Raw genomic sequence first — 56,017 nt, forward strand, 5'->3', positions numbered from 1 at the left:
GCCAGGTCACGCGGATCGGCCGGCCGCATCGCTCCAGGTCAGCGCCCGACCGCCGGTCCGAATTCCGTTCTGAACCGCAGATTCCGGCGGTGTGACGCCGACCACCCTGCCCCGTGGGCCTGTCGCCGAGGCCCCTGCAAGTGCCCCTGCATGCAAGAAGGGCACCGCCGCTCGCAGCCGCGAGAGGTGGTGCCCTTCTTCGTTCATGTGCAGGTGGCGGGACCGAATCCGTCAGCCGGCGTCGGTGACCCGGACGATGTCGCCGCCGAGCGCCGAGAGCTTCTCGACGAACATCGGGTAGCCGCGATCGATGTGGTAGACGTCGTGGACCTCGGTGGTTCCGTCCGCGACCAGGGCGGCGAGCACCAGGCCCGCGCCTGCGCGGATGTCCGAGGACCACACCGGCGCACTCGACAACCGGGTGATCCCGCGGACCACGGCATGGTGTCCGTCGGTCCGGGCGTCGGCACCGAGGCGGATCATCTCCTCCACGAACCGGAACCGGGCCTCGAAGACGTTCTCGGTGATCATCGACGTCCCGTCCGCGACCGCGGCCAGGCCGATCGCCATCGGCTGCAGGTCGGTGGGGAATCCGGGGAACGGCAAGGTCGCGAAGTTGACCGCCTTCGGCCGCGACTCCTGGACCACCCGGAAACCGTCGGCCTCGGGTGTCACCTCGGCGCCGGCCGCACGCAGCTTGTCCAGCACCAGCGACAGGTGCTTCGGGTTCACCCCGCGCACCCGGACGTCGCCCCGCGTCATCGCAGCGGCGATCCCCCAGGTCGCGGCGACGATCCGGTCGCCGATCACCCGGTGCGTCGTCGGCTCCAGCCGGCGCACCCCCTGAATGGTCAGGGTCGACGAACCGGCGCCCTCGATCCGGGCGCCCATCCGCACCAGCATGTTGCACAGGTCGACGATCTCGGGCTCGCGCGCGGCGTTGTCGATCACCGTCTCGCCCTTGGCCAGGACCGCCGCCATCAGGATGTTCTCGGTGGCGCCGACAGACGGGAACGCCAGCCGGATCTGCGCACCGTGCAGGTCGTCGGCCTCCGCGACGAGGCAGCCGTGCTGGATCTCGCTGCGCGCGCCGAGCAGTGCCAATCCGGTCTGGTGCATGTCGAGCGGGCGTGACCCGATCGCGTCGCCGCCCGGCAACGCCACCACCGCACGCCGGCACCGTGCCACCAGCGGCCCGAGCACACAGACCGAGGCCCGGAACTGCGTCACCGCCGGGAAGTCGGCGTGGAACTTCGGTTCGGCGGGCGTCGTGATCCGCACCGTGTCGCCGTCGAGTTCGACGTCGCAGCCCAGTCCGCGCAGGACCTCGGCCATGTACGGCACGTCGAGGATGTCGGGGCAGTTGGTGATGACGGTGGTGCCCTCGGCCAGCAGGGCCGCGGCCATCAACTTGAGCACGCTGTTCTTCGCGCCACCCACCGAGACCTCACCGGTCAGTCTGTTGCCACCGGTGACAAGAAAGCGTTCACTCACAGTTCGACAGCCTAGTCAGGTCCCCCGGCGCCGGATGCCACGCCGGTACCGTGACGGCATGGCAGTCCACCTCACCCGCATTTACACCCGCACCGGCGACGACGGCACGACGGGACTCAGCGACTTCTCCCGGGTCTCGAAGAACGACCCGCGACTGATCGCCTACGCCGACTGCGACGAGGCCAACGCATGCATCGGCGTGGCACTCGCGCTCGGCGAACCGAGTCCGCAGATCACGTCGGTGCTCCGCCAGATCCAGAACGACCTGTTCGATGCCGGCGCGGACCTGTCCACTCCGGTGGTCGAGGATCCGAAGTACCCGCCGCTGCGGGTGACCCCGGCCTACGTCGAGCGGCTCGAGGCCTGGTGCGACGAGTTCAACGAGCCGCTGGCCCCGCTGAACTCGTTCATCCTCCCGGGCGGCACCGTGCTGGCGGCGCAGTTGCATGTCGCCCGGACGGTGACGCGGCGGGCGGAGCGGGCGGCCTGGGCAGCGGTCGATGCCAGCCCCGCCGACACCAGTGTGCTGCCGGCGAAGTATCTCAACCGGCTCTCGGACCTGCTGTTCATCCTCGGTCGGGTGGCCAATCCGGACGGCGACGTGCTGTGGCAGCCGGGTGCGGGCGGAACCGATTCCGACGCCTGACCGCACCGGCACCTGCCCACCCGGGCGCCTGCCCCCACACACAAGAGAACCCCGACCGGAATTCGGTCGGGGTTCTTGTTTCGTCGGCGTCAGGCGGGCCGGCCGCGCATGGAGCGGCCGTCCGGGCGCGACTCCACCCAGGAGAGGAAGGCGGTGAGCGCACCGCGGTCGAGGGCGACCTCGTAGCTGCGCTCGCCGTCGACCACCGACAGGATCAGGATCTCGTCGGTCATGATGTCGTACTCGGTCTCGCGGGGACCGCGCCGCTCCCCCAGCTCGATGCCCTGACGGTCCAACCGGATGTCCGGGCCGGGCCGCAGGCTCGACAGCTTGAGGAAGACGAGACTGTTCTCGCCGTACCGGATGACGCCGTGCCGCCAGCCGTGCCCGGCCGCGGCGGGTGTCACCCGGAGAATCGCCGCGGTCCCGCCGCGGCGCAGAACGCTCAGTCGATACACGAAAGCCGCGACGAGCGCCCCGAGCAGGACAACCAGAACGAAGAGAACTGTCACTCCGATTGTCACTGCCCGTGGCCCTGCTCGTCGCGGCTGTCTGTGTCTACCGGGTCAGGCCCGCTCGACGGCGCGCAGGCGCCCCTTGGCGATCGCGATCGCTTCGAGGTCGTCCTGCGTCTCCGCGAGCACTGCCTTGGCGGCCTCCACGTCGATGTCGCCGGCAAAGTCCGCGGACTCGGCCAGGATCGTCACCGAGGTGCCGGTCACGGAGAGGAAGCCACCGTGCACCGCGGCGACGACGCGGTCGCCCTCGCCGGTGGTGATGGCGACGACACCCGCCTCGACCAGCTGACCGAGGACCGGCTCATGTCCGTACATGATGCCGATCTCGCCCTCGGTGGTCTGGGCGCTGACGAGCGTCGCCGTGCCCGACCACAGACGCCGCTCGACGGCGACGAGCTCAACGGTCATCTCAGCCATGGTCGACTACTTCCCTGCGATCTTCTTGGCAGCGGCCTCGACGTCGTCGAGTCCACCGCAGCTGTTGAACGCCTGCTCGGGCAGGTGGTCGAACTCGCCCTTGCAGACACGGTCGAACGCCTCGATGGTGTCCGCGAGCGGCACCACGGAGCCGGCCTCGCCGGTGAACTTCTCGGCGACGATGAAGTTCTGACCGAGGAACTTCTGGATGCGGCGCGCGCGGCCGACGAGGATCTTGTCCTCTTCCTGCAGCTCGTCCATACCCAGAATGGCGATGATGTCCTGCAGTTCCTTGTACTTCTGCAGGATCCGCTTGACCTCGTTGGCGACGCGGAAGTGCTCCACGCCGACAATGCCGGGCTCGAGGATGCGCGAGGTCGACGTCAGCGGGTCCACAGCGGGGTAGATACCCATCTGCGAAATCGGACGCGAGAGCTCGGTGGTCGCATCGAGGTGCGCGAAGGTGGTCGCCGGTGCCGGGTCGGTGTAGTCGTCGGCGGGCACGTAGATCGCCTGCAGCGAGGTGATCGAGCGGCCACGGGTCGAGGTGATGCGCTCCTGGAGCTCACCCATCTCGTCCGCGAGGGTCGGCTGGTAACCCACGGCCGAAGGCATACGACCCAGCAGGGTCGAGACCTCGGAACCGGCCTGGGTGAACCGGAAGATGTTGTCGATGAAGAGCAACACGTCCTGGTTCTGCACATCGCGGAAGTACTCCGCCATGGTCAGTGCCGACAGGGCGACGCGCATACGCGTTCCCGGCGGCTCGTCCATCTGGCCGAAGACAAGGGCGGTGTCCTGGAGGACGCCCATCTCTTCCATCTCGAGGTGGAGGTCGGTGCCCTCACGGGTCCGCTCACCGACGCCTGCGAACACCGAGGTGCCGGAGAACTCGCGGGCGATACGGGTGATCATCTCCTGGATCAGAACGGTCTTGCCGACACCGGCACCACCGAACAGACCGATCTTGCCGCCCTTGACGTACGGGGTCAGCAGGTCGATGACCTTGATGCCGGTCTCGAGGATCTCGGTCTTGCCCTCGAGCTGGTCGAAGGCGGGGGGCTTGCGGTGGATGCCCCACTGCTCGCCGTCGCGACCGAGGCCCGGGGTGTCGAGGCAGTCACCGAGGGCGTTGAACACGTGGCCCTTGACGACGTCGCCGACGGGAACCGAGATCGGCTTGCCGGAGTCGACGACCGCGGTGCCGCGCACCAGGCCGTCGGTGGGCTGCATCGAGACGGTGCGCACCAGGTTGTCGCCCAGGTGCTGTGCCACCTCGAGGGTCAGCGTCTTCGCGACCGTCGGCAGAGTGACCTCTGCGTTCAGGGCGTTGAACAGTGCGGGAACGGCGCCGCGCGGGAACTCAACGTCCACAACGGGACCGATGACCCGCACGACTCGGCCGGCGGTTGCCGCACCGTTCGCGTTGGTTTGGGTTACTGCTGCGGTCATGTGTCTAGTCACTTCCTGCGCTCGAGGCGAGCGCATTCGCGCCACCGACGATCTCGCTGATTTCCTGGGTGATCTGGGCCTGGCGCACCTGGTTTGCCTGACGGCTCAGGGTGTTCACCAGCTCGTTGGCGTTGTCCGTGGCCGCCTTCATAGCGGTCCGACGTGACGCCGACTCCGACGCCGCGGCTTCGAGCAGCGAGGAGTAGATGCGGGTGTTGATGTACTTCGGCAGCAGCGCCGACAGCAACACACCCGCTTCGGGCTCGAAGTCGTACTGCGCGGTGGGATGAGCACCGTTCGAGTCGGTGAGCATGTCCTCGCCGAGCTCGAAGTTCTCGTCCTGGTACGCCACCTCGAGCGGAGCCATCCGCCGAACCTCCGGCGTCTGGGTGAGCATCGACACAAAGCGGGTGTAGACGATGTGAAGCTCGTCGACGCCCTCGATGGTGCCCTCGCCGTTGTACGCCGGAACCTCGTTGCCCGAGCCGGCCATGAACAGCTCGACCAGGTGACGGCTCGCCCGTGCGGCGTCCGCGTAGCCCGGGTCCTGCGAGAACCCGGTCCACGAACCCTTCAGGTCCCGGTCGCGGAAGGTGTAGTACGTCAGACCCTTCGCGCCGAGCACGTACAGCACCGGCTCCTTGCCCTCGCTGCGCAGCAGCGCGAACAGCTCCTCGGCCTCCTTGAGGACGTTGGAGTTGTAGCCGCCACACATGCCGCGGTCACTGGTGACCACGAGCACGGCCGCACGCTTCGGGTTCGCCCGCTCGTTGAGCAACGGGTGGTCGAGCGATCCCGAGGCACTCGCCAGCGCGGAGAGCACCTTGGTGATCTCCTCGGCGTACGGCTTGGAAGCCGCGACCCGAGTCTGCGCCTTGGTGATGCGGGAGGTAGCGATCAGCTCCTGCGCCTTGGTGATCTTCTTGGTCGAGTTGACTGACTTGATACGTGAGCGCAGTTCGCGCAGGCTTGCCATCTACTCAGTCACACTCCCTTCCCACAAGTCGAGGACACGGCAGTCACGCTCACTTGGTGACGTGCTTGCGCGTGACGGAAACCTGCTCCTGGCTGACCTCGTCGGCACCCAGTGCGCTGGCCTCTGCCTCGTTGACCACGCGGCTGCCGTCCGACGCCAGGAAGCCCTGCTTGAACTTGTCGGTCGCCGCCACGAGGGCCTTGGTCGAGTCCGCGTCGAGAGCCTTGCCGCCCTTGATCGCCTCGTAGACGCCGGCCGCGTTGCGGTGCAGGTCCTCGAGCAGCTCCGCCTCGAACCGGCGAACATCGCCGACCGGCACGGAGTCGAAGACACCCTCGCCCGCGAGGTAGATCGAGATGATCTGGTCCTCGACGGCAATCGGGGAGTACTGGTCCTGCTTGAGCAGCTCGACCAGACGCTGGCCGCGCTCGAGCTGGGCCTTGGAGGCGTCGTCCAGGTCGGAGGCGAAGGCGGAGAACGCCTCCAGCTCACGGAACTGTGCGAGCTCCAGACGCAGCGAACCGGAGACCTTCTTCATGCCCTTGGTCTGCGCGGCGCCACCGACTCGGGAGACCGAGATACCGACGTTGATCGCGGGGCGGATGCCCTTGTTGAACAGGTCGGACTCGAGGAACACCTGACCGTCGGTGATGGAGATGACGTTGGTCGGGATGTAGGCCGAGACGTCGTTGGCCTTGGTCTCGATGATCGGCAGCGCGGTGAGCGAGCCACCACCGAGGGCGTCGGACAGCTTCGCCGAGCGCTCCAGCAGACGGGAGTGCAAGTAGAAGACGTCACCCGGGTACGCCTCGCGGCCCGGCGGGCGACGCAGCAGCAGCGAGATGGCGCGGTACGCCTCGGCCTGCTTGGTCAGGTCGTCGAACACGACCAGGACGTGCTTGCCCTGGTACATCCAGTGCTGGCCGATGGCCGAACCGGTGTACGGCGCGAGCCACTTGAAGCCGGCGGAGTCGGAGGCCGGGGCGGCGACGATGGTGGTGTACTCCATCGCGCCCTGCTCCTCGAGCGCCTGCTTGACGCCGGCGATGGTGGAGCCCTTCTGACCGATGGCGACGTAGATGCAGCGAACCTGCTGCTTCGGGTCGCCGGTCGCCCAGTTGGCCTTCTGGTTCAGGATGGCGTCGACGCAGACCGCGGTCTTGCCGGTCTTACGGTCGCCGATCACCAGCTGGCGCTGGCCACGGCCGATCGGGGTCATCGCGTCGATGGCCTTGATGCCGGTCTGCAGCGGCTCCTCGACCGGCTGGCGCTCCAGCACGGACGCGGCCTGCAGCTCCAGCGCGCGGGTCTCGGTGGTCTCGATCTCGCCGAGGCCGTCGATGGGCTGGCCCAGCGGGTTCACGACGCGTCCGAGGAACGCATCGCCCACCGGCACGGACAGCACGTCGCCGGTGCGCTTGACCTGCTGGCCCTCCGCGATGTGCTCGTAGTCACCCAGGATGACGGCACCGATCTCGGTGGCATCCAGGTTCAGTGCCACGCCGAGGACGCCGCCGGGGAACTCCAGCAGTTCGTTGGCCATTGCCGAAGGCAGGCCGGTGACGTGCGCAATGCCGTCACTGGTGTCGGACACCGCTCCGACCTCCTCGCGGGAGGCCTCCGGGGAGTAGCTCGCGGTGTAGTTGTCGATCGCGCTACGGATCTCGTCGGAGGAGATCGTCAGCTCCGCCATGTTCTTCCTGCTCTCGGTATCTGGTCTTCGAATTGATCTGGAGGTTGGTGCTGCGAGGCGCAGCGCCGGACTACTTGAGGTTCTTGCGCAGCGTCGCGAGTCGTCCCGCCGCGCTACCGTCGATGACCTCGTCGCCCACGCGAACCACGAGACCGCTGAGGAGCTCGGGGTCGACCTCCACGTGCACGGTGACCGGCTTCCCGTAGGTCCGGGTCAGGGTCGCGGCAAGCCGCTCCACCTGTGCGCTCGACAGCGGCGAGGCGCTGCGCACATGCGCAACGGCCTTGTCACGTCGGGCCGCGGCCAGCTCGGCCAGCTCGTTGAATGCGTCCGCCGGGGCGGTGCGCAGTCGACCGGCTGCCTGGATGGCCAGCGCCTCGGTCACCGCGGTGACCTTGCCGTACAGCAACTTCGACAGCAGCTCGCGCTTGGCCGCAGTAGGCCGGGCCCGATCGGACAGGGCCTGCTCGAGCGCGGGGTTACCCGCGACGATGCGACCGAGCCGGAAGAGCTCGTCCTCGACGGTGTCCAGCTGGTTCTGGTCGTCGGCCGCGCGAAGCAGCGACTCCCGTCCCAGCAGCACCAGCGAGTTCCGAAGGTCGGCGGAGCTGGACCAGTCCTGGCCCGCCGCAGCCTTCAGAGTCGCCAGCGTCTCGGCGGAAACCTTCGCCGAGAACACCTGCTCGGCCAGCCCCTGCCGCACAGCCACGGGGGCCGACGGATCGGCCAGTGCGGCGCGCAGCGTGCGCTGGCCGTCGAGGATCTCGACCGCCGTGAACAGCTCTGCGCCGGTCTGTGCCGCAGCCGCAGTCGCCGCGCCGGCCGAGACTCCGGCCAGCGCTGAATTCAGGACGCTCCTCGTATGAGCCAGCGCCTCACGGCTTGCTGCGTACATGGTGCTCACTTTCCGGCTGCGGAGTTCGCGCTGACGGTGTCCAGTTCACTGAGGAAACGGTCGATCGTGCCGGCCCGCTTGACATCGTCGGAGAGCGACTCTCCGATGACCTTCTCGGCGAGGTCGACCGCGGTGCGGCCGAGATCGCTGCGCAGTTCGGCCACGATCTGCTGACGCTGCGCGGCGAGCTGGCTGCTGCCGGCGGCGACGATGCGGTCGCTTTCCTCCTGTGCCTGGACCTTCATCTCGGCGATGATCTGCTGACCCTGGGTGCGGGCATCCTCGCGGATGGCCGCTGCCTCGGTACGAGCCTCGGCGAGCTGGGCGCGGTACTGCTCCAGCGTCTCCTTGGCCTCGGCCTGGGCCTCTTCGGCACGCTTGATGCCGCCTTCGATCTGGTCGCTGCGCTCGGCCAGCACCTGCTGGAACTTCGGAAGGATGAACTTCCAGAAGGCAAGACCGATGATGACGATGCAGACCGTCGACCACACGATGTCGTAAGTCTCGGGGAGGAGGGGATTGATGACCTCCCCCTCCGAGGCTGCGATCAGTGCAATGTTCGACATGTCGAGATCAGAAAATGAAGCCGGCGACGAGGCCGATCAGCGCGAGGGCCTCGGTGAATGCAATACCGAGGAACATGTTGGTACGGATCTGGCCGGCGAGCTCGGGCTGACGCGCGATGCCCTCGATGGCCTTACCGACCACGATGCCCACGCCGATGCCGGGGCCGATCGCGGCGAGACCGTAGCCGATGGCTCCGTAGCCCTTGCCCGTGGTGGTCTGCTCAACCGCGGCCTGTGCCAGGTACGAGAGGCTCATGTGGTGTTCCGTTCCCTTTCTGTTGCCCACCGCCGGGATCGGCGTTGGGTCAGGTTTTTGTGTAGGTCGGTCAGTGCGAGTCGGCGTGGAGCGCCAGGTCGATGTACACGGCGGTCAGCAGGGCGAAAACGTACGCCTGCAGGAAGATCACCAGCATCTCGAAGAGGGTGAATCCGAAGCCGGCTGCCAGCGAGAACACACCGAAGATCTTCATTCCGGCCGCAGCCTCGAAGAAGAAGAACTGGGTGGCGCTGAAGAACAGCACGAGCATGATGTGGCCGGCCAACATGTTGGCCATGAGTCGCACGGTGAGCGTGAACGGCCGCAGGACGAAGGTCGAGATGAACTCGATCGGGATCAGGATGAAGTGCAGCGGCAGCGGCACGCCGGGGACGACGATGCTGCTCTTGATGTACTTGAAGAAGCCGTACTTCTTGATACCGACGTAGTTGAAGGTGATGTACGCGAGCGCTGCCAGCACGATCGGCATGCCGACGCGGGCATTCGACGAGATGTTGAGCACCGGAATGATGCTGGACGCGTTCAGGAACAGAACCGTGAAGAAGATGGTCGCCAGGACGGGCAGGAACCGCTTGCCCTGCTCCTTGCCGAGCACCTCGTCGGCGATCGTGTTCTTGACGAAGGCGAGCCCCATCTCGGCCACGTTCTGGACACCGCGCGGGATCAGCCGCGGGCTGCGCATCGCGATCGCGAAGAAGGCGAGCAGCACGACCGACATGAGGATGCGGATCAGCATCAGTCGGTCGAGCTCGAAGGGGGTCCCTTCGAACAGCACAGCGGGAGGGAAGAAGTCTGCAAGTGACGGCGGATGGAACTCCGCGGCCAGGGTCGTGACGCTCAGCGGTCTCTCCCGTAGTCGTGGCCGCAGGCGGCATCGCCTGCGGTTCGATCGGACATTGACGAAACAAGTCGACAAGGTCGGCTCGCGTATTCGTCAGCAGCTGTGAGCCCGTTCCAGGGCCCGTGCGTCTGTCGGTGTCGGCGGACTGTCGTCGACTCGGCGACCACCCCACGACGCTCCGGTCATGTCGAACTCCAACATGCGAAACCGTCGATCGGGGCCACCTGTGCGGTTGCGGGACGACGCGGAATTGCGAGATTTGCGTCGTTCCTACCCTCGCTTGGGCATGACCCTATCAAGACATCTACGACGTTGTGTAGACAGGGTCCCCGCAAAACAAATTACTACAGGCTGTCGTACTACTTCCCGTCGGAATCGGGCTCCTCCGAGACGGGCACGACGTACGGCACCTTGATCTTGAGCAGCCCGTAGGTCTCGGCGCCGAGGACGATGATCAGGGCCAGCACCATGACGATGACCAGCGCACCCTTGCTGTAGAAATCCATCCCCTTGAGGATGCCCAGCACCAGGACCGCCAGGATCATCTTGAGCAGCCAGCTGCCCAGCAGGACCGCACCCGAGGTGGCCGGCGGGAGCTTCTCGGTGAACAGGACCGCGAGCGCGGTGCAGAGCACGAAGCCTCCGCCGACCGCGACGCCGATGAGCGCACCCCACAGCCCGGCCCAGCCGGCGACCAGGCTCGCCACGATCGACCCGACCACCGCAAGGGCGATCAGGCCGAAGATGCCGTACCGCACCGCGGCGCGGAGCGGGGCGGACTGGTCGGGCACGGGGTTCGGAGAAAAAGTCACGGTCCAAGCCTAGCTGGCTACGCCTGCCGGTCCCGATCCCGTCCGTGGTCCTGCTGCACCCGCAGCGAGGGGACGGCCGTGACCACCAGCGCGAACACCAGTCCGCCGGCGAGCAGCAGCACCACCAACCGGCGGTCGATCAGAGCCGATCCCACCGCACCGAACGCCAGCACACCCACCCACAAGTAGATGAGCAGGACGACCCGCCGATGCGAGTGCCCGATCTGCAGCAGGCGGTGGTGCAGGTGCATCTTGTCCGGACTGAACGGACTGCGACCGGCCATGGTGCGACGAATCACCGCCAGCAGCAGGTCCAGGACCGGGATGAACATCACCGCACCCACCAGCAGCAGCGGGGTGAGCAGGCCCAGGATGTCGCGAGAACCGTAGGCGTTGAGCGAGATCCGCCCGGACGCACTGGTCGAGATCGCGGCGAGCATCAGGCCGATCAGCATCGAACCGGAGTCGCCCATGAAGATGCGGGCCGGTTGGAAGTTGTGCGGGAGGAAGCCGAGGCAGGCACCGGCCAGCGCGGCCGCGAGCATTGCCGGCGGGTACGCGCTCACGTCGCCGCCCTGCTCGTGCAACAGCCCGACGGAGAACACGCAGATCGCCACCGAGGAGATCAGGCCCAGTCCCGCGGCGAGGCCGTCCAGGCCGTCGACGAAGTTCATCGCGTTGATCATCACCACCGCGACCAGCACGGTGAACAGTCCGGCCTGGAGTTGGTCGAGGATCAGCGTGGTGCCGCCCCAGGGCAGGTACAGCGCGAACCAGCTGACCCCCATCACCACCAGCACGCCCGCGGCGGTGACCTGGCCGACGAACTTGGTGAGGGCGTCGAGGCCCCAGCGGTCGTCGACGACGCCGACCAGCACGATCAGCAGGCCCGACACCAGCGCGGCCGGGATGTCCTGCGTGTTGTACTCGAATCCCCTGGCCAGGGCGGGCAGTTGCTGCGCGAAGAGCAGCGCGACCGCGAACCCGAGGTACATGCCGATCCCGCCGAGCCGCGGTGTCGGCGTGACGTGCACGTCGCGATCGCGTGGGACCGCGACCGCGCCGAACCGGATCGCGAACAGCCGCACGGCGCCGGTGGCGAGGAAGGTGACCACGGCCGCGGTGAACAGCACCAGCATCAGTTCCCGCAGCGGCACGCCGGCGCCGCGATTGGACTGCGCCTCGAACGCCGATCCGGCCAGAAGTACGGTATCGGCGGCGATCACGTCGACGACGGTACCCGCAGATGCGTCGCCGTCATCCCGCCGCGCCCCCGCCGACCAGGGACTCCACCGGCACGCCGAGCACCTCGGCGACGGCGGCCGACGGCACCGCGCCCTCCCGCAGGATCCGGGGCTCGTCCGCGGTCAGGTCCACGATCGTCGACGCCACCGCGTGTTCGGCCGGTCCCCCGTCCAGGTACACGCTGGCCGCCGCGCCGAGCTGGTCACGCGCCTGCTCCACCGTGGTCGACGGTGCGTGACCGGAGATGTTGGCGCTGGAGACCGCGAGCGGTCCCACCTCGCGGAGCAGTTCGATGGCAACCGGGTGCAGCGGCATCCGGAGCATCACGGTGCCCCGGGTGTCCCCCAGGTCCCAGGCCAGCGAGGGTGCCTGTTGCACAACCAGACTCAGCCCGCCGGGCCAGAAGGCGCGGATGAGCTCACGCGCCTGCGGACGGACGTTGAAGACCAGCCCGTCGATGGTGTTCCACGAGCCCACCAGGACCGGCACCGGCATGTCGCGGCCACGTCCCTTGGCGCGCAGCAGGCTGGTCACGGCCTCGCCGTCGAAGGCGTTGGCGGCCAGTCCGTAGAGGGTGTCGGTGGGGACCACCACCAGACGCCCTGCCTTGAGCGCGTTGGTGGCGGCGGTGATGCCCGCCTCGCGCGAATCGGTTTGCCGGCAGTCGTACACAGTGCTCACATCGTCATCCTTCCATCCGCGCGATTGCGGCCCGACCGACCCCACCATGCCGGGGCCTTCGGTGCCCGGTTTTACGGCCCACTTCAGCGGGCGCGCGCCGCCTCGGTCTCGGTCGCGACCCGGCGGGCCACCACGAATCGCGGCTTGCCCGCGAGGTCGGAATGCTCTGCGACGTCGCCGAACACCCGACGCTCGGCCAGCATGGCCGCGACCTGGGCGCCATTGGTGTCGTCGTGTTCGATGGCGAGCGCGCCGCCGATGCGCAGCCAGCGCGCGATGTTGGCGACCATCGGGGTGATGACCGACAGCCCGTCCGGACCGCCGAACAACGCGAGGGCCGGGTCGTGCTCGGCCACCTCCACGTCCAGTTGCGCGCCGGACGGGATGTACGGGGGGTTGGACACCACCACGTCCACCCGTCCCTCCAGTTCGGTGAGCAGGCCGCGGTCCGTCACGTCGCCCTGGTGCAGGGTGATCGGGGTGTCGCCGTCCCGGGCGCGGGTATCGGCGTTGCGCCGCGCCCAGGCCAACGCGCCGGGGTCGAGCTCCACGGCGTGAACCACCGCGTCCGGACGCGCATGGGCCAGCGCCAACGCCAGCGCACCGGAGCCGGTGCACAGGTCCAGGACCACCGGACGCTCGCCGGCGGTGCCCTCCAGGACGGCCAGCGCCCAGGCCAGCAGCAGCTCCGTCTCCGGCCGCGGCACGAACACCCCGGGCCCCACCTGCAGGTCGATCTCACCCATCGAGGCCACACCGGTGATGTGCTGCAACGGAATTCGCTCGGCACGACGGGCGACCAGCGCCCTGTACTCCTCGATCACCTCGGCGTCGACGAGCGGCACCAGGCCCAGTCGGCCCCGCTCGACGCCCACCACGTGGGCCGCGAGAAGTTCCGCGTCGATGCGTGGGCTGTGCACGCCCGCCTCCTCGAGGAGACGGGTGGCTTCGAGGATCGCTAGGCGCAGGGGTTGACGGCTCACGCGGTCAGCCTGCCACGCCGTCACGAAGCAGACACGTACAGGTCACGAACCACGTGGACCGTCTGACGAAGCGGGCGGACCGCCGCAAACCTCGATACGGTCCGCTGGTCGGGACAATGGAGAGGAACTCTTGTGTACGAGTCAAGATTCATCGCCCGCACGGTCGCCGCCGCGGCACTCGGCGGCGCGGCCGTCCTGGCGGCTCCCGGGCCGGCCTCCGCGAAACTGATCGATGTGCAGCCGACCCCCCTGCTCTGCGCGGGAGGCATCGCCCCGGTCCAGTCGCTCACGCACGCCGACAACCACAAGATCGAGCCCGACGAGCCCGAGGGGCCCGGCGACTGACCGGGCCGGTGGACCGGCCGCGGCGAGTCACTCCGCCGCGAGCCTGGCCTCTCGGTCCGACTTGCCGAGCGCGTCGAGCAGCGCGTCGAGATCGCCGTCGAGCACCGCGTCCAGGTTGTGTGCCTTGAACCCGATCCGGTGGTCGGTGATCCGGTTCTCCGGGTAGTTGTAGGTGCGGATGCGCTCGGAGCGGTCGACGGTGCGGACCTGGCTCTGGCGTCCGGCGGAGGCCTCGTCCGCGGCGGCCTCCTCGGCCGCGGCCTGCAGCCGGGCAGCGAGCACCTGCATCGCGCGCGCCTTGTTCTGCAGCTGCGAACGCTCGTTCTGGCAGGTCACGACGATGCCGGTGGGCAGGTGGGTGATCCGGACCGCGGAGTCGGTGGTGTTGACGCCCTGCCCGCCCTTGCCGGACGAGCGGTACACGTCGATGCGCAGATCGGTCTCGTCGATCTGCACCTCCTCGACCTCATCGGGCTCGGGGTAGATGAGCACGCCGGCGGCGGAGGTGTGCACACGACCCTGGGACTCGGTCACGGGAACCCGCTGGACGCGGTGCACGCCGCCCTCGAACTTGAGCCGGGCCCAGACGCCGTCCCGGGTGTCGCCCTTCGACTTGATCGAGATGGTCGCGTCCTTGTAACCGCCGAGATCCGAGATGGTGGCGTCGAGCACCTCCACCCGCCAGCCGTGCCGCTCGGCGTACCGGACGTACATCCGGGCCAGGTCGGAGGCGAACAGTGCGGATTCCTCGCCGCCCTCCCCCGACTTGACCTCGAGCACCACGTCGTCGCCGTCGTGCGGGTCGCGGGGGGCGAGCAGGTCCGTCAGTGCGACGTCGAGCTCGGCGACCGTGGCCTCCAGCTCGGGCAGCTCGGCGGCGAAGCTGGAGTCGTCGGCGGCCAGTTCGCGGGCGGCCTCGAGGTCCTCGCGGGCCGACTGCAGCTTGGTGAGCGTCGCCATCACGGGGGCGAGTTCGGCGAACCGCTTGCCCACCCGGCGCGCGGCGGCGGGGTCGTTGTGCAGCGCCGGATCCGACAACTGCTGCTCGAGGCCGGCGTGTTCGGCCAGGATGTCGTCGATGGCCGACGGCTGGGTGTTGCCCGCCATGGTTCGCTCCGCTCTCAGTCTTCTCGCGTGGCACGGACTAGTCGCGTGTCATGCCTGTTCTTGCGTGTCGCGCACGCGCCGGTCGTTCCAGGTACCCCAAGTGTGCGCACTCCCCGCGGTACCGCACAAAAAAACCGACGCCCGGCCTGTGAATGAACACAGGACGGGCGTCGGCAGTGAAGCTAGCTGTCGGCGTCGGCCTTCTTGCCGGCGCGCTTGCCGTAGCGAGCCTCGAAGCGCGCGACGCGTCCACCGGTGTCGAGGATCTTCTGCTTGCCGGTGTAGAACGGGTGGCACTGCGAGCAGACCTCGACGTTGATCCGTCCGGTCTCCTTGGTGCTGTGGGTCTCGAACGTGTTACCGCAACCGCAGACGACGGTGGTCGCCACGTAGTTGGGGTGAATTCCTGCCTTCATGGTGTCCCTTTCGGTGGTCGCCGGGTCGCCCTCGCCACTCGAGGACGTGAACCGGAACCGGACATGGTTTTGCCGTGCACTCGGCGGATGCCGTGAGACGCGAGGTCTCATTGTGCCAGAGCCGCCTATGTTGTCCTAAACGGCCCTGGCACAACATCTGTTCCCGACGACTAGTCGTCGCCCATGGCTCCCGGCGCGGTCTTGGAGACCTGCATCAGAAACTCGACGTTGCTCTTGGTCTTCTTGAGCCGGTCGATGAGCAGGTCGATCGCCTGGTGCGAGTCCAGACCGGACAGCACCCGGCGCAGCTTGTGCAGCACCGCGGCCTCGTCGGGGCTGAGCAGCAGCTCGTCCTTACGGGTACCGGACGGATTGACGTCGACCGCGGGGAACACCCGGCGCTCGGCGATCTTGCGGTCCAGCTTGAGCTCGGCGTTGCCGGTGCCCTTGAACTCCTCGAAGATCACCGTGTCGCCGGTCGAGCCGGTCTCCACCATGGCGGTGGCGATGATCGTCAGCGAGCCGCCGTTCTCGATGTTGCGGGCCGCACCGAGGAAACGCTTCGGCGGGTACAGCGCGGTCGAGTCGACACCACCGGAGAGGATGCGTCCCGAGGCGGGCGACGAGTTGTTGTACGCACGCCCCAGTCGGGTGATCGAGTCGAGCAGCACGACGACGTCCTTGCCCTCCTCGACCAGGCGCTTGGCCCGCTCGATCGCAAGCTCGGCGACCGAGGTGTGGTCTCCCGGCGGCCGGTCGAAGGTGGAGGCGATGACCTCACCCTTCACGCTCCGCTGCATGTCGGTGACCTCTTCGGGACGCTCGTCGACCAGGACGACCATGAGGTAGCACTCAGGGTTGTTGGTCGCGATGGCGTTCGCGATCGCCTGCAGGACGCTGGTCTTACCGGCCTTCGGCGGGCTGACGATCAGGGCACGCTGGCCCTTGCCGATCGGCATCACCAGGTCGATGACGCGGGTGGTGAGGATGTTCGGCGTGGTCTCGAGCCGCAGCCGCTGGTTCGGGTACAGCGGGGTGAGCTTGCCGAACTCGGGGCGACGCTTCGCCGCCTCCACGTCGCCACCGTTGACGGAGTCGATTCGGACCAGCGGGTTGAACTTCTGACGCTGGCTGCTACCCGGGGCCTCGCCCTCGCGGGGAACGCGGACGGCACCGGTGATGGCGTCACCGCGCCGGAGCCCGTTCTTGCGGATCAAGTTCATCGACACGTAGACGTCGTTCGGACCGGCCAGGTAACCGGAGGTACGCACGAAGGCGTAGTTGTCCAGCACGTCGAGGATGCCGGCGACCGGCTGCAGGACGTCGTCCTCACGGATCTCGGGCTCGCGCTCGCGGTTGTCCGCGCCGCCACCCTCGCCGCGGTCACGCCCACGACGACGCTCGCGGAAGCGCCGACCCCGACGGCCGCGACCTTCTCCGTCGTCCTCGCCGCCGCGGTCGTTGCGGTCACCACGCGGGCCGTTGTTGCCCTGGTTGCGGTCGCCCTGGCTACGGTCGCCCTGGCTACGGTCGCCCTGGTTGCGATCGCCCTGGTTGCGATCGCCCTGGTTGCGATCGCCCTGGTTGCGATCGCCCTGGTTGCGGTCGCCCTGGTTGCGGTCGCCCTGGCTGCGGTCACCCTGGCTGCGGTCACCCTGGCTGCGGTCACCCTGGTTGCGGTCGCGACGGTTGCGCTCGCCGCGCTCACCCTGCTGGGACTCGCTGCCCTGCTGCTCGGTGCCGGTCGAGGCGTTCTCACCCTGCTCGGCGGAACCGGCGGCCCGGGAGGCGCCGCGACGCTGACGGCCACGACGACCGCCCTGCTCGCCCTCGCCGGACTGCTCGCCCTCGGCGCGAGCCGAATCCGGAGCCTGAGTCGGCGCGGACACGGCGGCCGGAGCCTGGGCGGCGGCGGGCGACTGAGTAGCGGCCGGCGCCTCGACCTTGGCCGGGGCCTCGGTCGCGACGGCTGCAACCGCGGGTGCCTCGACCACGGTCTTGGCGGCCTTGTTCGCCGCCGGGGCACCGCCCTGACGGTCCTTGATGGCCGCGATCAGGTCGCCCTTGCGCATGCCGGAGGTGCCCTTGATGCCGAGTTCGCCGGCGAGCCCGCGCAGTTCGGCGAGCACCATTCCGGACAGGCCCGCACCGCGGCGCGCATCGGCACGCTTGGTTGCGGCGGCCACGGCAGGGGCCGAATCTGAAGTCTGTGAACCGCTCGTCTCACTCGTCACGGCGGAAGCCGCAGAATCGAGCGCAGGAGGAGCGATCAGGTCCGTATCGGTCACGGAGATCCTTTCCTTCCCTCGCTCGCGCGTCGCAAAGTCGAGGGTTCGTCCCGAAGTTCAGTTCATACACTGAACCCGGATGTGCCGGACGTGTTCGCTGGATGGAACTTTCGGCTCGTCCGCCCCCGTGGGCCCGCATGCAGGCACATTTTCCGATCCATCACCGCAGAGAGATTCGCGAGAGGACCAAGCCAGGAACGCGCACCCTTAATTCGACGCTTCCGTTATTCGGAGAGCTCCGGAATTCGGGAGTTGATTGCCCTGGTAGAGCACCGGCGACTGACGCGCACGATGGGCGGACGATCCCCACAATAGCCGCGAACTGGATGCACGGCAAGGTCCCACCCTGCCGGTGTGCCCACCGCCACGATCGACGACCTGCCGAGCGGTCCGGTCAGTGAACCTGCACGCCGTCCGAAACCTCGAGATCGAGCACGCGCAGCCCCTCCGCCTCCGCACGCCGGCGCAGTTCGTCGGGCAGCGCCGCGGTGGTCAGGGCCAGTACGGTCGGCCCGGCACCGGAGACCACCGCGGCGATGCCGTGCTCACGCAGCGTGGCGATCCACCGGGTCGTGACCGGCAGCGCCGTGGCCCGCTGCCGCTGGTGCAACCGGTCCTCGGTCGCACTCATCAGCAGGTCGGGACGCTCGGTGAGAGCGACCACGGCGAGCGCCGCCCGGCTCACGTTGAAGGCGGCGTCGGCGTGCGGGACCTGCTCCGGCAGCATCCCTCGGGTGTGCGCGGTGGACGAATGCTCGGACGGCACCAGTGCCACGATCCGAATGTCCGGGTGCACCTCGAGGCGTGCGGCGAAGTACTGCTGCGGGCCGTCGGCAACCGTCGGCGCCTCGGACCACGAGACCACGGCGCCGCCGAGCACGCTGGCCGATGCATTGTCCGGATGCCCCTCGAACTCGGAGGACAGCTGCACCAACTGCGCGGCGGTCAGCGCCAACGCGGGATCGAGGAGGGACACCAGCCCGTTGGCCGCGGCGAGCCCGCCGACGGCCGCGGACGCAGACGACCCGAGTCCACGAGAGTGCGGAATCACGTTGCGGCAGACCACGTCCAGGCCGCCGGCCCAGACGCCTGCGACCTCGAGGCCACGCTCGATCGCCCGCACCACGAGGTGCGAGGGGCCCCATGGCACGTCCTCGGCACCCTCGCCCTCGACCCGAACCGTCAGGCCGGCCGCGGTCGTCGTCACCGTGATCTCGTCGTAGAAGCCCAGCGCCATGCCCAGGGTGTCGAATCCGGGGCCGAGGTTGGCCGTCGACGCGGGTACCCGCGCCGTGACGGTCAACCCCGCCGGCAATGTCTGAGTCACTACGCCCTCTTCGATCCGCGAAGTGGCCACTAGACCAGCTCGAGCGCCGCGGCCACCGCCACCGGGTCGACCGGGATGGGCTGCACGGCAGGCATTCCCGCCAGCGCCGTGTCGGGGTCCTTGAGGCCGTTGCCGGTCACGGTGCACACCACGGTCAGGCCGGAGTCCAGCCAGCCCTCCTTGCGCGCGGCCAGCAGGCCGGCCACGGACGCCGCGGAGGCGGGCTCGACGAAGACGCCCTCGGTGCGGGCGATCAGCCGGTACGCCTCGAGGATCTCCTCGTCGGTGGCCGCCCGGAACGCGCCGCCGGACTGCTCCTTGGCGTTGACCGCACCGTCCCACGAGGCGGGCGAACCGATCCGGATCGCGGTGGCGATGGTCTCCGGGTCCTTGACCGGGGCACCGTGGACCAACGGGGCGGCACCGGCGGCCTGCACACCGAGCATCCGCGGACGCACCGAGGTGATGCCGTCGGCGTAGTACTCGGAGTAGCCGCGCCAGTACGCGGTGATGTTGCCGGCGTTGCCGACGGGCAGCGCGTGCACGTCGGGCGCCTTGCCGAGCGCGTCGCAGATCTCGAACGCCGCGGTCTTCTGCCCCTCGATGCGGACCGGGTTCACCGAGTTGACCAGGCCGATGGTCGGGAACTCGGCGGTGGTCTTGCGTGCCAGCTCCAGGCAGTCGTCGAAGTTGCCCTCGACCTGGATGATCTTGGCGCCGTGCATGACGGCCTGGGCCAGCTTGCCCATCGCGATCTTGCCCTGCGGCACCAGCACCGCACAGGTCATCTTCGCGACCGCCGCGTAGGCGGCGGCCGAGGCGGACGTGTTGCCGGTCGACGCGCAGAGCACGGCCTTCTGGCCACGGGCGAGCGCATCGGTGACAGCCATGGTCATGCCACGGTCCTTGAACGAGCCGGTGGGGTTGAGCCCCTCGACCTTGAGGTACACGTCGCACCCGGTGAGCTCCGAGAGGTACCCGGCGGGCAGCAGCGGGGTGCCGCCCTCCCGCAGCGTGATCGTCTTCCAGTTCGGGCCGATGGCGAGCCGGTCCCGGTACGCCTCGATCAGTCCGGGCCAGGGGGTGTGGACGGGCGTGTGCTGGCGGGGGCTATTCACTGGAACCTTCCAATCGGAGAACGCTGGTGACTGCGGTGACGAATTCGAGCTTGGCAAGGGCGGCAACGGTTTCCGACAGGTCTGCGTCGCTGGCCCAGTGGGTGACGACGATCAGCCGGGCACCGTTGCCGGCGCCCTCCTGCCGCACCGTGGAGATGCTGACGTCGTGCTTGGCGAACTCGGCCGCGACGGCCGAGAGCACGCCGGCACGGTCCGCGACCTCCATGTTGACGTAGTAACGGGTGGGGATCTCGCCGATGGGCGCGATCTTGAGGTCGGCGTACTTCGACTCGCGGGGGCCACGGCCGCCGTGCACCTTGTTGCGAGCCGCCATCACCAGGTCGCCCATCACGGCCGACGCGGTCGGCGAACCGCCCGCACCCTGACCGTAGAACATCAGGCGGCCCGCCGCCTCGGCCTCCACGACCACCGCGTTGAACGCACCGTTCACCGAGGCCAGCGGATGGTCGTTCGGCACCAGTGCCGGGTAGACGCGCGCCGAGATGCGCTCCTCGCCTGCCTCGTTGGTGATGCGCTCACAGATCGAGAGCAGCTTGACGGTGCACCCCAGCGACTTGGCCGCCTCGAGGTCCGCCGACGTGATCTTCGAGATGCCCTCGCGGTAGACGTCGGCCGCGGTGACGCGGGTGTGGAACGCGATCGAGGCGAGAATGGCAGCCTTGGCCGCCGCGTCGAAGCCCTCGACGTCGGCGGTCGGGTCCGCCTCCGCGTAGCCGAGCCGGCCCGCCTCGGCGAGCGTGTCGGCGTAGTCGGCGCCGGTCTCGTCCATTGCGGAGAGGATGAAGTTGGTGGTGCCGTTGACGATTCCGGCGACCTTGTTGACGCGGTCGCCGGCCAGCGACTGGGTCAGCGGCCGGATCACCGGGATCGCGCCCGCGACCGCGGCCTCGAAGTACAGGTCGGCCCGCTGCTTCTCCGCGGCCTCGGCCAGTTCGCCGGTGTAGTCGGCCAGCAGCGCCTTGTTCGCGGTCACCACGGACTTGCCCGCGTTGAGCGCGGCCAGGATCAGCTTGCGGGGCACCTCGATGCCGCCGATCACCTCGACGACGATGTCGACGTCGTCGCGGGCGACGAGCGAGTCGGCATCCGTGGTCAACAGCTCGGCAGGGACCCCACGGTCACCCTCGACGCTGCGGACCGCGATGCCGCGCAGCACCACCGGGGCGCCTACACGGGACTCGAGCTCGCGGGCGTGGTCGCGCAGAATCCGTACGACCTCACTGCCCACGTTGCCGAGGCCGAGGACCGCCACGCCGATCGTTGCGGCGCCGTTCGGTTCAGTCATGTTGCCTAACCTCCAAGCTGAGCAGATCTTCCACTGTCTCCCTGCGCAAGACGAGTCGGGACTCGCCGTCACGGACCGCGACCACTGCAGGCCGGGTCAACAGGTTGTAGCGGCTGGACATCGAGTAGCAGTATGCGCCAGTGGCGGCGACGGCAAGGAGATCTCCCGCGCCCACGTCCTCCGGCATCCAGGTGTCACGGATGACGATGTCACCGCTCTCGCAGTGCTTCCCCACCACCCGCGCGACGACCGGCTCGGCCGAGCTCTCCCGCGAGACCAGCCGGGCGTCGTACTCGGCCTGGTAGAGCGAGGTCCGGATGTTGTCGCTCATCCCGCCGTCCACGCTCACGTAGCGACGAGTCGCGTTGCCGTCCAACCGGACGTCCTTGATGGTGCCCACCTCGTAGAGGGTCACCGTGCCGGGTCCGGCGATCGCGCGGCCGGGCTCGACCATCAGGGTCGGCGCGGACAGCCCCGCGGCGGCGGACTGGTCCGCGACGATCCTGGTCAGCTTCGCCGCCAGCTCGTCCACGGGGGGCGGGTTGTCGCTCGGCAGGTACGAGATGCCCAGTCCACCACCGAGGTCGACGATCGTGACCTGGGCGCAGCGCTCCGCGCCGAACTCGTTCTCCATCTCGCGGAGCAGCCCGATCACCCGGTGCGCGGCGAGTTCGAAACCGTCGACCTCGAAGATCTGCGAGCCGATGTGGCTGTGCAGACCGACGAGTCGCAGGTTGGCCGCGGCGAACACCGCGCGCACGGCGTCCATCGCCGCGCCGCCGGAGAGCGAGAAGCCGAACTTCTGGTCCTCGTGCGCGGTCGCGATGAACTCGTGGGTGTGCGCCTCGACGCCCACCGTGACGCGGATCAGGACGTCCTGGACCGCACCGAGTTCGCCGGCGACGGCGTCGAGGCGGCCGATCTCCTGCATCGAGTCCACCACCACGTGCCCCACCCCGGCGGAGACCGCGGACCGCAGCTCGGAGACGGACTTGTTGTTGCCGTGCATGGTGATTCGTTCGGCCGGGAAACCCGCGTGCAGCGAGACCATCAGCTCGCCGCCGGACGCGACGTCCATCGACAGCCCCTCGTCGGCGACCCAGCGGGCGATCTCGCCGCACAGGAAGGCCTTCGACGCGTAGTGCACACGGTCGGCGGAACCGAAGGCCCGGGCCATGTCGCGACAGCGGGACCGGAAGTCGTCCTCGTCGATCACGAACAGCGGCGTGCCGTACTCCTCCGCGAGCTCGGTGACCGCCACCCCGGCGAGCCGGACCACACCGTCCTCGCCGCGGCTGGCACCGCGCGGCCACACGGCCTCGGGCAGGTCGGTCATCTCCCCCGGCTCGACGGGACGCGGCGGCAGGCCCGGCGCGTGCGGGATTTCGGCGTGCCGCACGCCGGCGGGATGCGTGCTCACATCCGCTCCGGGGCGCTGACGCCGAGCAGGCCGAGGCCGTTGGCGAGGGACTGACGGGTGGCACTGCACAGGGCCAGGCGCGCGGTGTTCAGCTCGCCGGCGACCTCGTCGCCCTGCGGCAGCACCCGGCACTCGGAGTAGAAACGGTGGTAGGCACCGGCCAGCTCCTCGAGGTAGCGGGCGATTCGGTGCGGTTCACGCAGGTCAGCGGCGGCGGACACGACCTTCGGGAAGTCGCCGATGGTTCGGATGAGCTCGCCCTCCCTGTCGTGGGTCAACAGTTCCAACTTGGGATTGTCGGTGGCCAGGCCGAGTTCCGCGGCGTTTCGGGCCAGCGAGGCGAGTCGCGCGTGTGCGTACTGCACGTAGTAGACGGGATTCTCGCTCGTCGTGCTCGCCCACAGCTCGAGGTCGATGTCGAGGCTCGAGTCCACCGAGGAGCGGATCATCGCGTACCGGGCGGCGTCGACGCCGATCGCCTCGACGAGGTCGTCGAGGGTGATCACGGTGCCGGCCCGCTTGCTCATCTTCACCGCGACGCCGTCGCGCACCAGGTTCACCATCTGCCCGATCAGCACCTCGACGGTGTCCGGGTCGTCACCGAACGCCGCGGCCGCGGCCTTGAGCCGGCCGATGTAGCCGTGATGGTCGGCGCCGAGCATGTAGATGCACAGGTCGAATCCGCGCGAACGCTTGTCCTGGAAGTACGCGATGTCGCCGGCGATGTAGGCGGCGTTGCCGTCGGACTTGATGACGACGCGGTCCTTGTCGTCACCGAAGTCGGTGCTCTTGAGCCACCAGGCGCCGTCCTCCTCGTAGAGGTTGCCGCTGGTCTTGAGCGTGGTGACGGCCTTCTCCACGGCACCCGACTCGAACAGCGAGTTCTCGTGGAAGTAGACGTCGAAGTCGGTGCCGAACTCGTGCAGGGTCCGCTTGATGTGGTCGAACATCAGCGCGACGCCGATGGACCGGAAGACCTCCTGCTGCTCGTCGTCGGTCAGTGCGAGCGCGTCGGGACGCTGCCGCAGCACCTCCGCGGCGATGTCCGCGATGTAGGCCCCGGCGTAGCCGTCCTCCGGTGCGGGCTCGCCCTTGGCCGCGGCGATCAGCGAACGCGCGTACCGGTCGATCTGCGCACCGTGGTCGTTGAAGTAGTACTCGCGGGTGACGTCCGCACCCTGCGCCGCGAGGATCCGGCCGAGTGCGTCGCCGACCGCGGCCCAGCGGGTGCCACCGAGGTGGATCGGTCCGGTGGGGTTGGCGGAGACGAACTCCAGGTTGACCCGTCGGCCGGTCTGCGCGGTCGAGGCGCCGTAGGCGTCGCCCGCGGCGAGCACCTTCGCCACGATCGCACCCTGCGCGGCGGCGGCCAGGCGGATGTTGAGGAATCCGGGGCCGGCCACCTCGGCGGTCTCGATGCCGTCGGCCGCGGTCAACGCCTCGGCCAGCCAGGTCGCCAGGTCGCGCGGGTTGACGCCCGCTTTCTTGCCCACCTGCATTGCCACGTTGGTCGCGTAGTCGCCGTGTTCCGGGTTTCGCGGGCGTTCGACGGCAAGCGTCGCGGGCAGCACGGACACGTCCAGCTCGCGCGAGGTGAGGACCTCCGCGGCAGTCGCGCGCAGGAGTTCGGCAAGGTCAGCAGGAGTCACAGGTACTTATCCTATGGTCTCGCAGTTCAGAGCCTGCGCTCAGGCATAGAACGTACAGTGGGTGCGCCCACGGGGACGCCCCGTGCCACAGACTGTGTCCCACCACCGAAAGAGCACTCACCGATGCCCAGCGGTTCGGAAAATCGTGACGCCAAGAAGAGTGGCGCCAAGTCAGCCAAGGCGATGAAAGCCGCCAAGAAGAGTTCCGGCGGCGCCAAGACGAGGTCCGGGATGCCGAAGAGGCGCGAGATCCCGTGGATGACGATCGGCGCGGTCGTGGCCGTGCTGGCCCTCGTGGGCCTGCTCGCTTTCAGCCTGGTGCCCAAGTACCAGGACAAGGCCGCGGCCGACAAGTTCGCGCCCTCCGCCGAGAACCCCGACCCGTCGACCGTCATCGACGGCGTCGTGAAGAAGGACTACCCGGCCGCCCTGCACGTCGCCGCGACCCAGCGCGTGGCCTACGACCAGAGTCCGCCGTTCGGCGGTCCGCACGACGCGACCTGGGCCACCTGCACCGGCATCGTCTACCCGACCGCCATCCGCACCGAGAACGCGGTGCACTCGCTCGAGCACGGCGCGGTGTGGATCGCCTACAACCCGGACAAGGTCTCGTCCGACGACCTGGACACCCTGAAGACCAAGGTCGACGGCAAGGCCTACATGCTGATGTCGCCGTACCCGGGCCTGGACTCCCCGATCTCGCTGCAGAGCTGGGGCCACCAGCTCAAGGTCGACAGCGCCGACGACAAGCGGATCAACGAGTTCGTCGCCGCGCTGCGCCTGAACAACTTCGGCGCGTACCCGGAGAAGGGCGCGAGTTGCTCGACCATCCCGGGCGCGTTCGATCCCGACAACCCGCCGGCATTCGACCCGACCGCACCGGGCCCCGACGCCGTGACCATGGACGGCACGGGCATCACGCCCGACACCGGTGAGCTCGGCGGACTCGAGGGCCTGACTCCCCCGGCCGCACCCGCGGCCCCGGCACCGGCACCCGCGGCCCCGGCACCGGCACCGGCACCGGCGGGCAGCAATGGCTGACCAGCCACAACAGGCTGAAACCGGCGCCGCGGAGGGCGGGGGCAACGTACGCAGCCAGCGCACGGCCCTCGCCGTGCTGGGCCTGATCGCCGCGATCGCGGTCGGGTTCGGGCTCGGCTTCCTGGCCAACCAGTTCCTGCACGACGAGCAGCCCGCGACCCCGGTCGCGGGCTCGGTCGACGTCGGGTTCGCGCAGGACATGACCGTGCACCACAACCAGGCGGTGGAGATGGCGGCGATCGCGATCGCCAACGCCGAGGACCCCATGGTCCGTGACCTGGCGTACGACATCCTCACCACGCAGCAGAACCAGATCGGCCAGATGACGGGCTGGTTGTCGCTGTGGAACCAGCCGCTGCTGCCGACCGGCGACTACATGACGTGGATGGATTCCGGCCACGACATGTCCGGTCACGGCACGTCCCCGTCCGGCACCGCCGACCAGCAGTCCGGCATGGCCACCATGCCCGGCATGGCCAGCAGCGAGGACATGGCCGCGTTGCGGCAGGCCCGCGGCGCGGCCGCGGACGTGTTGTTCCTCCAGTTGATGCTGCGCCACCACGAGGGCGGCCTGCCCATGATGGAGTACGGCGCCCAGTACGCGGACGTGCCGACCGTTCGCGACCTCGCGCAGACGATGGTCGCCACCCAGCAGTCCGAGTCCCACCGGATGACGCAACTGCTCACCGAGAAGGGCGCGGCACCGCTGCCGATGAACTAGGCGGCGAACCAGGCACTGCCGGGCTCGTGCGCACCTCGCCGGTGTGCACGGGCCCGGCGGCGTCTCACCCCTCGGGCGGGGCGGTGAACCCCCACGTCCACTCGCGCACCTCGGGCATGTCCTCGAGGTGTTCGCGCACGTAGTCGTGGTGCCGGGCCAGCTGGGCGCGGCAGAAGTCGGCCAGTTCGGTGCCCCGCTCCGGGATCCGACGCGCGCGTCGCAACGCCTCGAGCACCAGGTGGTACCGGCTCATCCGGTTGAGCACGACCATGTCGAACGGCGTGGTCGTGGTGCCCTGCTCACTGAACCCACGCACGTGGAATCGCTCCGGCCCGGTCCGGCCGTGCAGCAGTTCGTGCACCGCCCGCGAGTACCCGTGGAACGCGAACACCACGTCGGTCCCGGCGGTGAACAGCCCGACGAACTTCTCCTCGGGAAAACCGTGCGGGTGCACGCTCTCCGGCAGCAACGCCATCAGGTCCACCACGTTGACCACGCGGACCTGCAGGTGCGGCACCCACACGCGCAGCAGTTCGGCGGCCGCCAGGATCTCCTGGGTCGGCACGTCGCCCGCCGCCGCGAGCACGATGTCGGGCTCGTCCGGCACCCCGGGCACCCGTTCCTCCGTGCCCGCCCAGCCCCACACCGAGGCGCCGGCCGCGCAGTGCTCGTCGGCCTCCTCGAGCGTGAGGTACTGCAGGTGCGGCTGCTTGTCCACGACGATCAGGTTGACGTGGTCGGTGCTGCGCAGGCAGTGGTCGGCGATGGAGAGCAGGGTGTTGGAGTCCGGCGGCAGCCACACCCGCACCACCTGTGGCGCCAGTGGGATGGCCGCGTCGATCATGCCGGGCCCCTGGTGGCTGAACCCGTTGTGGTCGTTGCGCCAGCAGGTGCTGGTCAGCAGCACGTTCAGCGACGACACCGGCGCCCGCCACCGCAGCTCGGCGGCGTGTTGGAGCCACTTGGTGTGCTGGATCAGCATGGAGACGCTCACCATGGCGAACGCCTCGTAGCTCGCGAAGATCCCGTGCCCGCCGGCCAGCAGGTAGCCCTCGAGCCAGCCCTGGCAGAGGTGCTCGCTGAGCACCTCCATGACCCGGCCGTCCGGCCCTAGTCCGTCGTCGTCCGCCGTCGACGGCAGCTGCCAGCAGCGGTCGGTGACCTCGAACACCGCACCGAGCCGGTTGCTGGCCGTCTCGTCGGGGCAGAAGAGCCGGAACGGGCCGCCGCCGTCGGGGCGGGTGGTGTCGGCGTAGAGGTCCCGCATCAGCTCCCCCAGCACCCGGGTCGTCTCGTGCAGGGTGGTCGCCGGCATGTCGATCTCGAGCGCGTAGCGGGCGAGGTCCGGGATCGCGAGCGGCATCCGCAACCGGCCGCCGTTGGCGTACGGCGTGGCGCCCATGCGCTTGTCGCCGACCGGCGCCAGCGCCGCCAGTTCCGGAACCAGCGCGCCGGCGGCGTCGAACAGTTCGTCGGGGCGGTAGGAGCGCATCCACTCCTCCAGCAGCGCCAGGTGGGCGGGATTGTCCCGGACCCCGGACAGCGGCACCTGGTGCGCGCGGTGGGTGCCCTCGATCAGCACCCCGTCCACCGTGTGTGGCCCCGTCCAGCCCTTGGGCGTGCGCAGCACCACCGCGGGCCACCGTCGGCCGCGGGTGTCGACTCCCGACCGCGCGTCACGCTGGATCTCCGCGATCCTCGCGTGCGCCGACGCGACCGCCGCGTCGAGCGCCCGGAACACCGGCCGCGGGTCGTCCCCGGCCACCACGACGGGCGCCCAGCCCTGCCCGGCGAGGTAGGCGCACACGTCGTCGTCGGAGCTGCGGCCCAGGACGGTCGGGCCGGCGATCTTCGCGCCGTTGAGATGCAGGATCGGCAGCACCGCCCCGTCCCGGCGGGGGTTGAGGAACGCCGGCAGCTTCCAGGACGCGGACAGCGGGCCGGTCTCGGCCTCGCCGTCGCCGATCACACAGGCCACCAGCAACTCCGGCCGGTCGAACGCCGCCCCGCCGGCGTGCGCGAGGGCGTACCCGAGTTCCCCGCCCTCGTGGATGCTGCCGGGGGTCTGCACGCTCACGTGGCTCGGGATGCCGCCGGGGGTGGAGAACTGGCGGCACAGCCGCTGCACCCCCTCGGCGTCGCGGCCGACGTGCGGGTAGACCTCCGAGTAGGTGCCCTCGAGGTAGGTCGATGCCACCAGGGCCGGGCCGCCGTGCCCGGGTCCGGTCACGTACAGCACGTCCGCGCCCGTCCGCCGGATGTGACGGTTGAGTACCGCGTAGATCGCGGACAGACCCGGGCTGGTCCCCCAGTGCCCGAGCAGCCGTGGCTTGACGTGCTCGGGTCTGAGCGGGTCGCGCAGCAAGGCGTTGTCCTGCAGGTAGATCTGCGCGACCGTCAGGTAGTTGGCGGCGTCCCACCACCGCAGGTCCAGGTCGAGCTCGGCGTCGGTGTAGCTCTGGTCTGCCATCGAAGAGACCCTTCGGTATTCGTGGTTGAACCCGTGCTGATCACTCTGCGTCACCATTGCGCTGCCGAACCCGCGCCCGCGTCCGTCGAACCGCCGGTTTCTCCCCGCGGGCACCGGGCGCGTACCAGGCACTTTACCCAATCCGGGGGTCCAAATATGGATCCGGCGAGTCATGGGTTACGCTAACCCCGCCCAATGGCACGCCGGAAGTTTTCGGCGGGCCCCCGTAGCTCAGGGGATAGAGCGTTCGCCTCCGGAGCGAAAGGCCGCAGGTTCGAATCCTGCCGGGGGCACCACCATTTGACGCGGGAACCCCGATCCAGGGAACTGGATCGGGGTTCTTGCGTTTGTCGGTGCTACTGGCCGCCGAGGGCCGCGAGCGGGGCCATGTCAAAGTAGTCCCGCCAGGCCGCGATCTTGCCGTCCTCGTCGACCTCGAACACCCCCATCACCGGCAGTTCGACGGTGTTGCCGTTGATGGTGAACACGTCGGTGCGCTCGTTCATCACCACGCGGCCGGCACTGGTCTGGTGGTGGATCGTGAACACGATGCCGCCGAACGCCCCGAGGAACCCGGCGAGGAAGTCCTTGATCGCAGGCTTCCCCACCACGGGTTCCATCGGAATGTTGTGGTAGACAGCGTCTTCGGCGAAGTACTCGGCGAGCGTCTCGGGGTTCGAGTCCGCCCAGCGGGCGCAGAACTCGGTGACGACGGCGTCTGCATCCATGGATGCTCCTAGCGTGGGTGCGACTCGGCGCGGATCGGACGCGGCCCCGGTCGGGCGCGTCGGCGCCGGGTCCTCACACTCTCACGCGGGCCCGGAGACCAGGCCCGGTTTCGGCGCCGCTGCGCCGGTCTGGAGGTCGGCGACCACCCGCGCCATCTGCGGGTCACGGTCCGGGTCCGCGGGCAGCGTCAGGGTGACCCCGTCCGCCAACCCGGCCACCCGGCGGCGGACGGCCTCGGCCAGCTCCGGGTAGCGCGCGGTGGGCAGCATCGCGTCGAGCACGTCGTCGGTGACCACCTCCCGCAGCTCGGACCACGAGTCGCGCCGGACCATCCGGGCCAGCGGCTCACGCAGGTGTCCGAGACCGCACCGCACCAGCTCCTGGTGGTAGGCCGGCGTCGAGTAGAGGAAGGCGAAGAGCCGGCGCTGGCGTTCCCGCTCGCGGTCCACCTCGGCTTCCGTCTCGCCGGTGATCACCTGCACGCCCGCGACGAGTTCGAGGTCGGCGAGGGTTCGGCCGGCGGACGCGGCACCGGCGCCCAGCGCGGGCCGGCAGTCGGACTCGAGGTACTGCGGGCTGGAGTTGGTGGGGTGGGTGATGAAGCCGTCGGCCAGTTCCCCTGCCACCGTGCACATCCGGCGCCCCACCCCGCCCAGGTAGACGGGCGGTGTCGGGGTCTGCGCGTCGGGTCCCGGGTTGAAGTACGGCTGCATCCGCCGGAAGCGGTAGTGCTCGCCGTCGAAGACCGTCAGCTCGCCGGTCCGGAAGGTCTCGAACGCCGCGTGCACCACCCGCACGTACTCGGCCATCCGCGCGGCGGGCGCCGACCACGGCATCGCGTACCGCTCCTCGATGTTCTGCCGCACCTGGCAGCCGAGGCCCAGTTGGAAGCGGCCGCCGGAGAGCCGTGAGAGGTCCCACGCGGTGTACGCGGTCAGCAGCGGGCTGCGGACGAAGGCCAGCGCGACGGAGGTGCGGACCACGATCCGCTCGGTCGCCTGCAGGGCCTGCAGGGCCAGCATGAACGGGTCGTGCACGGTCTCGGAGACGTGCAACCCGTCGTAGCCCGCCGCCTCCGCGCGCCGCGCGTAGGCGCCGATGTCCGCCAGTCCGAGCCTCGGGTCCGTGCCCGTGTACACCTTCACCCGACAGTTGTACCCGAGGCGGACCCGGACCCGAGGCGCCGTGGTCAGCGCAGCGGTTCGATGATCGCGGTGATCGCCGCGATCGCCGCGCCCGAGATCGCGAAGTGCTCGGTGATCGACACCGTGAGCGTGCCCTCGCCGGAGCGCATGTCGAGCAGGAAGCGGGCCACCACCTGGGCGCCCCACTCGTTCAGCTGGAGGTCCCGGATCCCGGTGATCGGCTCGTACTGGTGACCGTGCTCGAGCTCGTACCGGATCTCCTCACCGCTGCTGCCGGTGCGCTGGCCGTTCTCCACCCGGAGGCAGTTCTCCGCCAACCGCACCTTCGAGGCGTCGTGGGTGACGAGCGAGTCCAGGTACTCGCGGACCAGCGCCACCGACTGGCTGCCCGCCGCCGCGGTGAGCGTCGCAATCTCGCCCAGCAGCGTGCCCGCCACCTCGGGGCGGCAGATGAGCAGGTCCGGCAGGTAGGGACGGGTCTCGTTGTAGCGCAGCGCACTACCGTCCACCCGGGAACAGTGCAGCCCGGCCGCCTGGGCAACGCCGACCGGCGCAGCGGAGTCCCACTCCCACTGCCCGCCGGCGTGCACGTACGCGTCCGCCTCTCCGCGCAGCACCGCCATCGCCTTCGCACCCGCCGAGCCCATCGGGACCAGCTCGGCATCGACGCGGTGGGCCAGCTCCGTGACGAATGCGGGTGGGCGGCTGCCGCTCACCAGGATTCGGAGCGGCCCGGGCGCGCGCTCGGCGAGGCCGACCGCGCCGGAGGTGTACACCGCACCCAGTGCGGGCTGCGCCACCGCCGCCTCGGTGATCCCGCGGCCACGCTCCCACAGCGCCACGTGCACGGCCCAGTCGTCGCGGCCCGGCAGCCCGTACTCCTTGGAGCCGTCGAGGGGGTCGATGATCCACACGCGATCCCGGTCGAGTCGCGCCAGGTCGTCGGCCGACTCCTCGGAGAGCACGGCGTCGGCGGGACGCCCCTCCGCGAGGAGGTCGAGGAGCAAGGTGTTGGCCTCCTTGTCCCCACGCCTCCCCAGCTCCCGCGCCTGGGCCGGGTCGAGTGGGGTGGAGCCGAGCTCCCCGGCACGGATCTCGGTCAGCAGCTCACCCGCACGGGCGGCCAGGTCGGCGGCAAATTCGGCGTCGGCGTTCATATCGAAAGATATTCCACGATCCGCACGGCCTGCGCAGCCGGATCGCCGTCCTCGGGCGTCAGCACCAGTTCGGCGTGCTCGGGCCGCTCGTACGGGTCGTCGACTCCGGTGAAACCGGTGATCTCCCCCGCCCTCGCCTTGGCGTACATGCCCTTCGGGTCCCGGGCCTCGCACTGCTCGATCGGGGTGTCGACGAAGACCTCGACGAACGGGATCCCGGCCGCCTCGTGCTGGGCCCGCACCCGGTCTCGGTCCTCCCGGTAGGGACTGATCAGCGAGGCCACCGCGATCACTCCCGCGTCCGCGAGCAGCTGCGCCACCTCCCCCACCCGGCGGACGTTCTCGGCCCGGTCGTCGGCGCTGAATCCGAGGTCCGAGTTGAGTCCGTGCCGGAGGTTGTCTCCGTCGAGCCGGTAGGCCGGCACCCCGGCCGCGACCAGTCGACGTTCGAGTTCCACGGCGACGGTGGACTTCCCCGACGCCGACAGTCCGGTCAACCAGACGGTGGCACCGCGGGTGGCCCGCTCCTCGCGGGAGACCGCGGCGGAGTGCCACACCACCTTCGACTCCTTGAGCGTCGGCCCGGTGATCATCCCGGCCGCGACGGTCGCGCCGGTGGCCTCGTCGACCAGGATGAAGCTGCCGGTGACGCGGTTGCGGCGGTACGGGTCGAACAGCAACGGCTGCTGCGTCTTGAGCTGCACGCGGCCGATCTCGTTGAGCTGCAGGCGGTCCGCGGACTCGTCGCGGTGCAGGGTGTTGACGTCGAGCCGGTAGTCCAGGCTCACCACCTGCGCCTTGGTGGACCGGGTGGTGTGCAGCAACGAGTACCGCGCGTTCTCGCTCAGTGCCGACTGCTCGGTGAGCCAGCAGACCATCGCGTCGACCTCCTGGCCGACGAGGGGGCGGTTGTTCGGCCGGCACAGCATGTCGCCGCGGCCGATGTCGATGTCGTCGGCGAGCTGGACGCAGACGGCCGACGGCGCGAACGCCTCCTCGACCGGCACCCCGCCCGGACCGTAGACGGCCGCGACGGTGGACGTGAAGCCGGACGGCAGCACCATCACCTCGTCGCCCGCCTTGAACACGCCGCTGGCGACGGTGCCCGCGTAGCCGCGGAAGTCATGCAGCGCGGCGTCGGTCTGCTGCTGCGGGCGGATGACGTACTGGACCGGGAAGCGCGCGTCGATCAGGTTGCGGTCCGAGGCGATGTGCACCTCCTCGAGGTGGTGCAGCAGCGACGAGCCCTCGTACCAGGGCATGTTCTCGGTGCGGGTGACGATGTTGTCGCCCTTGAGCGCGGAGACCGGGACGAAGGTGAGGTCGTGGATGTCCAGCTTGATCGCGAACTGCCGGAACTCCTCCTTGATCTCCTCGAAGCGCTCCTGCGACCAGTCGACCAGGTCCATCTTGTTCACGCACAGCACCAGGTGCGGGATGCCGAGCAGGGTGGAGAGGAACGCGTGCCGCCGGGTCTGTTCGAGCACGCCCTTGCGCGCGTCGACCAGGATCAGCGCGAGATCCGCGGTGGACGCGCCGGTCACCATGTTGCGGGTGTACTGCTCGTGTCCGGGGGTGTCGGCGACGATGAACTTGCGGCGCGGCGTGGCGAAGTAGCGGTGTGCGACGTCGATGGTGATGCCCTGCTCGCGTTCGGCGCGGAGGCCGTCGGTGAGCAGCGCCAGGTCGGCGTACTCGTCGCCGCGGGCGCGGCTGGTGCGCTCGACGGCCTCGAGCTGGTCCTCGAAGATCGACTTGGAGTCGTAGAGCAGCCGACCGATCAGCGTGGACTTGCCGTCGTCGACACTGCCCGCGGTGGCCACCCGGAGCAGCTGGAGTTGATGCTGGGACTGCGCCATCAGAAGTACCCCTCCTTCTTGCGGTCTTCCATCCCGGCCTCGGAGATGCGGTCGTCGGCGCGGGTGGCGCCGCGCTCGGTGATGCGGCTGGCGGCCACCTCGGTGACCACCTCGGCCGCGGTGGCCGCCGAGGACTCGACACAGCCGGTGCAGGTGGCGTCGCCGACGGTGCGGAAGCGGACCAGCTCGTCGCGGGCCTCCTCACCGGGCAGCAGCGTCAGGAAACGGGTCTGCGCCAACAGCATTCCGTCGCGCTCGACCACCGGCCGGCGGTGCGCGTAGTAGATCGACGGCAGCGCGATGTCCTCCTCGAGGATGTACTGCCAGATGTCGAGTTCGGTCCAGTTGGAGATCGGGAACACCCGGATGTGCTCGCCCTTGCGGTGCCGGCCGTTGTAGAGGTTCCACAGCTCGGGACGCTGCGCGCGCGGGTCCCACTGCCCGAATTCGTCGCGGAAGCTGAACACTCGCTCCTTGGCCCGTGCCTTCTCCTCGTCCCGGCGGGCGCCACCGAAGACCGCGTCGTAGCCGTTCTCCCGGATCCCCCGCAGCAGGGTGTGGGTCTGCAGCCGGTTGCGGCTGGCCCGCGGACCGGTCTCCTCCACCACGCCGCCGGAGTCGATGTCGTCCTGCACCCCGGCGACCACCAGTCGCAGCCCGAGTCGCTCGACCGTCTCGTCCCGGAACGCGATCACCTCGTCGAAGTTGTGCCCGGTGTCGACGTGCATCACCGGGAAGGGCAGCGGCGCCGGCCAGAAGGCCTTGGCCGCGAGGTGCAGCATCACCACCGAGTCCTTGCCCCCGGAGAACAGGAGCGCAGGCCGCTCGAAGGTGGCCGCCACCTCCCGGAATATGTGCACCGACTCCGCCTCGAGCGCACCCAGATGGGTGAGCTCGTAGGCCGGTGGGGAGTGGAGGGTTGTCATGTGCGGCTCCTCGACTGGACCGGATCCCGGCATCGGTACATTTTTGTACCGGCCCGGTTCGAAACTGAAGTCTGCGCCGACAATAGAACGCGTTCTAGGCCGGGTCAATCCCCTCCCGCACACTCGCGCGCTCGCGCCGGTCGGGCCATCGCCCGCCGACCTCGGCGGTCACGGCATCCGCGGCCGCGGCCAGCGCCTTCCCCCTGCGCGCAATCTCGGAGCCGGTGATCGACCCACCCACGTCCAGCGTCAGCACCAGCGCCTGACGTCCGTCCGCGTCGTAGACGGGCGCGGCGATCAGGCTCACCGGATGCTCTGCGTCGGAGGACATCTCACGACCGAGGTACACGCGCTCACCCAGGTTCGACACCATCTCGCCGAGCAGCTCACGAATCTCCGACGGCAGGTCGTGACCCGCGACGCCCTGCATGAGGGAGAAGAGCCGGCGGCCCATCGACGTCAACCGCTCGACGAGATAGCCCGCGTCACGGCAGTCCTCGACCACCTCTCGCAGCAGGTCACGGTCGAGCACCACGGGCAGCGTGGGCTCGCGCCGCAGCCACGCCTCGAGTTCCTCGTCGGCGCCCCACAGCACGTACATCAGCCCGACCGGTGGCGCGAAGGGGTACGCCTGGCCCACCTTGACCGTCATCCGACCGACCTTCACGCCGTCCGGCACCGCCACCTCGACGATCATGACCCGGTCCCCGACCACCGCGGACGCCGTGCAGACGGACCCGAACTCGGCGGCGAGACGGTCGAGCTGCGCCCGCGCGATCGGCCCGACCGCGAACCCGCGCTGCGCCGCCCGACCCGCCGCGATCAGGGCGGGGCCGAGCCCGTAGGTCTTGGCGCCGGAATCCCGGGTCAGGTATCCCCCGCCGACCAGCGCCGAGACGATGCCCAGGCAGGTCGGCTTGCTGATCCCGAGGGCCCGCGCGAGCTCCGAGAGCCCGAACCGCTGATCCGGGCGGGCGACCAGGTAGTCAAGCACGGCCATCACCCGCTCGGTGGGCGGCGAGCGACGCCCGGCGACGGCATCCGGTTCGGCAGCCATTGACCACTCCTTAGAACACGTTCTATTGTCGGACCATCGCAGGTCCCTACCACGTAGGTACATATTTGTACCACTTTGACCATGAGGAGCGGGAGTGCTGACAGAACCACTGGCCGAGGCCATTGCCGAGGCCGAGAAGCTCGTCGAGGCGGCGCCGCACATTCGGTCCGAACAGGACCTGCTCGAGGGCTACCAGTACCTCGCGGGCGGCATCCTGGCCACGGTGCACGCCGCCTGGGCCACCGAGAAGACGCATCCGGGTTTCATCCAGGGCACCGGTCCGTACACGAAGATGGGCCTGGACAACCCCGACACCCTGTACTTCGGCACCCGCGTCGACGACGACGCCGAGTACGTCGTCACCGGAACCCGGGGCACCACCTGCGACCTCAGCTTCCAGGTGCTCAGCGGCAACTACACCGATTCCAACGTGCCCGGCAGCGCATCGGCGTTCGACGACCGGGACATCGACATCGATGCCGACGGCAACTTCGAGGTCCGATTCGGGCCCGCGGGTGGGGCGTGGGCCGAGAACGCGGCCGGGCGCCGCAACTACTTCACGCTCGCGCCGGGCGCATCACAACTGGTGGTGCGGGAGGTCTACAGCGACTGGTCCCAGCGCCGAGGCACCATCCGCGTCGAGCGCGTGGACCGCAGGGGCGTCCCGTTCGATCCGCTGACGCCCGAGGAGACGGCGAAGCGCTTCGCCCGCGCCGGCAAGGCCCTGGTCAGCAGGGTCAAGACGTGGCTGCAGTTCCCGGAGTGGTTCTACCTCAAGCTGCCGGTGAACACGATGACCGAGCCGCGGCTGACACCGGGCGGCCTGGCCACCCAGTTCTCCTCGGTCGGGCACTACGAGCTCGCCGACGACCAGGCGATGATCATCACCGTGCCGAAGTCCGACGCGCCGTACCAGGGTTTCCAGCTCGGGAGCATGTGGTACATCTCGCTGGACTACACCGGACACCAGACCTCGCTGAACAACACCCAGGCCCAGGCGGACCCGGACGGCATGATCCGCATGGTGATCTCGGAGCGGAATCCGGGCGTCACCAACTGGATCGAGACCGTCGGCCACCCGCGCGGCATCCTGCAGTTCCGCTGGCAGCGCACCTCGCGGGAGTTCACGCCGGCCGACGGACCGACCGTCGAGGTGGTCGGCATCGACGAGGTCGCCGCGAAACTGCCCTTCCACGAACAGAACAAGATCACGCCGGAGGACTGGACCGCCCGCATCGCGGAGCGCCAGGCCGCCGTCGCCAACCGCATGCTCGGATAGGACTCACCGTGACAAACCTGTTGCAGGACAAGATCGTCGTCATCTCCGGGGTCGGACCCGCACTGGGCCGCACACTGGCGTTGCGCTGCGCCGCCGCCGGCGCGGACGTGGTGCTGGCCGCCCGGACGCAGGCCCGGCTCGACGAGGTGGCAAAGGAGGTCACCGACCTCGGCCGGCGTGCGGTCACCGTCGCCACCGACATCACCGACCAGGACTCGGCGGAGCACCTGGTCGCCGCCAGCGTCGAGGCGTACGGCCGGGTGGACACCCTGGTCAACAACGCCTTCTCCGTACCGTCGATGAAGCCGTTGGCGCGCACCGACTTCCAGTCCATCCGCGACGCCGTCGAGCTGACGGTGCTCGGCGCGCTGCGGCTGACGCAGCTGTTCACCCCGGCACTCGAGGAGTCCAAGGGGTCGGTGGTGAACATCAACTCGATGGTGCTGCGGCACTCGCAGGAGCGCTACGGCAGCTACAAGATGGCCAAGGCGGCCCTGCTGGCGATGTCGCAGTCGCTCGCGACCGAACTGGGCCCCAAGGGAATCCGGGTCAACTCGGTGGCGCCGGGCTACATCTGGGGCGACACCCTCAAGGGGTATTTCGCACACCAGGCCGAGAAGTACGGCATGACGGTCGAGCAGATCTACCAGGCCACCGCCGCAAACACCGACCTCAAGCGGCTGCCCGAGACCGAGGAGGTCGCGGACGCGGTGCTCTTCCTCGCCTCCCCGATGGCCAGCGCAGTCACCGGGCAGTGCCTCGACGTCAACTGCGGCGAGTTCCACCACTAGAAGGTCGAGACAGATGACTGAACGCACCAGTGCCGAGCGGACGACCGTCGGCACCGTCGAGGACCTGCACGCCTCGGCCACCAAGATGACCGGGCTGACCGACTTCGGCGTCGACGACTACACCGAGGCCCTCGGCGTCCTGCTCGACTCCTACGCCCGGGACGAGGACCTGACCCCGTTCGGCAGCAAGATCTCCCGGGTGTTCCTGCGCGGCGCGCTGGTGGCCCGGCTGCTGTCCGAGGCCGCGTGGAAGCAGCATCCCGAACACGCCGGCGTCGCGATCGAGCGGCCGATCTTCGTCACCGGCCTGCCCCGCACGGGCACCACCGCCCTGCACCGGCTGCTCACCGTCGACCCGGCCCACCAGGGCCTGGAGATGTGGCTGACCGAGATGCCGCAGCCTCGGCCGCCGCGCGAGAGCTGGGGGTCGAACCCGGTCTTCCAGGGCATCGAGGCCCAGTTCAGCAAGCACCACGTCGAGCACCCCGAGTTCATGGGAGTGCACTACATGTCGGCCGCCGAGGTCGAGGAATGCTGGCAGCTGCTGCGGCAGACCTTCAAGTCGGTCTCCTACGAGTGCCTGGCCAACCTGCCCACGTACTCGAAGTGGCTCGAGGGGCAGGACTGGACGAACGCCTACGAGCGGCACAAGAAGAACCTGCAGCTGATCGGGCTGCCCGATCGCGACCGCCGGTGGGTGCTCAAGAACCCGAGCCACCTGTTCGCGCTCGACGAGCTGCTCGCGGTGTATCCCGACGCGCTGATCGTGCAGACCCACCGCGCGCCGAGCACCATCATCCCGTCGGTGTGCAGCCTCGCCGAGCAGGCCACCGACGGCTGGTCCAACAAGTTCAAGGGCGAGGTGATCGGCCGCAGTCAGCTCGAGCTGTGGGCGCGCGGTCTCGAGCAGTTCACCGAGGCGCGGGCCCGGCACAACCCGGCGCAGTTCATCGACGTCGACTACCACGACTTCGTCGCGGACCCGCTCGGCACGGTGGAGGGCATCTACACCACGTTCGGCCTGCCGCTGACCTCCGCCGCGCAGGGCGCGATGGAGGCCATGCACGAGGAGAGCCACAGCGGGCCGCGCCGCCCCTCGCACAAGTACACCCTCGAGGAGTTCGGGCTCACCGCCGCCGAGGTCGAGGAACGTTTCGGCGCCTGACACCGCTCGGGGAGCAGATCCGGCCGGCCCGGCGGGTCTGCTCCCCGGTCCGTCCGGACGAAAAACAGGTATGCACCCGGGTAGGTCGGCCGTCGCCGGCAGGGGCGAGCGCTGACACAGTGTGATTCACATCACCAGCCACGACCCGCCGAGGTTCCCATGCACCAAGACCAGCAGGTTTCCCCGCCCAGCACGCCGGCCGCCCCCGCGTCGGACGGACTGTTCATCAAGCGCTGCGCGAGCTGCGCCACGCTGCTCGCGCCGCTGACCGAGACGTGCACCTCCTGCCGGGGCACCGAGCTCGGCGCGGTGCTCAGCTCCGGCGCCGGAGCGATCGTGTCGTGGCAGCCGGCGGCTCCCGCACCCCACTCGGGCCAGACCCCCGGCGCGGTCGCCATCGTCAAGCTCGACGACGGCCCGAGGATCTACACCTGGATCGAAGGCGAGGTCCCGACCCCGCCCGACCTTCCCGTGCGGGTCCGGTTCCGGCCGACGCGCGACGGCGAGCGGTCCCCCCTGTTCGTCGTCATTTCGACCGCTCCGACCGCTGCCACGACGGCGGGTGCCGCATGATCGCCGGCGGCAGGACCGATGCCGAGCGGATCCAGGCGTGGCGCCGGCTGTGCGACTACCTCGCCCGCAACGGCGCCGTCAGCCCGCACGCCCGGTGGGTGGTCAACTTCGCGATCACGTGGGCACCGTTCGGCGGCGCGAGTCCGGCCGAGCTGCTCGAGACGTTCGGCGTCTCACCCGGGCGGTACATCCAGATGCTCCGCGAGGCCCTCGATCCGCACGGCGCCGCCGACTACGTCGGGACCGTCAAGCGTCAGCTGTCGGAATCGCTGCTGCAGGCCTGGGCGGGCGCCGACCCCGCGAGGTCCCGGGCGCGACGCGCCGCGTAACGGCCGGCCCAAGGATGTTCGTCTCGCCCACCCGAGAGGGCGCGGGTACTACCTGCCGGTCAGACGAGATGCCGAGCGAGCAGCTCGTCGACCTGGTCCGGCGCCTCGTCCGGGATCCAGTGGCTGACCCCGCGCAGTGTCTCGAAGGCGTATGGCGCGTCGACGTACCGGGCGGACAGCTCGGCGCCGACCCGGCCGAGAGCGGTGTCCCCGTCGCTCCACACGTGCAGGGTGGGCACCCGCACCTTGCCCGCCGTCGCCCGCCACGTGGTCAGCGCCATCGCGCGGTACCAGTTCAATCCGCCTCGGGCCCGGGACTTCTCGCGCATCGGCGGGAGGTCCCGATCCACGACCTCGGCGCTCATGCCGGTGCCGAGAAGGGCGCGGCGTATCACCTGGCCGGAGGCGAACAGCCGTTCCGGCAGCCAGGGCAGCTGGTACAGGAGCATGTACCAGGACTTGACGATCTGACTGCTGGTGAGCAGCGCCCGCACGAACGCCGCCGGGTGCGGCACCGACAGCGCGGTGAGCGTGCGCACGTGGTCCGGGCGCTGCGCGGCGACACCCCAGGCCACCGCGGCGCCCCAGTCGTGGCCGACCAGGTGCACCGGGCCCAGGCCCGCCTGCTCGATCAGCGCGACCACGTCCTGGTTCAGCTCGGCGGACCGGTAGGCCCGGCGCAAGTGGGGGCGCGCACCGACCGAACAGCCACGCAGGTCCGGCGCGAGGGTGCGGAACCCGCGCCGGTGCAGCAGCGGCGCGAGCCGGTCCCAGGATCGGGAGTCCTGCGGGAAGCCGTGCAGCAGCACGACGGGCGCACCGTCGAGCGGGCCGGCGTCCCGGACGTCGAAGATCAGGCCGGCGCGGGTGAACGTGGCGATCCGCTCGCTCATGCGTAGGACCTTACGCGGGCCTGCACGCCGACACCACGGGCCTCGGCGCCTGCGGGCAGGAGCTGTCCGGTCTTCACCGCGACCGATCGAAAGTTGTCAGATTTGGGTTAGCCTACCCTTTAAACCATCGACTTCTTAGTGTAGCCTCGCCTGGGAAGACGTCGTATCGAGGAGTTCGAAACATGTACGTGTGCATCTGCGCGGCCGCCACCGAGGACCAGGTCCAGCTGTGCATCACCGCGGGCGCACACACCGCCAAGCAGGTCGCGATGGGATGCGGGGCAGGCAAGGGCCGCGGCTGCGGACTGTGCCGCGACCGCATCAAGTCGATGATCGAGAAGCACTACTCCGAATGCGAGGTCGAACAGATCAGCGCGTAGAAACACCGGCCACTCGGCGCATAAAAACTCCGATTGGGAGATAGGCTGCGATCAAGGTTCAGCCCGCCCCCATCGGAGGTGTCACCGTGCGCGGAGACGACGAGGTTATCGCCCTTCTCAACGAGCAGTTGACCAGCGAACTCACGGCCATCAACCAGTACTTCCTGCACTCGAAGATGCAGGCGAACTGGGGCCTGACCAAGATCGCCGCGAAGACCCGCGAGGAGTCCTTCGAGGAGATGCGGCACGCGGAGCTGCTCACCGACCGGATCCTGATGCTCGAGGCGCTGCCGAACTACCAGCGACTGCTGCCCCTGCGGGTCGGACAGACCATCCGCGAGCAGTTCACCTCCGACCTGGCCGTCGAGGTCGAGGTCGTCGAACGGCTGCGACCCGGGATCACCATGTGCCGGGCGAAGGGCGACCACACCAGCGCCGGCCTGCTCGAGCAGATCCTCGCCGAGGAGGAGGAGCACGTCGACTACCTCGAGACTCAGCTCGAGCTGATCGACAAGCTCGGCGAACAGCTGTTTCTCGCGCAACTGGTCGACCAGCCGCCCAGCGCGGGCTGACGCCCCCTCCCGTCGGCGGACACCGCCCCGTCGGCGCCCACTCGACCCGCGCGGTTCAGCTCGGCCAGCCGTCCTCGAAGGCGTCGTTGTGTTCGCCGAGGGCGGGTGCGGGCAGCCGAACCTCGAAGGGCGCGTGGTCGACGAGGCCGGGCATGCCGACGTAGGTGAATGGCCCGGCGACCGGGTGCTCGGCGTCCACGAATACGCCCCGGTGCCGCAGATGCTCGTCGCCTGACATCTCGCCGAGCGTGCTGCGGACCGGCCCGATCGCCAGGCCTGCGTCGATCGCGAGCGAAATCCACTGCTGCTGTGTCCTCGTCGCGAAGATCTCGGTCAGCGTGTGCTCGAGGTCCACCCCGTCCGGGCTCGCGTCGATCAGGTCCTCGCGGCCGACGGCGCGGCAGAACCTGGCCCAGAACTTCGGCTCCAGCGCGGTGAACGCCACCGCCCGCCGATCGCCGGTTGCGTAGAGCCGGTACCGCGGCCCACCGGTGCCGTCGCTGAGCAACGGCAACGTCGTGGTGTCGGCAATCCGGTCCAGGTTCGCCTGGTAGACAACGGGAATCATCGACTGCGTCAGCAACGCGTCGGCACCCGACACGTCGATCCGAGCGCCGATGCCGCGGCGTTCCCGACGCACCAACGCGGCACAGATCGCCGTGGCCGCCGCACTGCCCGCGGCGACGGCCGCATCCCCGCCCCGCCCGCTGATCGACGCGCCCTCGCGCTCCGCCGCGCCGAGCGTCCCGTCGGCGGCGACCGTCGTCGGGTTCGCGCCCACCAGAGCGCTCATCATCAGCCCGTGCGTCGGTATCGCGGAGTACGGACCGCTCACCCCGTAGCCGCTGACCGAGCAGTGCACGAGACCCGGATTCAGCTGCGCCAGCACGGGATCCGGCAGCCCCATCTTGGCGAGGGTGCCCGGCGCGTTGCCGTCGACAAACACCGCCGCGCCCTCGAGCAGCCGACGGAACCGGGCGGCCCCCTCGGGCGTCCTCATGTCGAGGGTGATCGCCCGCTTGTTGCGGTTCAGCTGCAGGTGCGCCGGGCTGTATCCGGCGGTCACCTGGCCCAGCGCCCAGCGGATCAGGTCGCCGTGCGGCGGTTCGACCTTCACGACGTCGGCCCCGAGGTCGGCCAGCATCATCCCGACCGTGGCGCCGGTCAGCAGGCTCGCCGACTCGACCACGCGGACCCCGGCCAGCAGCGGCTCAGCCATCGCCGTCCGAGAGCCGCAGTCCGTGGTCGGCGCAGCCGTCCGCCATCGTCGCGAACAGTGCGGCCGCCTCGGGGCGACCGCGACGCGTGCCGGCCGCCACCCGCCCCTCCAGCACCACCGCCAGCCGGGCCATCGCCAGGCCCTGGTAGAACGGCAGCAGCTCGATCGACCGGCCGCTGACCTGCGCGTACCGCTCGGCGAGGTGTTGCCGGGACGGCAGCAGGTCGTGCGCGGCGGGGTCGGGGCCGCCGAGCGCGAACGCCGCCACCAGCGGGTTCTCCTCGGGCCGCACCCACCGCGCGGTCAGGTACCCGATGTCGATCATCGCGTCGCCGACGGTCGCCGTCTCCCAGTCCAGGACCGCCTGCACCGCCGCACGCTCGCGCGAGACCATGATGTTCATCGCGCTGTAGTCGCCGTGGATCAGCCCCAGGTCGTAGGCCGAGGGCTGGTCCCTGCGCAGCCGGTCGAGGAGCTTCTGCAGGGCCGGGGTGTCGCGGGTGCGGAACCGCTCGAGCATCGCCGCGGCCTTGTCGAACTGGCGCCCGAGGTACCCGTCGGGCCGCGCGATGTCGCCGAGTGCGGTCGCGCGCCAGTCGACGGCGTTCACCCTGGCGAGGGTGTCGACGATCGATTCCGCGACGGCCCGGCCGTCGCGGGGGTTGGCGTACGCCTGCGGCAGCGTCCGGTCGAGGGTGATCCCGTCGACGAACTCGCTGACCAGGAAGTCTCGGCGCGTCGGCGCGGACTCGTCGCGGACGGCGACCGCGGCCGGGTGCGGGACTCCGGTGCCCGTCAGGGCGTCGAGAATCCTGGCCTCCCGGCTCAGGTCGAAGCCGCCGCCCACCGACGCCTCCGGATGGTCGGGCGCGACCCGGAGCACCCACCGCAGCTCGCCGCGGGTCAGCAGGTAGACCGCGTGCGAGTGCCCGGCGGCCTGCACCAGCGGCGCCGCCGTCACCGCTCCCCGGCCCGGCAGCCGGTCGGCGAGCCAGCGGGAGAGGTCCTCGACCTCGGCGTCGCCGAGCGCTCGACTGCTCGTGGTTTCCGACATCAGAACCGGAATCCCCCGTTGAGGCCGATGGTCTGACCGGTCAGCCAGCCGGACTCCCCGCCGACCAGGTGGCTCACCAGGGCAGCCACCTCGGAGGGCTCCCCCACCCGCCGAACCGGCGCCTGCATCGCGTAGAAGTCGATCACCTGCTGATTCGTCACCGCCCGCGCCGTCGCGGTGTCCACGAGGCCCAGTTGGATGGTGTTGCAGGTGATTCCGCGTCCGCCGAGCTCGCTGGCCGCGGTGCGGGTGATCGACTCGGCGGCCGCCTTGCTCGCCGCGTACGCCGCCCCGCCGAACAGTCCCTGCACCGTGGCGACCGACGAGATGTTGACGATGCGGCCGCCGTCGGCCATCCGCTGTGAACACTCGGCGGCCGCGACCAGCAACGCGTGCGCATTGAGCGCAAACACCTGGAGGTAGTCGTCGTGCCGCTGGGTCGCCAGCTTGGGGAGTGACCCGAAAACCGCGGTGGCCGCGTTGTGGACGAAGGCGTCGAGGCGTCCGAATTCGTCGACCGCCGTGTCCACCAGCAGCCGCACGCCTTCGGGCTCGGTGAGGTCGGCCTGCACGGTCACCGCCCGCACCCCCGACTCCCGGCAGTCGTGTGCGGCATCCTCGGCGCCGGATTCGTTGGCGCAGTATGCGATCACCACGTCGAAACCGTCGGCGGCCAGTCGCCGGCTGATCGCCGACCCGATGCCGCCGCCGCCGCCGGTGACCACCGCGGTGCGCTGCTGGTCCCCCATCTCAGAACCACCGCATGACGATGACCGCGCCACTGACGCCGGCGCCGGCGGTGACCATCGCGACGATGTCCCCCCGTTGGATCTTCCGCTCACGCGCGGACATGACCGTGCCGATCGGCAACGACGCCGCCGCCGTGTTCGCCACCCACTGCCCGGTGGTCGGCACCTTCTCGGGTGCAAGCCCGAGGACCTGCCCGAACAGTCGCACCATCTGCACGTTGGCCTGGTGCACGAAGAGATGGTCGATGTCCGCCACCGTCAACCCGGCCTCGTCGAGCGACTCCCGGAGCAACTCCGGCAGTTCTCGGACGAACACCTCCGCGAGCTGGCGACCGTCCATGTGCAGCGGTTCGACCCCGGCGGAATCCGGGGTGCGGTACGGGGTGCACAGGGCGTCGACGAAGGTGCTGTCCGTGACGAGGCGGCTGGCGAGCATCCCGTAGCCGGGCGGCACGGGGCCCATCAGGTAGGCGCCTGCCCCGTCGCCGAACAGCGGCGCGGTCTTGCGGTCGGACGGGACCAGGTAGTTCTCGATGCGGTGCGCGCCGATCACCAGCGCGGTACGGGCCTGGCCGATCTGCCGGTACGCGTCGGCGGTCACCATCGCCTGGGCGAACCCGGCGCAGCCGCCGTCGAGGCTCAACGTCGGCATGGGCGCCAGCCCGATCCGCGCGTGCACGTCCGATACCGGGGCGGGCACCTGCCGGTCGGGCGTGGACGTCGCCACGATGAGCATCCCCGGGTCCTCGGCTGCCTCCGCCGTCAACGACAGTTCGCGCGCGTGCTTGAGCGCCTGCCGGCCCGCCTCGGCGGCCATGTCGGCGGTGTTCTCCCCCGGCGCGGTTCGGTGACGCTCGACGACCCCGGTCTTCTCGACGATCCACTGTTCGGTGACACCGGCGCCGGCCGCGACCTCGGCGTTGGTCGCCACGCGCTGCGGGACGTACATCCCCATGCCGAGCACGCCGTAACCGGCCTGATCCTCGACGCGCCTTTTTCCGGACAGCATCACTGGCCTCCTCCTGAGTGGACGCCCCCGACAGCGCCGGAATCCCGTTCTACTCCACCCACTGACCTCCGGGCGTCGTTTCGGGGGCATTTGTCCAACTCGGCTTCACGTCAACAGCCTTCATCGCTCCTCCAAGAGCCCGCGCAGGTACTCGGCGGTGTCCGGGCGCGCGGCCTCGACGGCCAGGACGATGCGTTCGCGGCGATCGTCAGAGAGCGCGGCGAGCGCACCGATGAACTTCGGGAGTTCGTTCCTCCGACGCATGAGCAGCGCGTTGAGGAAGTCGGGCACCTCCCGCCAGCGCCCGCCGTGGCCGAGCTCCATGATCGCGAACACGCGGTCGAAGTTGCTCGGGAAGTCCTTCTCGTTCGTCCAGGCGCGATCGACCCGACCGCTCTCGCGGAACGCCTCGGCTGCGGATCTCCAGTCCTCGGGCCAGTCGTCCGGGATCGGATCGAGCACCGGCTTGCTGTTCGTGCCGCCGAGTGCCTCGTGGATCGGTTCCCACTGCTCGTCTTCACGGACCCAGCGGCCGAGCGTTCGGCGCACGAGCGCGCGCTGCGCATCGCCCCAGGTATCGGTCACCGTGAGGAACGCGCGGCTCGCGTCCTCGCTGCCCGTGACGAACATCGAGCCGGTGCGGATGCTCTCGTGATCCCCGCGCGACTCCAGCCAGTTCGGCAGCACCCTGGCGGTGGCGGCGCCACCCGTGGCCGGATCGGCTTGCGAGAGAACGCCGTAGGCGGCCTCGTAGATGCCGTAGTCGTCGAGCGGGTGCAACGACCACAGGATCGCCTCGACGGTTTCCGCATCGACGGCCCGCCCGTCGAGGGCATCGAGCATCGCGAGGTACCGATCGATGCCTGCCTGCTGGACGGCGTCCTCCTCGTCGCTGAGCGGCCCCGCCTCGTCCTGATGGATGCTGCCGCCCAGGCGGATCAGCTCGTCCCGCCACGCCTGACCGCGAACCCCGTCACTCACCTCCGGCCCCGTCCTCCAGCAACACCGCGATCGCCTGTCGGTCGTACGGCAGGCCGACGCGCATGAACGCCAGACCCGCGTTGCCGACGTTCGTTCCCCACAAACTCTCGTTCGCCACCAAAGCCGCGAGGAATTGACGCTGAGGCGCGCCGATGTTCTCGGGTAGCGGTGGGTACTCGCCCGGCACGAACTCGACCTCGGGGAAGGCGGCACGAAGCAACGGGCCCCAGTCGTTGTCGGCCGTGTACGGGGTCGAAAGCTGCGCCGTCGCGACGGCCGCCGGCAGGACCGCGGCGAAGGACGTTTCCCGTTGCAGGAGCGAATTCAGCAGCGCGAACCGGACGTGCATGGGAAAACTGCTCGGCCGCCGTCCGAACCACTGGTCGACCTCGTCCGGCCGAGTCAGCGCACGAACGAGTTCTTCCGCCGCCTGCCCGGAGCGCGGCAGGTACAGGGCGGCACACGCGCGGATCGCGGGATCGGCGTCGGCGAGCCAGGCGCTGACGTCGGCCCCGACGGTGCCGAGAGCGAGAACGGCCGCGGCTCGGTCGTCACGCTCCGTGGCGCTGTCCGCGAAGGAACGCAGCGCTGCGACGACTCGGCGCTGATACGGCGCAGTGGAGTTGCCGTTCCACCGTGCCAGCGCGCTCACCGCCCCAGCCTTGTGGGCGGTGGTATCCGATCTCATCAGCTGAAGCAGCCCCTCCAGGACCGGGTGCGTCTGCTGCCGGAGCGCTGGCACGGCGAGAGCCATGAGCACACCTGCCACAGGCGATGCCCACGCCTCTTCCGATTCCTCTTCGTCGTCGGACGCGAGGGCCTCGAAGAACTCGCGTTCCTCCTCGTCCGAAGGCGACACGACCTCGCCTTCGTCCGCAAACAGCTCCCCGACCAGGGTCAGACTGTCGCCCGCCGCATCTAGGAAATCCACCAGCGCAGGCAGGCGCGCCGACGCCGTCTTCCGGTCCGCATCGGCGCTCCAGAACGAGACGGATTGTGCGACGGCGGCAACCGCGGGTGCCGTTGCCGGGTAGATGGTTCCCTGATGCAGCACCGCACCGTACAGGTGCTCCATCGCCGTCGAGAAGGCCGTCTCGTCGGCAGCCACCAACGCGTCCAAGTGCGCCGGCGTGTCCGTTGCCACGGCATAGGCGTGGAAGAGCCGATTCCAGTCGTAGGTCTCGCTCACGCGACGCACTCCAGTTCGTCACGCCACGCCTGATCGCGGCCCTCGTCACTCATCTCCGGCCCTTGTCCGATCCCCGTCGATGTACTCCTGCGCCAGCGCGAGTGCGCTGTCGTCGAGCGCGCGACCTGGCACGAAGAACGCCGCCTTCCCCGCCATGTTCCGAAACACGATGCCGTCCTTGATGCGCACCGCGCCGGAGAGCGAATTCCACGGCGCACGCGATGAGCCGAACCTGCCATCCAACCCCAGCCCGTCCGCATCGATCCGCACCGTGAGAATCGATCCGACACTCATGCCGTCTTCGACCGCCTTCGCGGCAACGCGACGAAGGACGCCCACGAGGACGACAAGCAGCAGCGCGAGGGCTGCGATCACCCCGAATGCGAACACCCCGACGGGGCGACCCGACACCGCCAGCACAATGCCGACGACCAGCGCGATCGGGAGCGCGATCATGCCTGTGACCCGAAGGCGACGCGACACCGCCGCATCGACGAACGCCCGCCGGACAGCCGATCTGTCCGCAGCATCGATCGTGATGCTGTTCTCGAACACGGCCTACGACCCGCTGCCGTGAATCGCCGGCTCGGTGAGCGCCGCACGAATCCGCTCGAACGCCTGCCGAGTCTCCGGCGGCGCGAGGAAGTCGTCCAACGGCGCCCCACTCGCCCGGAAGTCCGCCTCCTCGAGCAGTGCGATGCCGAGTGCGGCGATCCGCTCCGACGATCGTTCCTCCAGATAGGCGGCCCACGCCTCCAGCGCGGTGATCGCGCGCAGGAGGTCCGGATCCATGTCGCCATCCGAAAGGTCGCCCTCGTCGATCTCCACGATCCATGCCCGAAGCTGCTCGGCGGACGCCGTACCCGCTCCGTCTGCGGCCGCGCTGACGGCGCCTGCTCCGGCGTCCGTCAGCTCTGCTGCCGCGGCCGCTGCCACGCCATCGGCGGTGAGGAACTCCCGCGTGACCGCGATCCCGAACGCGACCTGCGCCTGGGCAGTAGCGCGGGTTGCATAATCACGAACGGAGTTCTCGACTTCCTCGTAGCTACTCACGCCGCGCCGTCCTTCCTCGCGCCGACCATCGGAAGCGAAAGCGCACCAACTGGATTGCGCGTCATCATTCGTCGTCCTCATCTTCGGCCTGCCATGCCGCCTCGAGTTCCTCGAGCACAGCGGGCGGCATCCCCTCGCCCCATCCGTTGGACTCCGCGTATCCACGGATGTCGACGTCGTCTCCGGTGACGGACTCGAACATCACCGGAGGGATCAGCCATCCCGGATCGTCTTGTGCGCCCAGCGCTTCCGCCGTCCAGTCCTGGCCGGGGTGCTTCGGATTCCCGGTCGGCGTCGAGAGGTCGTTCGCCGGGTCGAACGAAGCGCCGGCTGCCGCCACCGTGCCGGAGGCGACCCGGTCCTGCAGCGCATGCAGGTTCGTCCATCCCGCGCGATTGACCGGCGGGACATCGGCCTCACTGCGGAACCTCTGGTAGTAGCCGGGCTGGGAGTACCAGTACAGGGCGGCCGCGGTGGCCCTGTCGAGCCGCGGATGCGCGGCCATCCACGCGATCAGCTCGGACTTGCCGTCGTAGTTCATCGTGAGTGCCGTCAGCAGCCACTCGGTCGCGGACGCACTGTCCAGGAATCTACGCATCAGGCGCAGCTCCAGCTCGTCGAAATCAACGCTCATAGTTCACCTTCCCCAGCGGGAGCGGCATCGGGTTCAGGGCGACCGACGCGACCCCGAGCTCGCTCAGGCGATACACCTGCTCGCCATCTCCGCTGCCGGACCGCAATGCCCGCGCGAGGCATTGTGCCTCCTGCGGTTCGCCGGCCGGGAGCGGGGTGCTGCTCGCGTAGTGCTCGGGCAGCGCGGCGCCCAGATCTTCCGCGCGAAGGTCTCGTCGATCGGCGCTTGAAGTGTCGCGAAAGGTCGCGAAAACCCCAGGTTGCTCGGACAAGTAGGTCCGAAACCTACAGCTCACCTGCACAACAGGAATCGGGGCCGACCACAGCTGGCCGGCCCCGATTTCTCGAGCGGATGACGGGATTCGAACCCGTGTGAACGGCTTTGCAGACCGGTGCCTGACCACTCAGCCACACCCGCATCGACTACGAACTGTGCCGATCGGCCGCCGCGCCGAACAGGTTTCGGCTCAGCGTGATTGAAAACCTCGCCGTCACGGCCGCCGCTACTCTGCCCGCGGTGTACTGATTCGCCGGTAGGCATCTTGCAGGTCAATCGCTGTGATCATCTCGCTCGCCAGCAACGCCTTCGACAGGCGCGGGATTATCCCGTTGACGTGGTTGCTCCGTGCGAACTGAGACTCGACTGCGTGACGGGGCATCGTGAACGACTCGGCAATATTGAAATCCACGTCGAAAATGACCACGAGCAGAGCTTCGTAATCGGCATCTCGGATTGCACCAAGAGCAGTTCGCTTGTTGCCGGAAGTGCGCCGCATCCCCTTCACCTGGATGCGCTCACCGTCGGGGGTGCGAATGTCCCAGCCCTTCTGGCTGAACGTCCCCCGCTCACCGCCGTAATGCGCAAACGCGATCGCCTCGGCGAGATCTCCCACCGGATTGTTGTTAGTCCGGATCAGTTCGCGTGATTTCAGCTCGTCCATGCTCGTTGCCCACAGCCCGAGTAATTCCGGCACGGTCATTCCGGCGAGGTCGATGTCCATCCAGCTATCTCAGCACCGATCCGCCCCACTCGCCCTCACGGCCGCGCCCACGCCAACCGGGCGCTGAACCCCACTGTGCACAGCGCGAACACCACCGACAGCGCCGCGAAGGCCTGCCCACCCAGCGCCGTGAGGCCGAGCGCCGCGGTACCGGCGCCACTGCCGACGTACAGCACCGAGTTGTTCCAGGACACCGCCGCGCCGCGCCGCTCCGCCATCACCGTCGTCAGGTACACCTGTGCCGAGCTGAAGAACCCGGTCCCGGAGAAGAACGCGAGCACGAAGCCGGCCAGGGCGAGCTGCCAACTCGACGCCGTCGTCGCCACGGCCAGGGCCGCCGCGAGCAGCAGGCCCCAGCCGACGTTGAGCACCGGCACGTGACGCCCCTTCGACGACCACCAGTCCACCAGCGGGCCCGCGGCCAGCGACCCGACCAGCGACCCGATGCCCACCAGCGCGCCGACCAGGCCGAGCACCGCGGTGGAGAAGCCGAACCTCGACGCGAACAGCGCGCCCGCGTACGCGTAGGTACCCAGCCGGGCCGCCTGGAGGAAGAAGTTTCCGGCCATGATCGTCCGGAACACCCGCACCCGCCACAGGCCGAACGACGACCGCAGCGCGGCCGCGGGACTCCTCGGCGCCGCCGCGGCGACCGACCGAGATTCCCTCAGCCGCAGCCAGATCAGCGTGCCGGCGACGGCGAGGCCCGCGGCGACCGCGGCGAAGGCCAGGCGCCAACTGGACCCGGACGCGACGAAGGTCGCCAGCGGCACGCCGATGATCTGGCCACCGGCGTACGCGGACGCGCCGAACGCGATCGCCTTCCCCCGATGGCTGGGCAGCGCGGTCTCCGCGAGATAGGCCCACATCGCCGGCCCGATCAGGGCACCGCCGACGCCGCCGACCACCCTGGCGCCGATCAGCCAGCCCAGCGACGGCGCGACCGCGCACAGCAGCTCACCGGTCATGAACACCGCAATGCCGGAGAGGATCACCCGCTTACGCGGCAGGTGTTCGGTGAGCGCCCCGACCAGTGGACTGGCGATGGCGTAGGACAGACCGAACGCGGTGACCACCCACGCGGTGCGCGCGATCGACGTGCCGAAGTCCTCCGACATCTTGGGCAGCAGCGGCGAACTCAGGAACAGCTCGGCGCCCATCAGGAAGAAGACGAAGTGGATCAGACGGTGCTGGCGCCACGGCGTGCTGGGTTCGGTCACGATCACTCCTTCGGCTCGCACGCTACCCGGCCGGCCACCACCGATCGCCCACTCTCCCGCTGACAGGGAGCACACGCTGCCGCGTCGACGCACCCTCGCCTACCGTGCGGGCATGACTGCTCTCGACCTGCGGGACCTGACGGGCACGACCGCGGTGGTCACCGGCGCCGCCTCCGGAATCGGCGCCGCCGTCTCCCGCAGGGCGGCGACGCTCGGGATGCGGTTGGTACTGGCCGACTTCGACGGCGCCGGCCTCGACCGCGTCGCCGCCGAGCTCTCCGACGCGGGCACCGAGGTGCTCGCCGTCCGCTGCGACGTCACCCGGGCCGCGGACGTCGAACACCTCGCCGCCGCGACCGCCGAACGCTTCGGGGCGGTGCGACTGCTGGTCAACAACGCCGGCATCGAGAGCACCGGGCGCCTGTGGGAACTCGAGCCCGACCATTTCGACCGGGTCCTCGGCGTCAACGTCGGCGGGGTCTTCCACGGGGTCCGCGCCTTCGTGCCGCGGATGCTGGCCGCCGGCACCCCCGCCACCGTCGTCACCACAGCCTCGATCGGCGCGGTGACCACGATGCCCGCCCAGGCCGCGTACGTCGCGAGCAAGCACGCGGCGCTCGCGTTGACCGAGTGCCTGGCGTTGGAACTGGCCGAGTCCCCCATCACGGTCGCCGCCCTGCTGCCCGGCCCGGTCGACACCGCCATCTACGCCAACGCGGGCGCCGACGGTCCCGCCGGCGACGCGGTGCGGAGGCGGATGCTCACCTTCCTCCGCGAGCGTGGCGTCACCCCCGACGCTGCCGCCGAGGCGCTGTTCGACGGCCTGGCCGCCGGCGAGTTCTGGATCTACACCGACCGGGAGCGGGCGGACGTGCTGCTGCGGCAGCGCGCCGACCGCCTGACCGGCCACCTGCCACCGGCCTGATCCAGCCCCACAGGCTCTGCGAGCTCGTGCGCGACTACCGGGGGTCCCCAGACCCGGCAACCGCGCACGAGCAGCGGAGCTGCCTCCTCGTGGGATGATGGCGAGTATGTCGCGCCCGCAACCGCTCCCACTCGACCCGATCGAGGAGGCCCACCGCCAGTGGGAGGCGCACGGCTGGGGCGAGGTCGCCGACGGCATGGCCGCGGTCACCTCCCTGATGCGCGCGCAGCAGATCATGATGGCCCGGGTCGAGGAGGTGCTCAAGCCGAGCGGCCTGACCTTCTCCCGGTACGAACTGCTGACGCTGCTGACGTTCACCCGCAGCGGCGCGCTGCCGATGGCCAAGGCCAGTGCGCGACTGCAGGTCCACCCCACCAGCGTCACCAACGCCGTCGACCGGCTCGAGGCCGCGCACCTGGTCCGCCGGATGCCGCACCCGAGCGACCGCCGCGCGACGCTCATCGAAATCACCGAGGCCGGACGCGATTTGGCGTTGCGGGCCACCGAGCAGCTCAACTCGCAGGTGTTCGCTCAGCCCGGCCTGTCCGCGGATAAACTGAACACCCTTGTGCGCATCCTCGCCGAGCTCCGCCGCGAGGCCGGGGACTTCGACACCGGGGACGCACCCACCAAGTGGTGACATGACAGGCGAGGAGTTCTAGGTTGGTGCTGGTTCTCGGGGTGTCGGCAGGCGCGAGCGGGGCCCGGGCGGTGTTGGCCCATTCCGATCGCCCCCATCGCGAGCCGATGGCGCGTTGCGACGTCCGGCGCCGGCCCGGAGCCGACGTCGGCGAACCGGTGATGTCCGCGATCCGCACCCTGCGGGCCGCCGCGGTCGACCAGGGCGACCTCGTCGGCGCCACCGCGGTCACCCTGCGCACCGGCATCGACCCGTTCGTGGTGGAGAACGCCACCGCCACCACCACCCGGCAGCACGTCCGGGTGTTCACCGAGACCTCCGCGCAGCTGCGGTACCTCAGGTTCACCGGGCTGCTGCCGCGCACCGGCACGGTCGCCCTCTACGACGTCGGCAGCTCCGGGCTGTCACTGTGCGTGGCCGACAGCGCGTCGGGCGAGGTGCTCGCCTCGCGGCGCAGCGCCGTGGTCGGCGGCGACCAGTTCGACCGGCTGCTACAGGACCATGTGGCGGGCAACGGGATCCGTCTGGACCTTGCCGTGTGCCGGGACGTCAAGGAGAGGCTCGCGGCCGAGCGGCTGACGACGGTGGCGGACCCGGACACCGGCGCCTGCACGGTGGTGACGAACAACGACCTCGCGGCGCTGGTCCGTCCGGTGGTGGCGCACTCGGCGTCGCTGCTGCGCACCATGGCCACGCAGTCGCGGACGGCGCCGTCGCTGGTGGTGCTGCTCGGCGGCGGGGCCGGCGTGCCCTCACTGCAGGCCGAACTCGAGTCGGCGCTGCGCATCCCGGTCGCGGCCGCCCCGGAGCCGGCCGCGGTGTCGGCGCGGGGTGCGGTGATCCTCGCCGCCGCCGACTCTGCGGTCGGCACCCGGGGCTGGTAACCGCCGGCCGGACTCGGTGACGAGCCGGACCGGCGGCCGGCCGGTCAGCGGTGGCTGAAGTTCGGCGCCCGCTTCTCGATGAAGGCGGCCATGCCTTCCTTCTGGTCGGCGGTCGCGAAGGTCGAGTGGAACACCCGACGTTCGAACCGGACGCCCTCCGCGAGGGTGGTCTCGAACGAGCGGTTCACCGCCTCCTTCGCCATCATCGCGATGGGCAGCGACATCTCGGCGATGGTTGTCGCGGCCTTCAGCGCCTCGTCGAGCAGGTCCGCGGCCGGGACGATCCGCGCGACCAGGCCCGCGCGCTCGGCCTCCTCGGCGTCCATGTTGCGCCCGGTCAGGCACAGGTCCATCGCCTTCGCCTTGCCGACCGCGCGCGTCAACCGTTGCGAGCCACCGATTCCCGGGATGACGCCGAGCTTGATCTCCGGCTGGCCGAACTTAGCGGTGTCCGCGGCAATGATGAAGTCGCACAGCATCGCCAGTTCGCAGCCGCCGCCGAGGGCGTAGCCGGCGACCGCAGCGACGATCGGCTTGCGGGCCGCGGAGAGCCGGTCCCACTGCGTGAACAGGTCCTCCGCGTAGACGTCGGCGAAGGTCTTCGGCTGCATCTCCTTGATGTCCGCGCCCGCCGCGAAGGCCCGCTCGGAGCCGGTGATCAGGATCGCGCCGATCTCCGGGTCCTGCTCGAGCTCCTCGACCGCCGCGACCACCTCGCCCATCAGCTGGGCGTTGAGGGCGTTGAGTGCCTTCGGGCGGTTCAGGGTGATGACACCGACGCGTCCGCGCCTGTCGAGCAGGATGGTCTCGAAGTCGCTCACGCGTTCTCCTCGTTGGCACGGTTGCGGATGTCGGTGACGATGGCGGAGAAGTCCAGCCCGCCGCCCGTCTCCTGGTGGAAGCGGGAGTAGATCTCGGCGGCGCGCAGGCCGAGCTCGCCGGGAACGCCGTTGCTGCGCAGCGCGTTCGCGGCCAGGCCCAGGTCCTTGTCCATCAGCGCCGCGGCGAACCCGGGCTGGTAGTCGTTGTTCGCGGGGCTGGTCGGCACCGGACCCGGAACCGGGCAGTTGGTGCTCAGTGCCCAGCACTGGCCCGAGGCATTGGAGGCGACGTCGAACAGCGCCTGGTTGCTCAGGCCGAGCTTCTCGCCCAGCACGAACGCCTCGCTGATGGCGATCATCGAGACGCCGAGAATCATGTTGTTACAGATCTTGGCGGCCTGACCGACGCCGGGACCGCCGCAGTGCACCACCTTTCGGCCCATCACGTCCAGGAGCGGCCGGGCCGACTCGAAGTCCTCGTCCGAGCCGCCGACCATGAATGCGAGGGTGCCTGCCGTGGCACCGACCACACCGCCGGAGACGGGGGCGTCCACCGAGCGGTGCCCCGCCGCGACGGCGAGGTCGTGGGCGGCGCGGGCGTCCGCCACGTCGATGGTGGACGAGTCGATGAACAGCGTGCCCGGGGTCGCCGCCGCGAGCAGCCCGCCGGCGTACAGGTCGAGGACGTGCTTGCCGCTCGGCAGCATGGTGACGACCACGTCGGCACCGGCGGCCGCGTCGTTGGCGGAGTCCGCGATCGTGATGCCGTCGCGCCGAGCCTGTTCCAGCGCGGCGGGTGCCAGGTCGAAGCCGACCACCTCGTAGCCGGACTTGGCCAGGTTCGCGGCCATCGGGCCGCCCATGTGCCCGAGCCCGACGAACCCGATCCGGAGGTTTTCTGCGGCGCTCATCTGATTTCCTTCCCCAACATTGTGGTTCACTGCGTGCTCAGTTCACTGGCGCGCGTCGGCGCCGCGTCCTCGGGCAGCCCGAGTTCGAGGTCGCCGAGTGCCGCGAAGAAGCCGTCCACCTGCTCGGCGGTGACCTCCTCGAGCGTCGCCGGCGACCACTTCGGGTTGC

The 56,017-nt window shown here is 69.6% G+C and carries 59 protein-coding genes and 2 tRNA genes (1 of these 61 cut by a window edge); 15 read left to right on the forward strand and 46 right to left on the reverse strand.

The window, feature by feature from the left end; all coding sequences use genetic code 11:
- Positions 1-231: 231 nt before the first annotated feature.
- Positions 232-1,494, reverse strand: coding sequence for a UDP-N-acetylglucosamine 1-carboxyvinyltransferase (gene murA / locus RT2_RS19125; protein WP_072846393.1), 1,263 nt, complete (start codon positions 1,492-1,494; stop codon positions 232-234).
- Between the two features lie 58 nt (positions 1,495-1,552).
- Between murA and RT2_RS19130 the strand changes: the two genes are divergently transcribed.
- Positions 1,553-2,140, forward strand: a complete 588-nt coding sequence (locus tag RT2_RS19130; RefSeq protein ID WP_072846464.1) for a cob(I)yrinic acid a,c-diamide adenosyltransferase — start codon at positions 1,553-1,555, stop codon at positions 2,138-2,140.
- 89 nt (positions 2,141-2,229) lie between these two features.
- On the opposite strand, the gene RT2_RS19135 is transcribed toward RT2_RS19130, so the two are convergent.
- The 13 genes from RT2_RS19135 to prmC form a co-directional block, all read right to left on the reverse strand.
- Positions 2,230-2,652, reverse strand: coding sequence for a DUF2550 domain-containing protein (locus tag RT2_RS19135; protein ID WP_245709530.1), 423 nt, complete (start codon positions 2,650-2,652; stop codon positions 2,230-2,232).
- A gap of 54 nt (positions 2,653-2,706) precedes the next feature.
- Complete coding sequence (locus tag RT2_RS19140) at positions 2,707-3,075, reverse strand: F0F1 ATP synthase subunit epsilon (RefSeq protein WP_072846395.1); 369 nt, start codon at positions 3,073-3,075, stop codon at positions 2,707-2,709.
- A 6-nt stretch (positions 3,076-3,081) separates the two neighbouring features.
- Entirely contained in the window at positions 3,082-4,527 is a 1,446-nt protein-coding gene (gene atpD, locus RT2_RS19145) for a F0F1 ATP synthase subunit beta (RefSeq protein WP_072846396.1), read from the reverse strand.
- 4 nt (positions 4,528-4,531) lie between these two features.
- Positions 4,532-5,503, reverse strand: coding sequence for a F0F1 ATP synthase subunit gamma (locus tag RT2_RS19150; protein ID WP_072846397.1), 972 nt, complete (start codon positions 5,501-5,503; stop codon positions 4,532-4,534).
- A gap of 49 nt (positions 5,504-5,552) precedes the next feature.
- Positions 5,553-7,196: a F0F1 ATP synthase subunit alpha gene (atpA, locus tag RT2_RS19155; RefSeq protein WP_072846398.1), complete on the reverse strand. Its 1,644-nt coding sequence runs from the start codon at positions 7,194-7,196 to the stop codon at positions 5,553-5,555.
- Positions 7,197-7,266: 70 nt separating this feature from the next.
- Complete coding sequence (locus tag RT2_RS19160) at positions 7,267-8,091, reverse strand: F0F1 ATP synthase subunit delta (protein ID WP_072846465.1); 825 nt, start codon at positions 8,089-8,091, stop codon at positions 7,267-7,269.
- A 5-nt stretch (positions 8,092-8,096) separates the two neighbouring features.
- The gene (locus tag RT2_RS19165; protein ID WP_072846399.1) at positions 8,097-8,657 is read right to left on the reverse strand and encodes a F0F1 ATP synthase subunit B; all 561 of its coding nucleotides are present in this window, start codon (positions 8,655-8,657) and stop codon (positions 8,097-8,099) included.
- Between the two features lie 7 nt (positions 8,658-8,664).
- Positions 8,665-8,913: an ATP synthase F0 subunit C gene (locus RT2_RS19170; RefSeq protein ID WP_072846400.1), complete on the reverse strand. Its 249-nt coding sequence runs from the start codon at positions 8,911-8,913 to the stop codon at positions 8,665-8,667.
- Positions 8,914-8,983: 70 nt separating this feature from the next.
- On the reverse strand, positions 8,984-9,802 hold the full coding sequence (gene atpB, locus RT2_RS19175; RefSeq protein WP_483880101.1) for a F0F1 ATP synthase subunit A: 819 nt from the start codon (positions 9,800-9,802) through the stop codon (positions 8,984-8,986).
- 332 nt (positions 9,803-10,134) lie between these two features.
- Complete coding sequence (locus tag RT2_RS19185; protein ID WP_072846402.1) at positions 10,135-10,587, reverse strand: Cg1360 family ATP-synthase-associated protein; 453 nt, start codon at positions 10,585-10,587, stop codon at positions 10,135-10,137.
- Positions 10,588-10,604: 17 nt separating this feature from the next.
- On the reverse strand, positions 10,605-11,726 hold the full coding sequence (locus RT2_RS19190) for a glycosyltransferase family 4 protein (RefSeq protein WP_092776441.1): 1,122 nt from the start codon (positions 11,724-11,726) through the stop codon (positions 10,605-10,607).
- A 118-nt stretch (positions 11,727-11,844) separates the two neighbouring features.
- Positions 11,845-12,513, reverse strand: a complete 669-nt coding sequence (locus RT2_RS19195; RefSeq protein ID WP_072846467.1) for an L-threonylcarbamoyladenylate synthase — start codon at positions 12,511-12,513, stop codon at positions 11,845-11,847.
- 83 nt (positions 12,514-12,596) lie between these two features.
- Complete coding sequence (gene prmC / locus RT2_RS19200; RefSeq protein WP_072846404.1) at positions 12,597-13,496, reverse strand: peptide chain release factor N(5)-glutamine methyltransferase; 900 nt, start codon at positions 13,494-13,496, stop codon at positions 12,597-12,599.
- A 132-nt stretch (positions 13,497-13,628) separates the two neighbouring features.
- On the opposite strand from prmC, the gene RT2_RS19205 reads away from it, so the two are divergent.
- Positions 13,629-13,841, forward strand: coding sequence for a hypothetical protein (locus tag RT2_RS19205; protein ID WP_072846405.1), 213 nt, complete (start codon positions 13,629-13,631; stop codon positions 13,839-13,841).
- A 27-nt stretch (positions 13,842-13,868) separates the two neighbouring features.
- On the opposite strand, the gene prfA is transcribed toward RT2_RS19205, so the two are convergent.
- From prfA to argS, 8 genes are all read right to left on the reverse strand, one after another.
- Positions 13,869-14,948, reverse strand: coding sequence for a peptide chain release factor 1 (prfA, locus tag RT2_RS19210; protein ID WP_072846406.1), 1,080 nt, complete (start codon positions 14,946-14,948; stop codon positions 13,869-13,871).
- 182 nt (positions 14,949-15,130) lie between these two features.
- Positions 15,131-15,364 carry a 50S ribosomal protein L31 gene (rpmE, locus tag RT2_RS19215; protein WP_072846407.1) on the reverse strand — a complete coding sequence of 78 codons (234 nt, stop codon included), beginning with the start codon at positions 15,362-15,364 and terminating at the stop codon, positions 15,131-15,133.
- A gap of 170 nt (positions 15,365-15,534) precedes the next feature.
- Complete coding sequence (gene rho / locus RT2_RS19220; protein ID WP_072846408.1) at positions 15,535-17,652, reverse strand: transcription termination factor Rho; 2,118 nt, start codon at positions 17,650-17,652, stop codon at positions 15,535-15,537.
- Between the two features lie 394 nt (positions 17,653-18,046).
- A complete protein-coding gene (gene thrB, locus RT2_RS19225) occupies positions 18,047-18,979 on the reverse strand; it encodes a homoserine kinase (RefSeq protein ID WP_072846409.1) in 933 nt (310 codons plus the stop codon).
- Positions 18,980-19,008: 29 nt separating this feature from the next.
- The gene (gene thrC / locus RT2_RS19230) at positions 19,009-20,097 is read right to left on the reverse strand and encodes a threonine synthase (protein WP_072846410.1); all 1,089 of its coding nucleotides are present in this window, start codon (positions 20,095-20,097) and stop codon (positions 19,009-19,011) included.
- Complete coding sequence (locus tag RT2_RS19235) at positions 20,090-21,403, reverse strand: homoserine dehydrogenase (RefSeq protein WP_072846411.1); 1,314 nt, start codon at positions 21,401-21,403, stop codon at positions 20,090-20,092. Before RT2_RS19235 ends, thrC begins: the two co-directional genes overlap by 8 nt.
- Positions 21,396-22,823 carry a diaminopimelate decarboxylase gene (lysA, locus tag RT2_RS19240; RefSeq protein ID WP_072846412.1) on the reverse strand — a complete coding sequence of 476 codons (1,428 nt, stop codon included), beginning with the start codon at positions 22,821-22,823 and terminating at the stop codon, positions 21,396-21,398. Before lysA ends, RT2_RS19235 begins: the two co-directional genes overlap by 8 nt.
- Positions 22,820-24,472, reverse strand: coding sequence for an arginine--tRNA ligase (argS, locus tag RT2_RS19245; protein ID WP_072846413.1), 1,653 nt, complete (start codon positions 24,470-24,472; stop codon positions 22,820-22,822). The genes lysA and argS overlap by 4 nt, the downstream gene beginning before the upstream one ends.
- Before the next feature lie 123 nt (positions 24,473-24,595).
- On the opposite strand from argS, the gene RT2_RS19250 reads away from it, so the two are divergent.
- A complete protein-coding gene (locus RT2_RS19250) occupies positions 24,596-25,513 on the forward strand; it encodes a thioredoxin-like domain-containing protein (protein WP_072846414.1) in 918 nt (305 codons plus the stop codon).
- The gene (locus RT2_RS19255; RefSeq protein ID WP_072846415.1) at positions 25,506-26,234 is read left to right on the forward strand and encodes a DUF305 domain-containing protein; all 729 of its coding nucleotides are present in this window, start codon (positions 25,506-25,508) and stop codon (positions 26,232-26,234) included. The genes RT2_RS19250 and RT2_RS19255 overlap by 8 nt, the downstream gene beginning before the upstream one ends.
- Before the next feature lie 64 nt (positions 26,235-26,298).
- Here the strand turns inward: RT2_RS19255 and RT2_RS19260 are convergent, their stop codons facing one another.
- Positions 26,299-28,704 carry a phosphoketolase family protein gene (locus tag RT2_RS19260; RefSeq protein WP_072846468.1) on the reverse strand — a complete coding sequence of 802 codons (2,406 nt, stop codon included), beginning with the start codon at positions 28,702-28,704 and terminating at the stop codon, positions 26,299-26,301.
- Between the two features lie 220 nt (positions 28,705-28,924).
- On the opposite strand from RT2_RS19260, the gene RT2_RS19265 reads away from it, so the two are divergent.
- Positions 28,925-29,000, forward strand: a tRNA-Arg gene (locus RT2_RS19265).
- A gap of 60 nt (positions 29,001-29,060) precedes the next feature.
- Here RT2_RS19265 and RT2_RS19270 read toward each other — a convergent pair.
- The 6 genes from RT2_RS19270 to RT2_RS19295 all read right to left on the reverse strand — a co-directional run bounded on the left by RT2_RS19270 (position 29,061) and on the right by RT2_RS19295 (position 35,577).
- Positions 29,061-29,432, reverse strand: a complete 372-nt coding sequence (locus RT2_RS19270) for a nuclear transport factor 2 family protein (protein ID WP_072846416.1) — start codon at positions 29,430-29,432, stop codon at positions 29,061-29,063.
- An 81-nt stretch (positions 29,433-29,513) separates the two neighbouring features.
- Positions 29,514-30,578 carry a TIGR03617 family F420-dependent LLM class oxidoreductase gene (locus RT2_RS19275; protein WP_072846417.1) on the reverse strand — a complete coding sequence of 355 codons (1,065 nt, stop codon included), beginning with the start codon at positions 30,576-30,578 and terminating at the stop codon, positions 29,514-29,516.
- Between the two features lie 44 nt (positions 30,579-30,622).
- On the reverse strand, positions 30,623-31,735 hold the full coding sequence (locus RT2_RS19280; RefSeq protein ID WP_072846418.1) for a 3'(2'),5'-bisphosphate nucleotidase CysQ: 1,113 nt from the start codon (positions 31,733-31,735) through the stop codon (positions 30,623-30,625).
- Complete coding sequence (cysN, locus tag RT2_RS19285; protein WP_092776438.1) at positions 31,732-33,594, reverse strand: sulfate adenylyltransferase subunit CysN; 1,863 nt, start codon at positions 33,592-33,594, stop codon at positions 31,732-31,734. The genes RT2_RS19280 and cysN overlap by 4 nt, the downstream gene beginning before the upstream one ends.
- Complete coding sequence (gene cysD / locus RT2_RS19290) at positions 33,594-34,520, reverse strand: sulfate adenylyltransferase subunit CysD (RefSeq protein ID WP_072846469.1); 927 nt, start codon at positions 34,518-34,520, stop codon at positions 33,594-33,596. Before cysD ends, cysN begins: the two co-directional genes overlap by 1 nt.
- A gap of 94 nt (positions 34,521-34,614) precedes the next feature.
- Positions 34,615-35,577: an IclR family transcriptional regulator gene (locus RT2_RS19295; protein WP_072846420.1), complete on the reverse strand. Its 963-nt coding sequence runs from the start codon at positions 35,575-35,577 to the stop codon at positions 34,615-34,617.
- A gap of 94 nt (positions 35,578-35,671) precedes the next feature.
- Here RT2_RS19295 and RT2_RS19300 point away from each other — a divergent pair, with 94 nt between their 5' ends.
- From RT2_RS19300 to RT2_RS19320, 5 genes are all read left to right on the forward strand, one after another.
- On the forward strand, positions 35,672-36,856 hold the full coding sequence (locus RT2_RS19300; protein ID WP_072846421.1) for a hypothetical protein: 1,185 nt from the start codon (positions 35,672-35,674) through the stop codon (positions 36,854-36,856).
- A gap of 8 nt (positions 36,857-36,864) precedes the next feature.
- Positions 36,865-37,647, forward strand: coding sequence for an SDR family oxidoreductase (locus tag RT2_RS19305; protein WP_072846422.1), 783 nt, complete (start codon positions 36,865-36,867; stop codon positions 37,645-37,647).
- 13 nt (positions 37,648-37,660) lie between these two features.
- Positions 37,661-38,812: a sulfotransferase family protein gene (locus RT2_RS19310; protein WP_072846423.1), complete on the forward strand. Its 1,152-nt coding sequence runs from the start codon at positions 37,661-37,663 to the stop codon at positions 38,810-38,812.
- Between the two features lie 159 nt (positions 38,813-38,971).
- Entirely contained in the window at positions 38,972-39,385 is a 414-nt protein-coding gene (locus tag RT2_RS19315) for a Zn-ribbon domain-containing OB-fold protein (protein ID WP_072846424.1), read from the forward strand.
- Positions 39,382-39,714, forward strand: coding sequence for a hypothetical protein (locus RT2_RS19320; RefSeq protein ID WP_072846425.1), 333 nt, complete (start codon positions 39,382-39,384; stop codon positions 39,712-39,714). The genes RT2_RS19315 and RT2_RS19320 overlap by 4 nt, the downstream gene beginning before the upstream one ends.
- 59 nt (positions 39,715-39,773) lie before the next feature.
- Here RT2_RS19320 and RT2_RS19325 read toward each other — a convergent pair whose 3' ends face one another.
- A complete protein-coding gene (locus RT2_RS19325; protein ID WP_072846426.1) occupies positions 39,774-40,607 on the reverse strand; it encodes an alpha/beta fold hydrolase in 834 nt (277 codons plus the stop codon).
- A 182-nt stretch (positions 40,608-40,789) separates the two neighbouring features.
- Here RT2_RS19325 and RT2_RS19330 point away from each other — a divergent pair, with 182 nt between their 5' ends.
- Both RT2_RS19330 and bfr read left to right on the forward strand, forming a co-directional pair.
- Positions 40,790-40,987 (forward strand): (2Fe-2S)-binding protein, encoded by a 198-nt coding sequence (locus RT2_RS19330; protein ID WP_072846427.1) that lies wholly within the window; start codon positions 40,790-40,792, stop codon positions 40,985-40,987.
- An 86-nt stretch (positions 40,988-41,073) separates the two neighbouring features.
- Positions 41,074-41,559, forward strand: a complete 486-nt coding sequence (gene bfr, locus RT2_RS19335) for a bacterioferritin (protein WP_072846428.1) — start codon at positions 41,074-41,076, stop codon at positions 41,557-41,559.
- Positions 41,560-41,614: 55 nt separating this feature from the next.
- Here bfr and RT2_RS19340 read toward each other — a convergent pair whose 3' ends face one another.
- The 13 genes from RT2_RS19340 to RT2_RS19395 form a co-directional block, all read right to left on the reverse strand.
- On the reverse strand, positions 41,615-42,778 hold the full coding sequence (locus tag RT2_RS19340) for a CaiB/BaiF CoA transferase family protein (RefSeq protein ID WP_072846429.1): 1,164 nt from the start codon (positions 42,776-42,778) through the stop codon (positions 41,615-41,617).
- Entirely contained in the window at positions 42,771-43,832 is a 1,062-nt protein-coding gene (locus RT2_RS19345; RefSeq protein ID WP_072846430.1) for a phosphotransferase family protein, read from the reverse strand. The genes RT2_RS19340 and RT2_RS19345 overlap by 8 nt, the downstream gene beginning before the upstream one ends.
- The gene (locus tag RT2_RS19350) at positions 43,832-44,581 is read right to left on the reverse strand and encodes an SDR family NAD(P)-dependent oxidoreductase (protein ID WP_072846431.1); all 750 of its coding nucleotides are present in this window, start codon (positions 44,579-44,581) and stop codon (positions 43,832-43,834) included. The genes RT2_RS19345 and RT2_RS19350 overlap by 1 nt, the downstream gene beginning before the upstream one ends.
- A 1-nt stretch (position 44,582) precedes the next feature.
- On the reverse strand, positions 44,583-45,590 hold the full coding sequence (locus RT2_RS19355; RefSeq protein ID WP_169888453.1) for a 3-oxoacyl-ACP synthase III family protein: 1,008 nt from the start codon (positions 45,588-45,590) through the stop codon (positions 44,583-44,585).
- 120 nt (positions 45,591-45,710) lie between these two features.
- Entirely contained in the window at positions 45,711-46,571 is an 861-nt protein-coding gene (locus tag RT2_RS19360; protein ID WP_072846433.1) for a hypothetical protein, read from the reverse strand.
- Complete coding sequence (locus RT2_RS19365; RefSeq protein WP_072846434.1) at positions 46,564-47,760, reverse strand: hypothetical protein; 1,197 nt, start codon at positions 47,758-47,760, stop codon at positions 46,564-46,566. The genes RT2_RS19360 and RT2_RS19365 overlap by 8 nt, the downstream gene beginning before the upstream one ends.
- Positions 47,761-47,805: 45 nt before the next feature.
- Positions 47,806-48,315: a YcxB family protein gene (locus RT2_RS19370; RefSeq protein ID WP_072846435.1), complete on the reverse strand. Its 510-nt coding sequence runs from the start codon at positions 48,313-48,315 to the stop codon at positions 47,806-47,808.
- 3 nt (positions 48,316-48,318) lie between these two features.
- A complete protein-coding gene (locus tag RT2_RS19375; protein WP_072846436.1) occupies positions 48,319-48,813 on the reverse strand; it encodes a hypothetical protein in 495 nt (164 codons plus the stop codon).
- Between the two features lie 64 nt (positions 48,814-48,877).
- Positions 48,878-49,447 carry a DUF4274 domain-containing protein gene (locus RT2_RS19380; RefSeq protein ID WP_072846437.1) on the reverse strand — a complete coding sequence of 190 codons (570 nt, stop codon included), beginning with the start codon at positions 49,445-49,447 and terminating at the stop codon, positions 48,878-48,880.
- A complete protein-coding gene (locus RT2_RS19385; protein WP_139191299.1) occupies positions 49,437-49,718 on the reverse strand; it encodes a hypothetical protein in 282 nt (93 codons plus the stop codon). Before RT2_RS19385 ends, RT2_RS19380 begins: the two co-directional genes overlap by 11 nt.
- 75 nt (positions 49,719-49,793) lie before the next feature.
- Positions 49,794-49,864: transfer RNA gene (locus tag RT2_RS26005), tRNA-Cys, on the reverse strand.
- A gap of 85 nt (positions 49,865-49,949) precedes the next feature.
- Positions 49,950-50,447 carry a DUF6998 domain-containing protein gene (locus RT2_RS19390; protein ID WP_072846439.1) on the reverse strand — a complete coding sequence of 166 codons (498 nt, stop codon included), beginning with the start codon at positions 50,445-50,447 and terminating at the stop codon, positions 49,950-49,952.
- 35 nt (positions 50,448-50,482) lie between these two features.
- Entirely contained in the window at positions 50,483-51,667 is a 1,185-nt protein-coding gene (locus RT2_RS19395) for an MFS transporter (protein WP_245709529.1), read from the reverse strand.
- 112 nt (positions 51,668-51,779) lie between these two features.
- On the opposite strand from RT2_RS19395, the gene RT2_RS19400 reads away from it, so the two are divergent.
- From RT2_RS19400 to RT2_RS19410, 3 genes are all read left to right on the forward strand, one after another.
- On the forward strand, positions 51,780-52,592 hold the full coding sequence (locus RT2_RS19400) for an SDR family NAD(P)-dependent oxidoreductase (protein ID WP_072846440.1): 813 nt from the start codon (positions 51,780-51,782) through the stop codon (positions 52,590-52,592).
- 106 nt (positions 52,593-52,698) lie between these two features.
- A complete protein-coding gene (locus tag RT2_RS19405; RefSeq protein WP_072846441.1) occupies positions 52,699-53,232 on the forward strand; it encodes a MarR family winged helix-turn-helix transcriptional regulator in 534 nt (177 codons plus the stop codon).
- Positions 53,233-53,339: 107 nt separating this feature from the next.
- Positions 53,340-54,116 (forward strand): DUF7159 family protein, encoded by a 777-nt coding sequence (locus RT2_RS19410; RefSeq protein ID WP_072846442.1) that lies wholly within the window; start codon positions 53,340-53,342, stop codon positions 54,114-54,116.
- Between the two features lie 44 nt (positions 54,117-54,160).
- Here RT2_RS19410 and RT2_RS19415 read toward each other — a convergent pair whose 3' ends face one another.
- The 3 genes in view from RT2_RS19415 to RT2_RS19425 are tightly spaced (at most 26 nt apart) and all read right to left on the reverse strand, a layout consistent with a single transcriptional unit that may run on beyond the window.
- Positions 54,161-54,937 (reverse strand): enoyl-CoA hydratase, encoded by a 777-nt coding sequence (locus RT2_RS19415; protein WP_072846443.1) that lies wholly within the window; start codon positions 54,935-54,937, stop codon positions 54,161-54,163.
- Positions 54,934-55,848 (reverse strand): 3-hydroxyisobutyrate dehydrogenase, encoded by a 915-nt coding sequence (gene mmsB, locus RT2_RS19420; RefSeq protein WP_072846444.1) that lies wholly within the window; start codon positions 55,846-55,848, stop codon positions 54,934-54,936. The genes RT2_RS19415 and mmsB overlap by 4 nt, the downstream gene beginning before the upstream one ends.
- Positions 55,849-55,874: 26 nt before the next feature.
- Positions 55,875-56,017, reverse strand: the final stretch of a protein-coding gene (locus RT2_RS19425) for an enoyl-CoA hydratase/isomerase family protein (protein ID WP_245709528.1). It continues 949 nt past the right edge of the window; only the last 143 of its 1,092 coding nucleotides appear in the window; the start codon falls outside the window, past its right edge; it ends in the stop codon at positions 55,875-55,877.

It is taken from the genome of Rhodococcus tukisamuensis NBRC 100609 (assembly GCF_001894985.1).
Classification (GTDB): domain Bacteria; phylum Actinomycetota; class Actinomycetes; order Mycobacteriales; family Mycobacteriaceae; genus Rhodococcus_G; species Rhodococcus_G tukisamuensis.

Bases quoted from the DNA above. Each gene is read 5' to 3' on its own strand.
- RT2_RS19130 (WP_072846464.1), top strand. From the start codon at position 1,553: ATGGCAGTCCACCTCACCCGCATTTACACCCGCACCGGCGACGACGGC.
- RT2_RS19140 (WP_072846395.1), bottom strand. From the start codon at position 3,075: ATGGCTGAGATGACCGTTGAGCTCGTCGCCGTCGAGCGGCGTCTGTGG.
- atpD (WP_072846396.1), bottom strand. From the start codon at position 4,527: ATGACCGCAGCAGTAACCCAAACCAACGCGAACGGTGCGGCAACCGCC.
- RT2_RS19150 (WP_072846397.1), bottom strand. From the start codon at position 5,503: ATGGCAAGCCTGCGCGAACTGCGCTCACGTATCAAGTCAGTCAACTCG.
- atpA (WP_072846398.1), bottom strand. From the start codon at position 7,196: ATGGCGGAGCTGACGATCTCCTCCGACGAGATCCGTAGCGCGATCGAC.
- RT2_RS19160 (WP_072846465.1), bottom strand. From the start codon at position 8,091: ATGTACGCAGCAAGCCGTGAGGCGCTGGCTCATACGAGGAGCGTCCTG.
- RT2_RS19165 (WP_072846399.1), bottom strand. From the start codon at position 8,657: ATGTCGAACATTGCACTGATCGCAGCCTCGGAGGGGGAGGTCATCAAT.
- RT2_RS19170 (WP_072846400.1), bottom strand. From the start codon at position 8,913: ATGAGCCTCTCGTACCTGGCACAGGCCGCGGTTGAGCAGACCACCACG.
- RT2_RS19190 (WP_092776441.1), bottom strand. From the start codon at position 11,726: ATGCTGGTGCTGTTCACCGCGGCCGTGGTCACCTTCCTCGCCACCGGC.
- prfA (WP_072846406.1), bottom strand. From the start codon at position 14,948: ATGGCGGGCAACACCCAGCCGTCGGCCATCGACGACATCCTGGCCGAA.
- rpmE (WP_072846407.1), bottom strand. From the start codon at position 15,364: ATGAAGGCAGGAATTCACCCCAACTACGTGGCGACCACCGTCGTCTGC.
- RT2_RS19235 (WP_072846411.1), bottom strand. From the start codon at position 21,403: ATGACTGAACCGAACGGCGCCGCAACGATCGGCGTGGCGGTCCTCGGC.
- RT2_RS19250 (WP_072846414.1), top strand. From the start codon at position 24,596: ATGCCCAGCGGTTCGGAAAATCGTGACGCCAAGAAGAGTGGCGCCAAG.
- RT2_RS19255 (WP_072846415.1), top strand. From the start codon at position 25,506: ATGGCTGACCAGCCACAACAGGCTGAAACCGGCGCCGCGGAGGGCGGG.
- RT2_RS19260 (WP_072846468.1), bottom strand. From the start codon at position 28,704: ATGGCAGACCAGAGCTACACCGACGCCGAGCTCGACCTGGACCTGCGG.
- RT2_RS19270 (WP_072846416.1), bottom strand. From the start codon at position 29,432: ATGGATGCAGACGCCGTCGTCACCGAGTTCTGCGCCCGCTGGGCGGAC.
- RT2_RS19280 (WP_072846418.1), bottom strand. From the start codon at position 31,735: ATGAACGCCGACGCCGAATTTGCCGCCGACCTGGCCGCCCGTGCGGGT.
- cysN (WP_092776438.1), bottom strand. From the start codon at position 33,594: ATGGCGCAGTCCCAGCATCAACTCCAGCTGCTCCGGGTGGCCACCGCG.
- cysD (WP_072846469.1), bottom strand. From the start codon at position 34,520: ATGACAACCCTCCACTCCCCACCGGCCTACGAGCTCACCCATCTGGGT.
- RT2_RS19295 (WP_072846420.1), bottom strand. From the start codon at position 35,577: ATGGCTGCCGAACCGGATGCCGTCGCCGGGCGTCGCTCGCCGCCCACC.
- RT2_RS19310 (WP_072846423.1), top strand. From the start codon at position 37,661: ATGACTGAACGCACCAGTGCCGAGCGGACGACCGTCGGCACCGTCGAG.
- RT2_RS19315 (WP_072846424.1), top strand. From the start codon at position 38,972: ATGCACCAAGACCAGCAGGTTTCCCCGCCCAGCACGCCGGCCGCCCCC.
- RT2_RS19320 (WP_072846425.1), top strand. From the start codon at position 39,382: ATGATCGCCGGCGGCAGGACCGATGCCGAGCGGATCCAGGCGTGGCGC.
- RT2_RS19325 (WP_072846426.1), bottom strand. From the start codon at position 40,607: ATGAGCGAGCGGATCGCCACGTTCACCCGCGCCGGCCTGATCTTCGAC.
- RT2_RS19330 (WP_072846427.1), top strand. From the start codon at position 40,790: ATGTACGTGTGCATCTGCGCGGCCGCCACCGAGGACCAGGTCCAGCTG.
- RT2_RS19340 (WP_072846429.1), bottom strand. From the start codon at position 42,778: ATGGCTGAGCCGCTGCTGGCCGGGGTCCGCGTGGTCGAGTCGGCGAGC.
- RT2_RS19345 (WP_072846430.1), bottom strand. From the start codon at position 43,832: ATGTCGGAAACCACGAGCAGTCGAGCGCTCGGCGACGCCGAGGTCGAG.
- RT2_RS19350 (WP_072846431.1), bottom strand. From the start codon at position 44,581: ATGGGGGACCAGCAGCGCACCGCGGTGGTCACCGGCGGCGGCGGCGGC.
- RT2_RS19355 (WP_169888453.1), bottom strand. From the start codon at position 45,590: ATGCTGTCCGGAAAAAGGCGCGTCGAGGATCAGGCCGGTTACGGCGTG.
- RT2_RS19380 (WP_072846437.1), bottom strand. From the start codon at position 49,447: ATGAGCGTTGATTTCGACGAGCTGGAGCTGCGCCTGATGCGTAGATTC.
- RT2_RS19390 (WP_072846439.1), bottom strand. From the start codon at position 50,447: ATGGACATCGACCTCGCCGGAATGACCGTGCCGGAATTACTCGGGCTG.
- RT2_RS19400 (WP_072846440.1), top strand. From the start codon at position 51,780: ATGACTGCTCTCGACCTGCGGGACCTGACGGGCACGACCGCGGTGGTC.
- RT2_RS19405 (WP_072846441.1), top strand. From the start codon at position 52,699: ATGTCGCGCCCGCAACCGCTCCCACTCGACCCGATCGAGGAGGCCCAC.
- RT2_RS19410 (WP_072846442.1), top strand. From the start codon at position 53,340: ATGGCGCGTTGCGACGTCCGGCGCCGGCCCGGAGCCGACGTCGGCGAA.
- mmsB (WP_072846444.1), bottom strand. From the start codon at position 55,848: ATGAGCGCCGCAGAAAACCTCCGGATCGGGTTCGTCGGGCTCGGGCAC.